This is a genomic window from Micromonospora sp. RTGN7, from assembly GCF_033804645.1.
Lineage (GTDB): Bacteria > Actinomycetota > Actinomycetes > Mycobacteriales > Micromonosporaceae > Micromonospora.
This window is the reverse complement of record NZ_JAPZLF010000001.1, coordinates 690,200-747,870: the sequence shown is the minus strand read 5'-3', so window position 1 is coordinate 747,870 and position 57,671 is coordinate 690,200. Positions and strand designations below refer to the sequence as shown.

Genomic DNA, 57,671 nt, shown 5'->3' with positions numbered 1-57,671 from the left:
CTCCCGCCCCTCAGCCGGGCGGCCACGACGTGACCGAAGGGCCCGGCGTCGGCATGCCCCGGTCGGGGTGGTGGGCGAGCCACCGCTTGTGCGCCGTCGCCCACAGCTTGGAGGCCCGCATGGACTCCAGGACGTGGTTGACGAACCGGGCCAGCGCCAGGCTGTCCGGGTTGTCCCGGGCGAACGCGAAGGCGTGCGGCTCGTCGGTGAACCAGGTGCACGGCCACCTGCCGTCGTGGTAGCGGCAGAACGGGTCGTTGTTCGGAGGCGGCTCGGTCACCAGCGCGGTGTCGGTGGCCATCTGGGTAAAGCCGAGCAGGATGTTCTCGTCCGTGCTCACCCCGTCGACCTGGCCCTGACGCAGCATGACCAGGCAATCGATGGCGTGGGCGGCCTGCACCGGCACCGGCCGTCGACCGCTCGCCGTCCGGTAACCGACGATCATCGCGAGGGAGGTGGTCTGCGCCGCCGCGCAGATCCGACGGCCGCCGAGCTGCTCCAAGCCCGCGTACTCCGGGAGACCATCGGGGCGACCGTCCTTGCGCCGAACCAGCACCGTCTGGCCCGAGTCGAGGTAGTCGTTGGAGAAGATCACCTGCTTGGCGCGCTCACAGGACGCCGTCAGGGAGGTGGCGATGAAGTCGACCCGGTCCGGGTGGTTCGCCTCCAGCATCGCGAAGGCGCCCTGGCCAGGCGGCACCACCTTGAAGACGATCCGCTTCCGCGGGTCCGCCTCCCCCGGCCAAATGGCCCGGGCCACCGCCAGCACCAGGTCGATGTTGAAGCCCTCGAACTGCTGGCTCTCGGCGTTCCAGTGGCTCATCGTGGCGTCGGACAGGTCGACGCCCACGACCAGCCCCTCCCCCGGCCCCCGGCCCAGGACGGCCTGCGGCGGGGCGCTGCTCGGCGCGAAGCTGCTGCGCACCGTGCAGATGGCGTTGGCCGGCCCGTCGCTCGTGGGGAGCTGCTTCGTGTCCGGGGGTACGGCGGGCGGGACGGCCGCCGGGGACGGCGGGGCCGCCGTGCACGCCGCCGGGGCCAGCAGCAGCACCCCGGCCAGCGCCACCCGGACCGCCACCCGGACCGCCACCCGGACCGGCGCCCGGACCGGCGCCGGCCGCCGTCGGCCGAAGGGGTGGGCCACCGCTCGCGTTGTCGCCTGTGTCGTCATCGGCCCACCGCCCGTCTCACCGGTACTCGACCAGCCGTTGCCGTAACCCGAGGACGACCGCGGCACCGGCGAGCAGTGCCACCCAGCCGGCGGTCCCGCCCCATTGGCGCGGTGCCGCCTCCAGGCGCTCCACGCCCGCCGTGACCAGCTTGTCGCCCTCGTCCAGCCGGTTCGTCAGGGTGGTGGTCGCCGTGTCGAAGGACGCCCCGGCACGCCCCCCGTCCAGCACCGCGTCCACGGCCTCACGGAACGCGTTCGGCTCCGAACTCTGCCGGGCGGTCCAGACGGCGGCGAGGGTGCTGCAGTCCACCCCGTCCGGGCCGTCGCAGAGGCGCCGGCCGTCGAAGTCCCGGTGGTGGCCGGCCGGGTCGACGCTCGCGCCGAGCCCCAGGTAGATATCCGCCCGTCCCGCCAGCAACGCGCCGAGCCGCTGCTGGGTGGCGCGCTGCTCGTCCACCGCCTGCTCCAGCGCGGGGAGCCGGTCGGCGGCGGTCGGCCAGTGTGACCACGAGGCGACGGCCATGGCCAGCACGGCCACGACGCCGACGGAGGCGGCCAGCAGGCCGATGTTGAGCCGGCGGCGGGTGCGCCGCCACAGCCACCACTGCACGGCGACGAGCGCCGCCAGCGTCAGCAACGGCATCAGCAGGGAGGCCGCCACCCACCACCGGGCCTCGTCGCGGGCATTGCGCAGCAGTCTGGTGTCGTAGCCCCACAACGCCTGGGCGGCGGTGAGCAGCTGGGTGGCCAGGTAGTGCGAGGCCTCCCGGGCGTACGCGGACGCGAGCACCCCCTGGGTGGTGGCCGTTCCCCGCGCCTCGGCCACCGTCAGCGCGTCGGCGAGGATCCGCTGGTAGACCTGGAGTCGGGCGGCGATGGCCGCCAGTTTGGCCAGTCGGTCCGGGTCGTCGACCGCCGCGCCCATCGACGCGTTCAGCGCGTGCTCGACCTCGTGGATCTTCCGTTGGTAGTTCGCCCTGAGCCCGGCCAGCCGGTCCGCGCCGGGCGGCAGCAGGAACGCGGCGCTGGCGGCGACGTCGGCGTCGGCCAGGCCGACGTAGATCTGACGGGCGCTCGTTCCGGTCCGCGCGGCGGCCGAAGCGGACCGTTCGCCCAGCGTGCTGGCCGGCCCGCCCGCGCCCAGGGCCACCACGGCCGTGGCCACCAGCAGGGCCGCGAGGACGATCCCATGGACGATGATCCGGGCGGGGGTCGTACGGAACGGGTCCCGCCAGCCCGCCGGGGCGCCCCGGTCCGGGTGCGCCGCGCCACGGGTCAGCGTCGCGGTCGACGACTCGGCCCTACGGCCAGCTTCCACACGTACGGTCATCCGCGCCCCCGTCCACCCCCGCCCCGCGCCGCCTTCGGCTCGCCCGCCGGGTCGTGGCCGGCGCGGATGGGCACCGGCGGGGAAGACCCAGGATGGCAGAGCAGCCGGGCGGCCCGCCGCACGTGTCCAGTATCCGACCGGTCACGATCGGTGCAGGCGGGGAACGCGCCCCGCCCGCACGGGGTCACCGCCGCGGCTCACCTCCTCCGGCGGTCGAGCCCGTTCCGGCCTATCCGCCGTCGGCCGGGCCCGAGCGGTCCGGCCCGGCTGCGGCCGAACGCTTGGCGACCACCACCGCAACGCCGTCGAGCACCCGCTGGAGGCCGAACTCGAACGCGTACTCCGGCCCGTACGCCGCGCCGTGCTCCTCACCGGCCGCCGAGCCCACCCGGGAGGCCGTCGGGTAGCTGCCCGAGTTCACGAACCTCTCCAGCCAGGGGGCGTGCGACTGCCACCACTGGCCGTCCGTCATGCCGGTCTCACGCTCCAGGTCGGCCACGTCCAGCGCGGCTTGCGCCGCGCTCTTGACGTGCCCGAGGACCAAGGTGAGCACGGCGTCCATCTCCACGTCGTTGAGGCCGATGTCGGCCACGGCGCCCAGCTCGTAGTCGTACTTGGCGAGCAGGTTCGGGCCGAGCACGGGCCGGCTGGTCTCGGCGCGCAGCAGCCACGGGTGGGCGCGGTAGAGCTTGAGGTTCTCCCGGGCGACCTGCTCGGTCCGGGCCCGCCAGCCGCCGGGGACCTCCGCCGGGCGCGTCATCTCGCCGTAGAGCGTGTCGACCATGACGTTGAGCAGCTCGGCCTTGCCCGGCACGTACGTGTAGACCGACATCGTCCCGACGCCCAGCGCCTCGCTGACCCGACGCATGGTGAGCGCGTCGATCCCCACCACGTCGGCGATCTCGATCGCCGCCCGGACGATCCGGTCGACGCTGAGCCCCGGCCCGGCGCTGCGGCTGGTCGGCTCCCGGGTGCGCCAGAGGATGGCCAGGCTGCGGGCGGGGTCGATCTTGCCCTTGCGCTCGTTCGGCATAGTGCCGCCAGCTTACCGGGAACATACCGTACCGCGTACGGGCTGATTGGCGTCCGCACCGATCAGCCCGTTGCGGGTCAGACGGACTGGAACTCGACGGCATGGCCGGCCGCCCAGCGGGCGAGCGGCTCCCCAGCCGCGATCAGGACGGGCCGGGACCCCAACCGGCCGGCCGCGGCGAGGACGGGTCAGTCCCGGGGCAGGTCGAGCAGGGCGTCCGCCGGGTCGAGGCTGGGCGGACCCGCCGGCCACCACTCCCCGGACCGCTTCCGGAACGGGTACCAGCGGCCGTCCTGGCCGTACCGCACCTGGACGTCGCGGCCGATGGTCCACCGGTTGCGCCAGCTCTTCACCTCGGGCGGAACGCCGTCACCCTCGCCCGCCTCGCGCAGCGCATCGGTGGCCCGGGTGATGAGCTCCTTCGGCGGGCTGAACACCGCGTCGACGACGTACACGCCGGCCGCGCCCGCGTACTCCCAGGCCTTGATCGCCCGGGGCAGTTCGGCCGCCCGGCCGCTGGCCTCGCCGAGCCGCTTCGCCGCCCGGGAACGGGGCATCCGGGCGGCCAGCCGCACCGCGTCCTGCCAGGCGTCGGGCTCCGGGGCGAGCACCTCGTCGGAGGTCGCGGCGAGCAGGTGCCGGGCCCGGGCCGCCGCGTCGGCGGCGAGCACCCCCAGCGCCTCGGTGTCGATCCCGGCCGCCTCGTGCTCGGCGAGCAGCGGGGCCAGCGCCATCGGCTCACCGGACACCGGCCGGGGCGGCTCGGGCAGCGGGACCGGCGGCGCGGCGTACGCCTCGACGGCGGGCGTACCGGCCAGGGCGTCGTCGTCCGCGACGGCGATGGACCGGCGGGAGTTGCGCTGACGCAGCTCCTCGATGAGCTCCGCCTCGCCCCTGCCCCGCAGCAGCAGCAGCACGAACGGGTCGCGGTCGAGCAGCCAGGACGCCTGGTACGACAGCGCGGCGGCGTGCCGGCAGGGATGGTCCCAGGACGGGCAGTCGCACTCCGGTTCGAGGTCGCCGAAGCTGGGCAGCAGGCGCACCCCGGCATCGTCGGCGGTGTTCACCAGGTCGTGCGGCATGTCCCGGTCGAGCAGGGCGGCGATGTGCCCGGCCTTCGCGGCGACCGTGTCGAGCAGCCGGTCCCACTCCGCCTCGGCGAGGGTGCCGACGCGCACCACCGTCTCGTGCGGGGTGTACTGGTCGCCGTCGTGCACCGGCGCGGAGATCCGGCCCGGGCTGACGGTGATCGCCCCGACCTGCCCGGCGAAGGCGTACCGGCGGCCCTTCTTGAGCTGTTCGGGGTCGAGCGCGGTGCGCTCCATCGCCTCGATCCAGGCGTTGCCCCACCAGGTGTCGGCGAACTTCTTCCCGATCCGTCTGCCTGGCCCGAACGCCGGGAAGCTGCGCGCCCGCTTGTCGTCCTCGCAGCGCCCGGTGTCGCCATCGGGCTCCAGCTCGTCGTCGGACTCGTCGGACTCGTAGTCGAAGTCCACGTCCCGCCCCCTCATCCCTCGTCGCGGAGCTGCACGAGCCGGAACAGTTCGGCGTCGGACAGTTCGGTCAGGGCGGTCTCGCCGCCGGTGAGCACCGCGTCGGCCAACTCCCGCTTGGACTCCAGCAGGGCGGCGATCCGGTCCTCCAGGGTGCCCTGGGCGATCAGCCGGTGCACCTGCACGGGCTTGGTCTGCCCGATCCGGTACGCCCGGTCGGTGGCCTGTTCCTCCACCGCCGGGTTCCACCACCGGTCGTAGTGGATGACGTGGTCGGCCCGGGTCAGGTTGAGGCCGGTGCCGGCCGCCCTGAGGGAGAGCAGGAACACCGGCACGTCGCCGGCCTGGAACCGGCGCACCATCTCCTCGCGCTTGGGCACCGGCGTACCGCCGTGCAGCAGTTGCGCCGGCACGCCCCGCTCGGCCAGGTGCCGTTCCAGCAGCCGGGCCATCTGGACGTACTGGGTGAAGACCAGCGCGCCGCCGTCCGCGGCGAGGATGGTCTCCAGCAGGTCGTCGAGGAGTTGCAGCTTCTCCGACCGGCCGGTGAGCCTGCCGTGCGGCTCCTTGAGGTAGTGCGCCGGGTGGTTGCAGACCTGCTTGAGGCCGACCAGCAGCTTGAGCACCAGGCCGCGTCGGGCGATGTTGGTGCTGCTGGCCCGGATCTCGGCCATCACCTCGCCGACCACCCGTTGGTAGAGCATCGCCTGCTCGCCGGTGAGCGAGACGAGGTGGTCGGTGACGGTCTTCGGCGGCAGCTCCGGGGCGATGCCGGGGTCGGACTTACGCCGGCGCATCAGGAACGGCCGGGCCAGCCGGGACAGCCGCTCCACGGTGGCGCCGTCCCGGTCCACCTCGATGGGCCGGGCCCAGGTCGCCCGGAACGCGCCGATCTTGTCGAGCAGGCCGGGGGTGGTCCAGTCGAGGATCGCCCACAGCTCGGAGAGGTTGTTCTCCACCGGGGTGCCGGTGAGGGCGATCCGGGCTCGGCCCGGAATCTCGCGCAGCGCCTTCGCGGTGCCGCTGAGGCGGTTCTTGACGTACTGCGCCTCGTCGGCGACCACCATGCCCCAGGGGTGGGCGGCGAGGTTCCCGGCGTCGACCCGCATGGTGCCGTAGCTGGTCAGCGCGAACCCGTCGGTCAGGCCGTCGAGGGAGCGGGTGGTGCCGTGGAACCGGCGGACCGGGGTGCCCGGGGCGAACCGCCCGATCTCCCGCTCCCAGTTGCCGAGCACCGACGCCGGGCAGATGACCAGGGTCGCTCCGGCGTTCGCGGGGTCGGCCTGACGGCGCAGGTGCAGCGAGATGACGGTGACGGTCTTGCCCAGACCCATGTCGTCGGCGAGGCAGCCACCGAAGCCGAGCGAGGTCATCCGTTCCAGCCAGCGAAGGCCGCGGAGCTGGTACTCGCGCAGGGTGCCGTTCAGCGCGCTGGGCGGCTCCAGCGGCTCGGGCCCGCCGTCGGGCTCGGCGATTCGCTCGCGCAGCGCGCCCACCCAGCCGTCGGCCACCACCTCGACCCGCTCGCCCTCGACCTCGGTGCTGCCGATCAGCGTCGCGGCCAGGGCGTCGTACGCCTTCAGCGGCTTGAGCTGCCGCTCGCGGGCCTTGCGGGCCAGCTCCGGCTCGACGGCCACCCACTGGTCGCGCAGCCGGACGATGGGCCGTGACTTGGCGACCAGGTCCATCTCGGCGACGGTCAGCGGGGCACCGGCCAGGATGAGCTGCCAGCTCAGCGGCAGCAGCACGGCGGAGCGGAAGAACCCGGCCACCTCGGCGGGCTCCTCGGGCGGGGAGCTGACCAGCACCCGGGCGTTGAGCTCGCGGGAGATCTGCGGCGGCCACTCGATGTCGATGCCCACGACGGCGAGCCGCGCCTCGGCACCGCCGAGGAGGTCCACCAGGTCCTCGTCGAGCAGCTCCAGCTCGACCGGCGCGGCCTCGTCGAGGAGCCGCTCCAGCGGCGGCCACACGGTGGCGGCACGCCGGACGGCGAGCATCGCCTCGAAGGTGGCCCCCTCGCCGAGCCCGTGCTCGTCGCCCTCCCAGAGCGCCGCCGCGTCGCTGACCAGGGTGGGGTCGGCGAGGCTGCGCATCCGTACCACGGCGTTGATCGGCCTGGTGTCGAAGTCGCCCTGCCCCTCCAGCCGCAGCGCCACCCGCAGGCCGGTGTCGACCCCGGCGGAGACCTCCCCCGCCCAGTCACGCAGGTCGTCCACCGGCTCGGGCTCCAGGCTGGTGAACCGGGCGTCGCCGGTCAGCCAGGTCGCGGCGGGAATGCGCGGCAGGGTGTCGGCCACCGCGTCGAGGAAGGCGCGGACCAGCCCCTCCGGGTCGGGCAGCACGAGCTGCTCGGCTCCGGCGTCGACCGGCACGGCGCGGGCCTCGGGCGGCATCGCCGCGGCGAGGGCCCGAATGCGTTCCACGTCGGCGACGTCGAACGGCCCCACCCGCCAGGCGTCCCAGCCCTCCGGGGAGACCCCCGGCAACAGCCGCCCCCGGGCGGCCAGGTGCAGGCCGGTGACCGCCGCCGCCGACCAGAACGCGGCGGCGGGGGTGACGTCATCGGCGTCGCGCAGCGCGACGAGCTGCCGGATCGCGTCGCCCACCGGGACGGCGCAGACCGGGACCGTCCACGCCGCCACGGGGCCGTCGAGGGGCAGCGCGAGATCCAGCTCGCCGCACTCCCCCAGCTCGTCGAACTCCTCCGGCAGGGCATGTCCGGCCGGATCGTAGAGGCTGACCGTGCCGGTCCGGGGTGGGTCGCCCGGCTCGAAGACGACCGCGAACCGCCCGAATCGCACCGTGCCTCCAGGGTGGTCGGGCGGGCGGCGACCGCCTGCCGACGGAGCAACGTTAGCGTACAACGTACCGTAGGCTGACCTACTGCTGTCCCGGCTGGACCGTCGTCGGGGTGGTGGATGGCGATGCGACGCGGCGCTCCGAGAAAACTCATCAGCGACTCAAGGAGCGGTACTTGCTCAACGACAACGGCAGGAAGATCACCGCCAGCGCGATCGGCCAGATCACCGCCATCGCCGGATAGTGCTGGACCACCCAGGATTCGCCGCCCCAGCCGGGGTTGCCGAACAGCTCCCGGATCGCGCCGACGGTCGCCGACAGCGGATTCCACTCGGCGACCGCGCCCAGCCAGCCGGGCATGGTGGCCGGGGAGACGAACGCGTTCGACAGGAAGCCGAGCGGAAACTCGAGGGTCTGCACGCCGGCCACGGCTTCCTGCCCCTTCATCACCAGGCCGAGGAAGATGCCCACCCAGACCAGGGCGAAGCGCAGCAGCAGGATCAGCCCGAACCCGGCGAGGGTGTCGCCGACGCTGCCGTGGGCCCGCCAGCCGACCGCGAGGCCGGCCAGCACCATCACCGCGAGGGTGACCACCGCGAAGAGCATGTCGGCCACCGCCCGGCCGATCAGCGGAGCCAGCGGGGAGACCGGCATCGACCGGAGCCGGTCGGTGACCCCGCGGTCCATGTCGGCGGAGACGGCGACCGTGGTGAGACTGATGCCGAACACCATGGTCATGGCGAACATGCCGGGCATCAGGAACTCGCGGTAGCTGCCCCCGCCGGGCACCTGCAACGCACCACCGAACAGGTACGCGAACATCAGCACCATGGCGATGTTGAACCCGAGGGAGGCGATCAGCGGCCCCGGGTTACGGCGCCAGTGCGCCAGGCTGCGCTGGGTCAGGGTGATGCTGTCGCCCAGCAGGGAGGGGCGGCCGGGCACCACGTCCGGCGACGTGGTGCCGGGTAGGGTCGCACTGGTCACGCGGAAACCTCCTCGACGTTCTCCGAACGGGGTGCGGCGGACGTCGGCTCGTCGCCCTTGCCCTTCTTCGCCTTGCCCTTCTTCGCCTTCCCGGCCGCCTCGGCGGTCTGCGGGCGGCGGCCGGTCAGGTGCAGGAACACCTCATCCAGGGTCGGGCGGCGCAGCGCCACGTCCTCGACGACGACGCCCGCAGCGTCGAGCCTCCGCAGCACCTCGGTGAGCGCGGCGGCCCGGTGCCCGACCTGGGCGCTGACGAACCGCCGGTCCGCGTCGACCTCCGGCTCGGCGGTGGCCACCTGGCGGAGTTGCGCGGTGGCCGCAGCCAGGTCGGCGGCGTCGTGCACGACGAGGTCGATCCGGTCGCCGCCGAGCCGGGCCTTCAGGTCGTCGGGGGCGCCCTCGGCGATGACCTTCCCGTTGTCGATCACCGAGATCTGGTCGGCGAGTTGGTCGGCCTCGTCGAGATACTGGGTGGTGAGCAGGACGGTGGTGCCGGAACGGACCAACTCCCGGACCGACTCCCACACCTCGTTGCGGCTGCGCGGGTCGAGCCCGGTGGTCGGCTCATCGAGGAAGAGCACCGACGGCGTGAGGATCATCCCGGCGGCCAGGTCGAGCCGCCGCCGCATGCCGCCCGAGTACGCCTTGACCGGCTTGTCGCCGGCGTCGACGAGCCCGAACCGCTCCAGCAGTTCGTCGGCGCGCTGCTGGGCGCGCTTCGTGCCGAGGTGGAACAGCCGGCCGAAGATGACGAGATTCTGGTGCCCGCTGAGCACCTCGTCCACCGCGGCGCCCTGCCCGACCAGGCCGATGCGGTAACGCACCTGGTCGGCCTGACGCGCCACGTCGAAGCCGGCGACCTCGGCGCGGCCGGAGTCGAAGCGCAGCAGAGTGGACAGGATCCGCACGGAGGTGGTCTTGCCGGCCCCGTTGGGTCCGAGCAGGCCGCACACCGTGCCCGGCCGGACCTGCAGGTCGAAGCCGTCCAGGGCGTAGGTGTCCCCGTACCGCTTGCGCAGCCCTTCCGCGACAATCGCGTAATTGCCCGCTGTCACGTCGCTCCTTCCTGAAAACTCCACGGGAACCTGTCGATGACGGTTAACGTACGACATACGGTAGCGCATACGGTGGCCCGTGCGGCAGCAACTCGTAGTAGGCGAAGGAGAGTCCGCCGTCGTGGGAGACGGTGAACGCCTGCCGGCGTTCCAGCTCCTCCAAGGGCGGGCCGGCCGTCGCCGTCGCCGAGCAGCCCGGTCGCACCGCTGGGCGGCCGGGGTCTCGAAGAAACAGTGCGTCCAACGAGGCGATCAGCCTCGACCGGATGAGACTCGGCGACGAATGGCGCGCGGCCCCACCCCCACCCCCACCCCCGCTCCACCCGCAAATACAGAGAAAGAGTGGCTGTCCGACGCGCGATAGCCACTCTTTCTCTGTATTTGCGCACCGAAGGGGTGGGGGTGGGGCGTCGCGAGCGCTCCTCGGGATTTCGGGCACGGAATTGCCGCCGGCGGCGACAACCGTTTCGCCGGCATTCGACGGGCCGATCGGTTGCCAACTGCCACCGGGAGGACGATGTTCGAATGCTGCGGTGCGGCAAATACGCGCACGACGGCGGCGGCGGCACGCACCGAGGGTGCCCGAACTGATCACCTTTAATGCCCCGACGCACCCCTCGACCTCCGCAAAGGCCCACCCAGCGGGCCATCCGCGCGATTGGTGCCAGGCCGCCCGGGACCGCCCCATGTCCACCACAGTCCCATCTGGACGACCTGTCCGGATGCGGAGCTTTAAGACTGACAGAGACCCTCGCGTGGCCTTTATCTGACTATTCCCCTAAGGCGTCCACAGACAGTGGATTCGGCCTTATGTAGACCAATTCATTCGACGCATTTAAACATTGTCAAAGATCTTTACGGGTGCTCTAATGATGGCGACGTGAGCGAGATCGCCACGTCAGTCCCGCTCAATTCGTTGGAGGCCGCCATGGACAAGAAGATCGAGACGAGGCGCAAGCCGGCCAAGGTCGTCGTGCGCAAGCTCGAGAAGCTGGAGACCACCGTCGCCATCATCGACCCGGGCTGCCGCAACGACATCTGCGGCTGATCGGACCCAGGGCCGGGGCGCGGATCGCCGCGCCCCGGCCGCACCTTCGGACGAAGGAGTTCTGCGGGCATGCGGCGACCACGGATCAAGGGCATCCACAAACCGGTGCGACTGACCCCGACGCTGATCAACATCGGTGGTCGGCAGGTGGGCATCGGGGCGGAGATCGACGACGAGGACGGCTGCCTCTGGTCGCTGCTGCGGCTGATGGACGGTACCCGTACCCGGGCCGAGATCGTCGGGGCGCTGACCGCCGAGCGACCCGAGATGACCGCCGACGAGGCGTCCGACGCGATGGACACCATCATCAACGCCGGGTACGTCGAGGACGCCGCCGCGCCGCCCCCGCCCAGCCTGAGCCCGGCCGAGGTCGACCGGTACGAGCGGGCGTTCACCTACCACGCGTGGGTCGACCTCACCCCGCGCCCGTCCCGCTTCGACGTGCAGGCCCGGCTGAAGGCCAGCCGCGTCGTCGTGGTGGGCCTGGGCGGCACCGGTTCGGCCGTGGCCTCCTCCCTCGTCGCCGCCGGGGTCGGCACGGTGCACTGCGTCGACTTCGACGTGGTCGAGTCGGGCAACCTCACCCGTCAACTCCTCTACACCGAGGAGGACATCGGTGCCCCGAAGCTCGGCGTCGCCGTGGACCGGCTGCGCCGGATGAACTCCTACGTGACGGTCACCGGCGAGGAGACCCGGGTCGACTCCACCGAGTCGATGGTGGCCCTGATGCGCGACCGGGACCTGCTCGTGCTCTGCGCCGACCAGCCGCTGCACACCATCCGGGAGTGGACGAACACCGCCGCCCTGCACACCGGCACCCCGTGGATGATCGCCCAGTACGCGGGCCCGATGGCCGTCGTCGGCCTGTTCGTCCCGGGCCGGACCTGCTGCCAGGACTGCCTGCCCAGCGTCAACGACCGGCTCCGCGACCAGCACGGCGCCGAGCCGGAGGAACTGTTCGAGTTCACCGGCCACGCGGTGATCGCGCCGTCGGCCAACCTCACCGGCCACCTGGCCGCCCTCGACGCCGTGCACCACCTCGGCGGCATCCCCGCCAGCACGCTCGGCCGGATGTACCACCTGAGCCTCACCGACCTGACCTACCACTACGTGGTGAACCCGACCCCCGGGCACAAGTGCGAGACCTGCGGCTGGCTCGGGGAGGAGCGGTGATCGCCCTGGACGCCGACAGCCGCCCCCGGGTCGGCCACCTGGTCGTCCGCGAGGAGGATGCCGACGAGTACGTCGTCGGCGACCCGGCCACCGGGAACTTCGTCGTCGTACCCGAGGTCGGGGCCCGACTGGTGCGGCTGCTCGCCGCCGGCCGGACCGTCGCCGAGGCCGCCGAAGAGGTGGAGCGGGAGACCGGGGAGGCGGTTGACGCCCTCGACTTCGTCGAGGTGCTCGTCGACGCGGGCATCATCGACGGGCGTACCGCCGAGGACGCGGCGCCGCCCGTGGCCCGGCACTGGTCGGTCTCGCGGATCCCCGCCCGGGTTGTCCGGCCGTTGTTCGGCCGCGTCGCCTGGGCGGGGTACGCCGGCTGCCTCGTCGCGACGGTCGTGATGTTCGCCGCCGAGCCGTCGCTGCTGCCCACCTACGAGGACACCTTCATCTTCCCCGACATCGTGCTCAGTCTGCTGATCACCAACGTCGTGGTCATCGCCCTGACGATCGTGCACGAGGTCTGGCACGCCCTCGCCGGGGCCGCCGTCGGCGTGCCGTCGCGACTGCGCATCGAGCGGCGCGGCATCTTCCCGGTTCTGGAGACCGATCTGTCGGGGCTATGGGCGCTGCCGCCCGAGCGCCGCTACGGCCCGTTCCTGGCCGGCATGGCGATCGACTGCGTGCTGCTGTTCGGTGCCGTCGCGCCCCGGTTCGCCTGGTCCCGCGGCTGGATCGACCTGCCCCCGGGCCTGGTCCGGTTCCTCGCCATGGTGGTGTTCAGCCAGGCGGTGAAGCTGGCCTTCCAGACGCTGGCGTACCTGCGGACTGACATGTACCTGGTGATGGCCACCGCCACCGGCTGCCGGAACCTGCACCAGGTGACCCGGCTGTCGCTCAAGCGGCTGGTCCGTCGGCTCGACCCGCAGGAGGCGGCGATCCTGCGCGACGCGCACGCCCGGGACCTGCGGGTGTCCCGCTGGTATCGGCTGCTCTACGTCGCCGGGCTGATCTGGATGGCCTGGTTCGTCGTGCACTTCCTGTGGCCGAGCGCGAAGGTCACCTTCGGCTGGGCGGCGGGCGTCCTGGTCGGCGCGCCGTTCGCCAGCTCCTACTGGTGGGAGGGGATCGCCCTGTTGCTGTTCACCTCGCTCAACGTGCTGTTGCCGCTCGGGGTGGTCGTCCGCAACCGGATCCGGGGCGGGAGGGCCGCCACGTGAACCGCCCCTGGTTGGGCACGCTGGTCAGCGTCGTGGTCACCACCCTGAGCGTGTTGACCATGTCCAGTCTCGGCCTCGGGGTGGCCCTCGGGTTGGCCGACGACACCGCCGCGCTGCCCTGCGACCGGATGCCGGGTACCCCCTCGCCGTTCGAGGGCGACCGACATGTGGCGTACGAAGGAGCGGCGCACGCCCCGTACCGCACGGTACCGCCCACCTCCGGCCCGCACTCCCCCCGCGTGGTCACCCCGGGGATCTACCGGGAGCCGGTGCTGGAGGAGTTGCAGGTGCACGCCCTGGAGCACGGGCACGTCCTGGTTCAGTACGCTTCGGACGTCTCCGCCGCCGACGTCAGCGCCCTGGAGCGCCTCGGCCGTCGGTACCCCCGCGACGTGGTGGTGGCGCCCTACCCGGCGCTGGACCATGGCATCGGGCTCAGCGGCTGGCAGCGGCTCCAGCGGCTCGACGGCCTCGACGAGAAGGCGGTCAGCGAGTTCGTCACGAAGGTCGCCGGTCGCTACGACCACTCCTGGCAGCACGGAGCGACGGACTGCGTACCGGCGTGACGGGTCCTGTCCGTGCCGCCCCACGCCCGGCCGAGCACGACGGCAGCGGTTCAGCCGGTGGGCATCGGGGCCGGCACCGCGCTGCTCATCCGGCCCGGGTCCCAGTACGAGTCGTCTGGGATGGGCAGCACCGTACTGGTCGCCCCGACGTCACCCAGGGTGCCCGACGGCCCCGCCGGTGACTCCCCCGGGCCAGCTCGGCGGGCCACCACCCCGGCCACCACCACGGCGACCACCACCACGGCGATCGCGGCCCCCACCACCGCACCCCAGCCCCGCTTCATCGCCCGCTCCCCTCCGTCGCGGCCCGGCCCGCACCGGGCCGGATCGTCGGCCACCCGGTCGAGGACCGGACGACCCGTTGCTTGGACGCACCCCGCCCCCGACCGGATCCAGCGGATCACGGTCGGGGGCGGGAACCACCCGATCGGGTGACTCAGGTCCGGTTCGCCACCGAGACGTAGACGTCCCACACGGCGGTGTCGAAGTAGGAGCTTCGGTTCACTCCGGCGCCATCCAGTGTGCTCATGATGCCGTCGACGTTGCCCAAGGTTGTCGAGTCGCTGTACCCCTGCAACCAGAGCGACCCGCTCGAGCCTCCGGTGAAGCCGCAGTTCATGGCCATCTTGTTGCCGGACTGGTACGAGTTGCCCTGGCAGTACTGCTGCCACCCGCCGTCGTAAGGCGGCGCCGCCGGATAGGCCAGAATGGTGATGAACTGCTGGTAGGGGTAATTGGCCATGATCCCGTTACCACCGACCACGTTGACCAGGGCCTGGTTGGAGGAGTTCGGCCACACGGTGATCCAGGAGACGTCACGGCTGAGGTCGCTGCTGTTGATCCACGCATTGAACGTGGTCAGATACTTCGCCGACCACTGGCCGTACGGCGCGCTGCCGTAGTTGTAGTAGGGGACGAAAACCCAGTTCTGCATCCACTGGCCGCCCGCGCCGCCGTGCACGCAGTGCCCGGCGCTCATCACGAGCAACTTGGAGCCGCTGTTCACGGTGCCCGCCGAGCAGACGTAGTTCCCGCCGTTCGCCGGGTTGTAGAAGAAGACCTTGCCGACCGTCGCGGAGGCGTTGACATTGGTGCCCATGCCGCCTCCGGCGGCCGTCTTGCCGAGAGCGTTGCTCGACACGGTGGGCGCGGCGGCCGGCACGGAGCGGGCCGGACCGGTCGGGCCCAGGGCCGTTCCGGACTTGGTGTCGGCCTTCTTGACCAGCGTGTCCGCCGAGATCGCGGTCCGCATCCGCTCGGGGGTCCAGTAGTTGCTGGCCTGGTCGGCGACGCTCTGGCCGCTGCGGGCGGCGGCGGCGGAGACGCTCGCCTTCGCCGTGCTGGCGGTCGCCGCGCCGGAGGCGTCCTGCTCGGGGGCGGCCTGTGCCGCGCCGGCACCACCCAGGGTCATCACCGCAGCGAGCGCGGCGGACGCGGTTACCGCCGCCACCCGCCGAATGTCCGGAAAGTGCATTCGTTCTCCCTCCACGAAGTACATTGGCGCTTGTCGAAGCGCCTGCACAGCATGGGGGACATCTGAACAGGAACGTAACCTTCCCGGAGCGTCAAGTCTGTCGCTGACAGTGTGTCAGTGACATGACTTACCGTGGTTGACCAACATCGAAGAGTGATAGAAGGTCGGTAGCAGTTCCGGACCAGCGTCGATTATGTGGGGAGAACGCCGATGGGCCGGCTCACCCGTCCACTCGTGCCAACGGGTCCCCTGGCCGATTTCTACGAGCAGCTGCACGAACTCCATCTCGCCGCCGGCCAGCCGAGCCTGCGCCGGCTGCAACAGTTGACCCGGGCCGAGCGGCGGCCCCGGGGGATCAACCCGACGTCGATCCACGCGGCCTTCGTCCGCCCCCGCCTCGCCCGTTGGGAGGTGGTGGGCGAGGTCGTGCGGGCGCTCGGCGGCGATGTCAACGCCTTCGCGGCGCTGTGGCGCCAGGCCCGCCGCTGCCAGTCGCAGGACGACGGTGAACCAGGCACTCCGGGGCCGTGGACACCCGCCGGGATCGGTCCCGTGCCCCGCGAGCTTCCCTCGGAGGTGCTGCCGTTTACCGGGCGTGGCCCCGCCCGTGGCGCCCTCGACAGCCTGCTCGCCGAGGGCGCGGCCCGCGGGGCGATGACGACCGTGCTGCTCACCGGCGCACCCGGGATCGGCAAGTCCGCGCTGGCCGTGGAGTGGGCGCACCGGGTGGCCGGGCGCTTCCCGGACGGTCAGCTCTACGCCGACCTGCGCGGCGACGGGTCGGGGCGACCGCCGTCACCGACGGAGGCACTGACCGCCTTCCTCAACGCCCTCGGCGTCGCCACCGCCGACCTGCCCGGTACGCCCGCCGCGCTGGCCGCCCGCTACCGCACCCGGATGGCCGGCCGCCGCGTCCTGGTGCTGCTGGACAACGCGGGCACGACCGCACAGATCCGCCCGTTGCTCCCCGCCTCGCCCGGCTGCCTGGTCCTGGTGACCAGCGGGGACAGCCTCGCCGAGCTGGTCGTGCGGCACGGTGCACGCCGACTCGTCCTGGGCCCACTGAGCGTCGAAGCCGGGGTAGAGTTGCTGCGCGGGCTGCTCGGCGACCGGGTCGACGCGGAGCCCGAGGCCGCGTACGAGCTGGTTCGACGCTGCGGCGGTCGGCCGCTGGCCCTGCGGATCGCCGCGGAGCGGGCGACGGCCCACGACGCACCCACGCTGGCCGCCCTGGCCGGGGCGCTCGCCGATCCGGCGCTGGCGGCCGAGCGGGACCGCGGCTGGCCGGCGCTCCTGCGCTGCCCCGTCGACTCGCCCCGGTTGGCGGTCGGCTGACCAGCCTCGACCGGGCCCGCCGGGGCGGACGTCCTCGTCGCCGACCGGCCGGGTCCTGCGGCACCGCCCGGGACCGCCCTCAGTCCTCGGCACGCCAGCGGTAGAACTCCTTGGCCACAGCGTCCTCGGGGCCGCGCCAGGTGTCCGGGTTGTATGGGGTGATGAACGCGCTGAGGTCCTCCATGATCTGGGCGAAGGCCGGCTTGGCGTGACTCTCCCGCATCGCCTGGGCGAACGCCGCGTCGGTGCGTTCCAGCAGGTGCAGGTAGACGTCGTCGATCGAGTACAGCCAGCGCCCGGCAACGCCCAGCTCGATCGGCAGCAGCCCCGCGTCGGAGTCACCGAAGACGCGCGCGACGTGGGGCTCGGCCCCGGGCTTGATGCGGGCGACGATGACCGTCAGGTTCCCATCGGCCGACTCCGACGTTTGCGCCGAGCTCTGGTCCGGAACCCAGCTGTAGAACTCCTTGGCGACGGAGTCGGACGGGTTCTGCCAGTTCTTCGGGTACGGCGTCACGTACGGGGCGATGGCCTCCGCGATCTGCTGGAACGCGGGCAGTCCCCGGGCCTTGCCCAACGACGCCCTCGGGTCGATGTTGCGCTCGATCACGTGGATGTACAGGTCGTCCAGCGACAGCAGGGTCCGGCCGATCACGCCGAGGTCCTGCGGTCGGGTCGTCTTGTCGTAGTAGCCGAAGACGTCGCCGACGATGCCCTCGCTGCCGGGCACGATGTGACAGACGATCACGGATCGGAAGACCATGGCTGCTCCTCAGGTGAATGAACATTGACCGGGTGGACGGTGACCGGGTGGACGTGGGTCTCCGGTGGTCGATCGGCCGGGCCATCGGGCGGGTGTCAGGCGTCGAACCGAACCGGAAGCTCCAGCAGGCCACGGAACGGCGACGCCGCCGGCAGCCGGTGCAGCTCGGCCACCGGCACCGCGAGCCGCAGCTTGGGCAGCCGGCGCAGCAGGGCCCCGAGGGCGAGCTGCGCCTCCATCCTGGCCAGCGACACCCCGAGGCAGTAGTGGACGCCGTAGCCGAAGCCGAGGTGCGGGCCGCGCTCGCGGCGGAGGTCCAGTCGGTCCGGGTCGGCGAAGTGCGCCGGGTCGTGGTTCGCCGAGTTGATCACCACGCCGACGACCGACCCGCGCGGAATGCAGACGCCCTGGTAATCGACGTCCTCGGCGGCGATCCTGGGGCTGGCCACCGGCAGCGGGCCGTCGAACCGGAGCAGTTCCTCGATCGCCGACGGCAGCAGCTCCGGCTCCGCGCGCAGCAGTTCGAGCTGGTCGGGGTGGGTCAGCAGGGCGACCACGGCGTTGCCGAGGAAATCCGCGGTGGTCTGGTGCCCGGCGAAGAGCAGCAGGAAGGTGGTAGTGACGAGCTCGGCCTCGGAGAGCTCCCCGTCGTGGTCGCAGGCAGCGATCAGCGCACTGATCATGTCGTCGACCGGGTCGGCGCGTCTGGCCCGCACCAGGTCGGCGAGATAGCGGTGCAGCCGCAGTTGGGCCTCCTGCACGGCCGCCCTCTCCTCCTGCGGGGTCCGGTGGGACGACCCGGACGTCCTGATCACCTGCGTCCAGTCGAGGACCCGCTCGTGGTCGGTCTCCGGTATCCCGAGCAGGTCGCTGATCACCATCATCGGCAGCGGAATGGCGAACTCGCGCATCAACTCGGACTCGCCCCGCGGGATGATCTTGTCGATCAGGTGCTCCACCAGCTCGGCCACCCGGGGCCGCAGCGCCTCGATCCGGCGCGGCGCGAACGCCTGCGACACGATCCGCCGCAGCCTGGTGTGCTCCGGCGGATCCGAGTTGAGCATGTTCTTGTTCAGGCCCTCAGAGTTCGGCCCGAAGAGCCGCAGGTAGTGCTGACCGGGGCCGTAGAGGTCCTTGGACAGCCGGGGGTCGGTCAGCGCCGCCCGGGCGTCGTCGAACCTGGTGACGAGGTACGAGTCGAACCGCGGCGAGCTGACCGGGCAGACGGGGGTGTCCGCCCTCAGTCGCGCGAAGGTGGGATAGGGGTCGGCAGCGAACTCGTCGGTGTAGAGCTCCGACCCGAGGACGGGCTTCTCGGTCATCACGACTCCTCGGACTCACCGCGCACGACGTACAGGACCTGGTAGGTGTACCGCTGCGCGGACTCGCGGAGCTCCCGGACCACGCGCATGAGGTGGTCGCGGTCTTCGCTTCGGCCGAAGGCGTCCAACCGCTCACGGTCCGCCCAGTCGCTGACGATCAGATAGCTGCGGGGATCGTCGGCGTCACGGATGAGGTCCTGGTGCAGGCAGCCGTCGAGAGTACGGATCTTCTCGGCGGCCGAGAGCCACGCCGCCTCGAACCGCTCCTCGCAGCCTTGCCTGGTACGCATCGCGAGCACCGTACGCACTGTCGTCATCCCACGACTCCCCGTGCCCGCCGCATTTCACTCATGAGGTCTCCTTCGCCGGCCTGTGCGAGGGAAAGTCTGCGAGGTCCGCCGTCACCCCAGCGTCACGAGGCGCCAAAAACCACGGGCATCCTGTGACACTTCGTTGACACCTCTGGCCTGCCACCCGACGGCGGCTCCACCGGTTGGCGGCCGGTGACGACGGCTACGGCTGCCCGGGAGCGCAGTTGTTGCTCGTCCGCCTGACCGTGTATTCGGTGTCGTCGTGGGTGATGCCGGACGGGGCGCCGTCGAAGTGCGTCTCGACCTTCTCCCAGCCCCGGCGCTGCTCGTAGTGCAGGTGCGGTGCGCCCGAGTTGCCGGTGCTGCCGACCCGCCCGATCTGCTCGCCCCGGGCGACCCGCTGACCGACCCGGACCGGCGGCGCTTCGAGCAGGTGGAGGTACTGCGTCTCCCACCTGCCACCGTGGTCGATCTTCACCCAGTAACCGCCGCCCCGGCCGCGTGGGCCGTCCGGGTCGTCCGGGGTGCGGCCACCCACGGAACCGTTGATCCCCGCCTCGGTGACCCTGCCGGCGTAGGAGGCGAGCACCGGCCGCCCCCACGCCTCACCCTTGGTGGGGAAGAGGTCGACGTCGTAGTCGTCGTGGCCGGGGTAGGTGCCGAGCTGCCAGGTCTCGCCGCAGGCAACGGGAAGCTGGAACAGCGGGCGCGGGCCCGGTTGCCGCAGCAGCGGAACCACGACCACGGCGAGGGCGAGGCCGACGGCGACCACGCCGAGCAGACCGACGACGCGGACGACCCTGCTCCGGACGGAACGGCGGACGCGGTGCCTGCTCGGGTGGCCGGTGCTCACCGTCCGAAGCATGACAGACGCCGGCAATCGGGCCCGTCGAGCCCGCCGGCGCCGTGCCGACCTGCGGTCATGGCGTGGCGGCAGCGGGACAGGTCGGTGCCGTGCCGACCTGGATTCGTCGGGCCGTGGCGTGGCGGCAGCGGGACAGTTCGGTGCCGTGCCGGCCGACGATCATCGGGCCATGGCGTGGCGGCAGCGCGCCAGTTCCGCGCGCAGGTCGCGGCGCAGTGCCCGGTCCAGGCCGGGCTGATCGAGCGCGTTGGCGAAGTCTCCGGCGGCCTCGTCCCACCGCCCGAGCCGCATCAGCGCCGTGCCCCGGTTGTAGCGGGGCACCGGCGCCGCCGACAACATTACCGCCCGGTCCAGGTCGGCCACGGCGGCGGCCACGTCGCCGCATTCGAACCGGACGGCGGCGCGGTTCGTCCACGCCTCGACCAGCTCCGGGTCCCCGGCCAGAGCCCGGGTGAACAGCTCGTCGGCGTCGGCGGGGCTGCCGCGCTCCGAGCGGACCAGTCCGAGGGTGCAGAGCAGCGCGGGCTCCTGCGGAGCCAGGGCCAGCCCGGCCCGCGCACCCGCCTCGGCCGCGTCGAACGCGCCGCGCCGCAGGTGCAGGTTGACCAGGGCGATCCGGGCGTCGAGGTGCCCGGGGTCGATGGCGAGCACCCGGTCCAGGTCGTCGCGCGCCCGCTCGGGGCGGCCCCGCTCCTGCTGGAGCACCGCCCGGTTGTAGTACGCCTCGGGCAGGTGCGGGCCCAGGCGGATTGCGGTGCCGTAATCCTTGATCGCGGCCCGCGACCGCCCCGCCGCCCGGTGCAGGGCGGCCCGGTCGACGTAGTACTCGCAGTTGCCGGGGTCGTGCGCGATCACGGTGTCAAGGTCCGCCAGGGCCCGCGCCGGTTCACCCAGGGCCAGGTGCACCTGCGCCCGGTTGTGGCGTAGCCGGGCCAGGTCCTGCGGGCGCTCGCCGGGGCCGAGCACCGCCGCCAGCCGGGCCAGCCCGTCGTCGATCAGCCGCAGGGCGCGGTCGGACACACCCGCCTGGTTGTCGAGCAGCGCCAGGCCCTGCTCGTAGAAGACGGTGGAGACCACCCGCTGCTGCCGGTCGTCCAGCCCGGCCGCGAGATGGAGCGCCCGTTCCAACCAGTCCCGCGCCTGCGCCGGGTCGCGGTCGGCCACCGGCAGATGCCGGGCGTAGAGCATGGCGGTGGCGTACGCGGCCGACATGGTGATCTTCGGATCGTCGGTGGCGGCGCGCGCCTCGTGGTAGAGCTCGAGTGCCTCGGTCGCCTCGTCCAGCGCCGCGAGGGCGGTGGCCAGGCCGGTGGTGAACGCCCACCAGTGCCGCAGGTCGCCCGCCGGGGTCACCATGGCGCGCCCGCGCCGGGCGGTCCGGGCGGCGTGGTGGTAGAAGCCGCCGGCCAGACTCTCGCCCAGCGCCGTACGCAGCGATTGCGGCGTCGGATCGGCCGCTGCCGTGGGGTCGGGGCCGCCGTCGCGCAGGTCCAGGCTCAGCAGGCCCGGACGCCGCGGGGACGTCCCGAGGCTGCGGGTCAGCGCGTCCAGCAGCTCGCCGGTGGTCTCGTCGGCGCTGCCGACGTGGTCGAACCGCACCGTGACCGGGTGCCGGAGCGTGCGGGCCCAGGCCGCCACGAACTCCGTCGCGCCGTACGCCAGGCAGGCGGTGCGCCGGGCGGGATGAAACCGGATCGGCTCCTCCTCGGCGGCGGGCCGCGCCGCGTGATCCAGCCGGGGCGCGATGGCGTTCAGCTCCACCGTGTGGCGGGAGGCCAGACGGGGACGGTCGGCGGCGATCCGGGCGAGGAAGTCCGCGACGCCCGCGTACGGCCCGTGGTCACGGTGGCAGTCGTGGCCGCCCGGCTCGCCGGTCACGGGCGGACGGTCCGCCACAGGGGCGGGCGCCCGAGAGCGCCCGCCGCGCCGGGAACTACCAGCACCACTCGAACCAGAGTCGGCGGGCGCCGGAGAGCAGGCGGAGCGAACTCTTGCGGTGGATGGCCATCTTCCTCATAGTGCACCTCCATTGTGGTTCACTTTTAGACTGGCCCAGAGCGTAAACCCGATCATCATGAATGTGAAGGCTTCTCGTGATCGCGGTAGACATGGGGATTCTCGCGATCTTTGGCCGGATTCCGCACGTCGGCCAGAGCCACCTCCGTTGTCTGCCGTCCGTCAGGTCCAGTCGTCTGGGCGGAGCGTGGCGAGGAGGAACGCGTGGACGAGGCGACCGGCATCACCGAACGGTGTGTCGCCATCAGCCGGGCGGCCTTCGGACGAGGCGACCTGGACGCGGCACTCGCCGATCTGCACCGGCTCCCCACCGGGCTGGCCGTCCGGGGCGTCCTGGCGGCCGACCTGATCTCCGCGCTCCTGCGCTCCGGCTCGCCGACAAAAATCTGGGACCGGACACGGCAGATCGCCGAACTGCTGGAGATCGCCGAACGACACCCGCCCGACACGGCGGAGTGGCCACAGATGCGCGCGAGGGCCCGCACCGTGGCGCTGCTGCGGGCCGGCGCGGCCGGGGAGGTGGCGGACGACCGGGCAATGCTCGCGGAACTGGACTCCCTCCTCGACCAGGCCGGCGGTGGCGACGACCCAGCGAGCGCGCCGCTGGCCGGCGCGGTCCGGACCGTCCTCACCTACCTGCGGGCTCTCGACAGCGGCGACGAGGCCGCGCTGCGACGCTTCCCGGACGAGGTGGCCCGGCTCCGGGACCGGCTGGCCGGCGACCCCGCCATGGCGCACTTCGCGGACATCTTCGCCGGTCTCGTGGACGTCATCGGGGCGATCCAACGGGACGAGGACCCCCGGCCGTCCCTCGGCCGGATCCGGCAGGCCGCCGAGCGCCTGACGCCGGGCGACCCGCTACGGGCCGCCGTCGAGGAGGCGGCGATGCTCGCCAATCCGATAATCGCGATGTACGACGGCAGCTCGGATGCCCCGGCGCCCCCGATCACCGACGAGCAAATCGCCGCCATGACAAGCCTGACGCTGCGGCCGGATCTCGGCGCGGAGGGCCGGGCGGCCTACCACGGGGGCGTCGGCGGCGCCGCCGTCTACTCCGGCTGGGGGGACAACCCGGCCCGCGTCGAGCAGGGCATCGAGCATCTCCGCACGGCGGTGGCCCTCGCCGGCCCCGACAGCCCCAAGCGCCCGGTCCACCTGCTGGGGCTCGCGGTCGCCCTGTACCACCGCAGCGACCTCACCAGCTCCACCAGCGACGTCGAGGAGGCGGACGAGCTGCTCGAACAGGCGCGAACCCTGGCCGGCGGGCCGGCGCACCCGATGTGGGGGGCCATCAACGAGATGCTGTCGTACACCCGGCGGCGGCGCGGAGCCGTGCCGGACCCGCACAAGGTGGCCCTGGAAGGGCTCCAGGAACATGCCTGGAAGGTGTTGCTCCAGTCCGACCTGCCGGCCGCGAACCTCGCCGCGCGCCGGGCGGCACGGGAGGCGACCGACGTCGCTCGGCAGTGCCTCATGTTCAACGACCCGACCGACGCCATCCGGGCTCTCGACGCCGGCCGGGGACTCGCCCTCCACGCGGCCACCGAGGTCCGTAACATCCCCCGCCGCCTCGACGACGCCGGCCGGCCCGACCTCTCGCGCCGCTGGCGGGAAGCCGCAGCGGCCGGCTCGGCGGAGAGTCTCCCGACCGGCCTGCGCCACGAGGTACTGACCGTGCTCGCCGCCCCGGGTGGCGGCGGGGTGCTGCTCGACGCGCCGGGTCTCGACGAGATCCGCACCGCCCTGGCCGCCCTCGACGCCGACGCGCTCGTCTACCTGGTGCCGGGGGACGGGCCGGTGCCGGGCTTCGCGGTGATCGCGCCGGAGCGGGGACCGACCGGTTACATCCCCCTGCCCAACCTGCACGTCCGCAACGACCTCGACGTCGAGCGGTACCTCACGGCCCTGGCCCGGCGGGACGCGGTCATCGCGGACCCGGGCCGGGACCTGACCGCCCTCGACGACGTGACCGACTTCGCAGCCAGCCTCGACTCGGTGTGCGACTGGGCCTGGCGGGCAGCGATCGGCCCGCTGGTGGAGCGGTACCTGCCCACGCTCGCCCGTCCCGACGCCGGCCGGCCGCCACGGGTGGTCCTGGTGCCGATGGGGGAACTCGCCCGGTTCCCGTGGCAGGCGGCCCGCCGGTCCGACGGCACCTACGCGGTGCAACTGGTCGCGTTCTCGCAGGCCGCCTCCGCGCGCATGCTGTGCCACTCGGCCGCCCTCGCCCCCGTGCCGTCCGCGCCGGTCGGCCTGGTAGTGGGGGACCCGGACACCGGCAACATGGCGCCGGACCTGGCTGCGGCCCGAGCCGAGGCGTACGCCATCCACCGGTCCTTCTACCCCGGCGGGAGGTACGTCGGCCGGCGGGTGGACGGCTCGACGAGCAGATCCGGGCCCGGCAGCGTCGACGAGGTCCGGGACTGGCTCACCAGCACCAGCCCGGGCTCCGGCGCCATGCTGCACCTCGCCTGCCACGGCGTCATCAACACCGACCCGGAGTCCGCCACCTCCTACCTTCTGCTGGAGGGCGGCGGGCGGTTGACCGCCGAGGAGCTGGTGGAGCTGACGGCACGGTCACCGGAACGCGCCATCGGCCTGATCGTGCTCGCCGCCTGCCGCACCGGCCAGGCGATCAACGGGTACGACGAGGCGTACAGCCTGGGCACCGCGTTCCTCGCCGGCGGGGTCCGGTCGGTGCTCTCGACCCAGTGGGCGATCCCCGACCGGGCAACCTCGGTGCTGATGTACATGTTCCACCACCACGTGAGGGCCGAGGGGCTGCCCGCGTGGGAGGCGCTGCGGCGGGCGCAGATCTGGATGCTCGACCCCGAGCGGTCGCTCCCGGACCGCATGCCGGAGCGGCTCCGCCAGCAGTTGCACCACGAGGAACTCGCCCAGGTCGCCGCCTGGGCCGGATTTGTCCACTGGGGATGGTGAGCCGCCGGATGGTGGCCCCGAGCAGGAGAGGAAGACCGTGGCAGAGGACACCGAGAAGGAGCTGAGGGCCCGGCTGGCCCGGCTGACCGGAACCGCCCGCACGCGCCCGCTGCTCGAACTCTTCCAGATCCTCGCCAACCGGTACTGGCGTGCCGGGCCCGGGCGGCCAACCGCCCTGCCCATGCTCGACGAGGCGATCGACTGCCTGGCCGAGGCGTACGGCCTTCTCCGGCCCGGCGACCCGATGCGGGCACAGGTCGCCAGCCAGCTGGGGTGGTTCCTCGGCACGCGGCAGATCGCGCACGGCGGCCCGGAGAGCGACCGGCCGCGGGCGATCGGGCTGCTGGAGGAAGCGCTCGCGGCGTCCAATCTGCCGCCCATGTTCACGTGCATCGCGCGGTTAACCCTTGGCCAGCTCCACCTGGTCACGGTGGTCCGCGGGTTGCAGTCGCTCGACATGTCGAGCCTGCTGGCGGGAGCGGGCCACGGGCCCGCCCGCACGGAGGCGGACCAGGCCATCGACTGTTTTCAGCTGGTGCTCGCCGGTGACCTGCTCAGCACGGAGATGGCCGAGGGAACGCGGACCATGCTGGCGTGTGCCGAGACGGTGCGGGACCTGTTCGTCGGAATCGACGCCGGCACCGGAACCGACATCGACTTCGGGCCGATGATGCGGGCGATGGCCACGCTGCAGGAGGTGCAGCAACGGATGGCGGACGGGGTGGAAGCCGGCACGATGCCGCGGCTGCCGAACCTCCTCGGCGGGCGGGCGACGGCCGCCGTGGACCCGCTGGACTACCCCGTCACGGTCCTGCGCGGGCCGGAGCCCGCGCCCGGCGACGGCGACCGTGTCAGGCGGTCGGCGGCACCCGTCGACCTGGCGACGCTGCGGCGCGCCCTGCGGGAGCGGGTGGCGGGCGGCGGCGACCCGCACGCCGCCTTTGCGGCCCTGCTGCGCCCGGACGCGCCGCCGCCACCGGCCGGGCTGGTCGACGACCTGGTGGGACTGGCCACCTCCGTCACCCACGCGGCGGGTGCCACCGCCACCGCCACCGACCGAGTCGTGCTGGCCGTGGCGCTGTACCTGCGCGGTCGCGACGACGCCGACGACGGGTGGGGGGACGCCGACGACGACGTCCGGGCCTCCGCCATGGCATTGTCGACCGCTGCGGATGCCCTGCCCGCCGACCCGTCCGGTGCCGTTCCGCTCGCCGTCGACCTGGCGAGACTCCTCGACGGGCGCAACCCGGAGGGGCGGATCGGCGACGCCCTCCACGAACGGTTCGTCCCGGTGGCGCAGGCGCTGCGCGGCGTCCGGGTTCAGGCCCTGGCCTGGTCCCGGCCGAACGGGACGCGCCTGCTGCTGCACACGGACGACGGCAGGTTCCGCGATGGCCGCCCCGACGGTGCCCTGCCGCCCCGGGTCGTGGTCGTCGGCGCCGAGCCCCTGCCCGACGACGACGCCGTGGTCTCCCACGTCGCCTCCGCCCGACAGGCGGGCGAGTTGGCCGGGCGGGTCCCGCTCCGGGTCACCGAGGCCCCGATGCTCGTGGTAGACCCCCGGGGCGGCCACGACAACGCGAGCCTGGTGCGCCTGTGCCGCCGCCTCTACCCCCGGGCGGTCGTCCTGGGGCGCGCCGATGGGGGCAGCGACGGCCCCGGCACACCGGAGGAGGTGCGCCGCCGCCTCGACGCGTCGATGCTGCACCTGACCTGTGGCGTCAGCGCCACCGGGGCGCTGGAGCTGGCCGGGCCGGCCGACCTGGACCCCGCCTCGATCACCGGGTGGACGACGCGCACCGCAACCGAGGGCGGCCTGGTCGTCCTGCCGCCCACCGGCGACGGGTCCGTTCCGCTCGCCGAGGCGTTCCTGGCGGCCGGCTTCACCGGGGTGGTGGGCTGGGCCCGGCCGGTGCCCCGCCCGGTCGCCACGCTGATGCTGGCCGTCCTGCACACCGGCCTGGTCCGCGGCGGCCTGCGGCCGGCCGCCGCCGTTCGCGCGGTGCGCCGCTGGCTGGCGTCCCCGAACCGTAGGACGCCGGCAGGGCTGGCACCGGCCCCCATGGACGTCGCCGGCCCGACCCTCGCGGACCCGGCGTACCGCAGCGCCATGGTGTACCACGGGATCTGAGCCGGCCCGCGCCGCCGGCTCAGATCCCGGGCTCGGGAACCTCGATCACGAGGGGAACGGTGACGGTCACCCAGTCGTACGCGCCGTCCTCGGCGGACGCCACCAGGTCGCGGTGCTGGACGGTGCGACCGACCCGGTCGAGGAAGCCCTGGACGGCGAGCGGCCCCCGGGCCGCGTCGCGCGGGTCGTCCAGCGCCGGCATCTCGAACGGCTCCGCGCTGAACTGCTCCTCCGCCACCACCAGCTTCAGCCAGTCCCGCGCCCGCCTACCCGGTTCGACCACGGAGCCGGCCGGCAGGGACGCCACCACCCGGCGTCCCCGCAGGGCCGCCGCGCGCCCGCCCGGGGCGACGTAATCGCCCGGAAACAGGTCGGCGTGGACCCGGAACCGCTCGGTCAGGTCCAGCAGGACGCAGAACAGCCGCCGGTCGCTGCGGTTGTGCAGCCGGACGAAGACGGTGGGCGGCACCCACCCGGCCGGGCCGGGCTCGTAGCGGAGCCTGACCACGCCGTCCCCGTCCGCCTCGACCGGCGCACGGGTGAGCGGCGCGATCGTCTCCCCCGGTCGCGCCGCGACCACCTCGACGGCCACCGCGCCCGCCAACCCGGTCACCGGGTTCGTGAGGTCGCGCAGCTGCCGCCACCGGGCGATGTGCTCCAGCGCCCGGACGGCCCGCCGCGCCCCGCCGCCGACGACGTCGGTCAGCTCCCCGGTCAACCGGACGCCGTGCCGGTCCTCCACCCGGGCTATGCCCGAGCGCGGCGTCCGTACCCGCAGTTCCGGGACCGTGTCGGTGCCCACCGGGTCGACCGGACGCAGGTGCGCCGACGGCCCGCCGTCCGGCCCGGCCGTGCCGAGCGCGGCGAGGACGGCGGCAGCGGTGGCACCGTCCTGGTCCGCGCCGCCCACCGCCACGGTGGTGGCCGGCAGCGGCACCCGGCTGAGCACCACCCGGTACTGCCTGTCCGGCTCGGGCCGCCACCCCACCGGCTCCACCAGGCTCCGCTCGGCGAGCAGCTGGACGGCCTCGGCCTCCCGCGCCGGCGGCCCGCCGACGACGGCGACGCGGACCGCGCCGGCCGTGGCGTCGGGGGGCGGGAACAGACCGTGACAGCTTCCCGCGTTGACCTCCCACCCGTCGCGGGCGTACCGCAGCACCAGGCCGGACGGCGGCGGCGCGAGGCGTCCACCGAGGAAGGGCCGGTCGGCGATGCCGCGACCGGGCGGAACGAGCTGCGGCACCTGCCGGTACGCGTTCTGTTCCACCTCGGCCTGGGCGGCGATCAGCAGATCCCGGTACGTCGCCGTCGGGCCGAGCCGGCCGAGGGCGCGCAGCAGCGCCCAGCTGAACAGCCCTCGCCGCCGGCCGCCCAGGTCCATCTCCTGCGCCGCCTCGTGTGACCGGCTGGCGGCCAGGACGACGTGGTCCGGCGCGGGCGTCGACGGGGGCTCGTCGCCCGCCAGCTCCGGCAGCAACAACTCCCGCCCCGGCGACGCCGGCATCGGCTCCACCGCGCGGGCCCGCGCGCCCGGTTCCCGATCCTCAAGTTCCCGGGTGGCGCCCGCGGAGTGGCAGCTGTCGAGCACCACGGCCACGTGTCCCGCCCGGCGGGCGACGGCGTCGAGCAGGATCGACAGCTCCTTGTCCAGCAGGTCGGGCACCCCGCCGTGGCGGCTGTCCGCGCAGACCAGGGTCTGCACCATGTGGGACGGTTCGGCGTACCACCACTGTGGGGCAGGAGCCTGCGATCCGTGACCGCTGAACCAGAACAGGGCGGTGTCCCCGGAGCGGGCCCGACCGAGATGGGACCGCAGCGCCCCGATCACCGCCGCCCGGGTGGCCTGCCCGTCGGACAGCACGAGCGCGTCGAGCTCGACGCCGGGGGCCGTGCGGGTCTGCAGGTAGGCCAGGGCGTCACCGATGTCGACTCGGCACCCGCGCAGGTCGGACACCGCCGGTGAGCGGTACCTGTCGATGCCGACCAACAGGGCGTACAGGGTGCTCATCCGGCCTCACCCAGGCCGACGTACAGCCAGCCGTGTTCGACGAAATCCTTGGCTGGCAGGTCCACCGTGACCGGGGCGAACTCGGCCGGCAGGGGTGGTTGGGTCGCGTGCGCGATGACGTCCTGGAACAGCACGTCGGGCAGCCCGAGGACGAAGTCGACCGCCGGTCGGGCGGCCAACGCCTCCCGTAGGGGCGGGCTGTCGAGGATGCGGTGCACCGCGACGGCCGCCACGCCGACCCAGCCGTTGGCCGCCGCCTTGACCAGTCCCCGGTGCAGCGCGACCCGCAGCCGCAGCCGGTCCGCCGGTGCCCGGCCGGTGTTCAGCTCCCGTAGGTGCCGCTCCAGGCCGCGCACCAGACGGGAGATCACCACGGTCTCGTCGATGCCGACCGGCAGCACGGTGAACTGGCCGTCGCCCTGCGGTTGGGGGGTGACGTCGGAGTCCGACACACCGGCCGCCCGCCGCGCCAGGGACAGCAGCGCGACCAGGTCCCGCTGGACCTGCTCGGCGGCGGTGGTGCTGCGTCTGCTGTAGCCGGACACGTCGGCGGCCATGCAGAGCCGGACCGCCGCGCCGTCCACGGTGCAGCCCGGGGAGAGCGTCTCGTCGAATCTCACCGACTCGCGCAGGCCGGCGCTGTACCGCTCCCGGCCACCGGCGACCCGCACCCGGACGTCGAGGGTTCCGGCGACCCGCGTCGTCCCGGCCGGCAGCTCCAGCAACGCGTGCATGCCGTGGACGCGGGGCACCAGCAGCTCGCCGCGCGGGTCCTCGTACGTCCAGCCGAACTCGTGGCGGTGAATTCCGAAGACGTGGGCGCGGGGCGTTGCCGCCCGGCTCGCCAGCCGGCGCAGCCAGCCCGGACGGCCCTGGGCCGCCGCCACGACGTGCGCCGCGGTCGGCGAGGTCGGCTCGGCGTCATCGGCCGGGTAGGTCAGGCCGAGCGCGCCACCGTCGCCGTCCAGCCGCGCGGCCAGCGCCCGCACGTCGGCCAGCGTCACCTCGAAGCACGCGGCCGTGTACCGCTGCCCCCTCGGCAGGGCGGCGAGGTCGAAGGCGAACAGCACCCCGACGTACGACCCGCCTGTCGCCTCGGCCCGGCGGCGCAGGTACACCGGCAGGTCCCGGACGGGCACGGGGTACAGCAGGGGCCGCCCGCAGCGCACCGGGATCGGGGCGGTGGCCGACCTCCCGTCCGGGGCCCGGCCCCCGGTCGGGACCAGTTCGCCGTCGGCGAGCAGGTCGGCTTCCCGTAACTCGTCGACCGCGCCCTCGCGCGGGTCGTCCGCGCCGGTCACCGGGCCGCCCCCGAGACGCTCGCGACCCCGCCTCGTCGCACGGGCGCGACGTACCGCCAGGTGAACGCCGCACCGCCCAGCTCCACGGTCTCGCCCGGGCCGCAGGTGCCGGCCTGCCGGCCGACGGCCGAGCCGTCCGGGGAGTAGCGGATCACCAGGTGGATCTCGGAGGACGCGGCGGAGGCACGGGACGCGGTCACCTCGCCGTATCCGGGCAGCCCCGCCGATCCGGCGGTGAGCGCGGCCCGACGGCCCGCCAGCGGCAACTCGCGCTCCTCCCCGCCGGGTGCGCGTACCCACAGCGTCCCGGCGAGGGGCGGGGCCAGCCGCCGCCGGCGCACCCACCACCCGACCCCGGCCAGGGCCAGGACCAGCAGCAGTGCACCGCCGGTGACCCACCACCTGAGGCTGCCGCGCTCGGCGGAGAGGGACACCCGGGTCGCCCCGCCGTCCAGTCGCGGCGCGAAGGCCAACCCGAGATCACCGGTCAGTACGTCCGCCCACGGTGAACCCACGTCGCCACTGAGGGTCAGCGTCGTACTCGCCGTGACCTGGGACAGTGGCGCCACCCGGCGGGGTCCGGCGTCCCACTCGACGGTCACCGGCACGGTCGCGGTGCCGCCGACGGGCAGCTCGACCGGGCCGGCCGGCACCGTGACCCGGAGGTCCGGCCGGTCACTGCGCACGGCGAGGTGATCGACCACCAGCGGGATTCTCGTGGCGGTCGACCGGAGCCGGACCTCCAGCCGGGTCCGGCCTGCGGCGATCCGGCCGGTGGCGGCGGGCCAGGTCACCTGGATGCCGTGGGACACGTCGTCGCCGAGCACATTGCGGGCCTTCGCCGCGCGGGCTGCGGACTTGGGCTGCTCCAACTGCTCGCCCAGCCGGTCGATCGACGCGGGGGCGAGAATCCGGGCACCCGGGTAGACCCTGGCCAGCAGCGGCGCGCCGGTCGACCCCGCCAGGGGCACGGCGTACGCGTTCAGGGAGGCCTTCCGCAACGACCGGCCGGCCCCGGCCAGTTGGTTCCACGCGTACCCCTGCTCGAACGGGTACGCGCTGCCGGTCGGTGGGTCGTGCCGCCCGTCGGTGAGCAGGACGACCGTGGCGATCTGCGGCGCGCCCTGGCGGTTCAGCAGCCGCAGGCTCGTCTCGATCGCCGCGCCGATGTCGGTGTGTTGCCCGTCGGCGGTGCGCGGCAGCTTGCCGACGACCTGGTCGGGGAAACGGCCGGCCGGGCCGTCGTGGACCACTCTCGCCGAGTCCGCGAAGGCCACCAGGGCGATCCGGTCGTCCGGCGCGAGCGCGGCGAGGAACGACCGCAGGGACGCCTTCACCCGCTCGTACCGCCCGCCCTCGCGCATCGAACGGGACACGTCCACCAGCACCACGTAGTCGCCCGCCACCCGGTTGACGCCGAGCGCCGCGTACACCTCGTCGCCGGCCGCCGGGGCCGCCGTCACCGGGCCGCCGGGCAGGCCCACGGCGGTCAGCGCCGCGAGCACCGCCAGGAGACCCGCGGCCGTACGTCGAACACTGCCCACCTGATCGCCCTCCGCCCGTGCCGTCCGTCGACTGTGCCTGACGGACGGGACCGCCCGACGTCGGCGACGCGGTCCGTCAGACATGACCGAGACGCCCGCCGCGGCAGCGGAGGGGACCAGGGAGGGAGCACGGGGTGCACGAGGAACCGCAGGGTCCCGCCGAGGAGGAACCCGCCGTAGGGGCGGGCCCGCAGGTGGGCGTCCCGGAACCCGTCACGGGCCCGGATCGGCTGGACGATCTGGCGCAGCGGCTGGGCGGCGAACTGGCCGGGCTCCGGGCCGAGGTCGCCCGCGAACACCACCGTGCGGCGGCCCGCGAGCAGGTCATCGACCGGCTGCACGAGGAGAACCAGCGCCTGCGTGCCGGCGAGCGGCTGCTGCTGCTCCGCCCGTTGCTGACCGACCTCCAGCGGCTGCGCCACGACCTGCTGCGCACCGCCGCGGGACTGCCCGCCGGGTTCGACACCGCCGCGGCGGCGGACCTGCTGCGCAGCTACGCCGCCAGCGTGGAACTGACCCTCGAACGGGGTGGTGTCACCGTGCTGGTCCCGGTGCCCGGTGCCGCGTTCGATCCGTCGACGCAGCGGGCCACCGGGACGGTACCGGCCGTCGACCCCGGCCAGGAGGGAACCGTCGCCGAGGTCGTCCTGGACGGCTACCACGACGTCGAGGCCGGGCGCACGGTCGTGCCCGCCGCGGTCCGGGTTCACCGCTGGCTCCCCGACCCGGATCTCGCCCCGGCCGGAACCGGGCCGGAGCCCGCGAGCACCACCCAGCCCACGCCCAACCCGTGACAACCCGAGCGGACCAGCGGACAGGAGCACCATGTCGGACGAGAACCTGACCTTCTTCGGCATCGACCTGGGTACGACGTACTCGGTCGTTTCCTACATCGACGAAACCGGTCGGCCCGCCGTCGTCCGCAACGTCATCACGAACGACGAGACCACCCCGTCGGTCGTCTATTTCGAGGAGGGCACCGGCGAGGTGGTGGTGGGCGAGGCCGCCAAGCGGGTGTCCCGGCTCTACCCGTCCCGGGTGGTCGAACGGGTCAAGCGGAGCATGGGCAGGGAGGCGCAGTGGGAGTTCGACGACACCACGTACACCCCCGAGTCGATCTCCGCGCTGATCCTCAAGCAGTTGGCCCAGGACGCCGAGTACTACACGAAGCGCCCGGTACGCCAGGTGGTGATCACGGTGCCGGCGTACTTCGGCCTGCTGGAGCGGGACGCCACCCGCAACGCCGGCACGATCGCCGGCCTCGACGTCGTCGAGGTCGTGCCCGAGCCGGTCGCCGCGGCGCTGCAGTACGACCTCGGCGGCGAGAGCAGCCGGACGGTGCTGGTGTACGACCTGGGCGGCGGCACCTTCGACACCACGGTCATCCGGATCGACGCGGACACCGTCGAGGTGCTCTGCACCGACGGCGACCAGCAGCTCGGTGGCGCCGACTGGGACGCGCGACTGGTCCAGTACCTGGTCGACGAGTTCGTGGGCCACTCCGGGCCGGCCGACGATCCGACCCTGGACGAGGAGTTCATGCAGGATCTCGCACTGACCGCGGAGGAGGTCAAGCAGCAGTTGTCGACCGTCACGTCGCGCCGGGTACCGATGCGCTACGCGGGCGCGTCCACGTCGGTGGAGGTCACCCGGGATGCGTTCGAGGAGATCACCCGGGACCTGCTCGACCGGACCGTCGAGTACACCGAGCGCACCTTGAACACCCTGGGCGACAAGCTGGGGATCGCCGATCCGGCGGCGGCCATCGACGAGGTGCTGCTGGTCGGGGGCTCCAGCAAGATGCCGGCCGTGGCCCGGCGGCTGGCCGAGAAGTGGGGCTGGACGCCACGCCTGCACGACCCCGACCTGGCGGTGGCCAAGGGCGCGGCCCGCTTCGCGCTCAGCCGGGCGCTGTGGGCGTGGGACGGGCAGGGCGAGGCGCCGACCGCCGAGGAGAAGCAGCAGCGGGCGTCGGCGCTCGCGCTCACGCTCGGGGTGGACGAGGAGTCGCTCTCCAACGCCAGCAGGCGGATCGTCACCGTCCTTCCGAAGTCCTTCGGTGTGCGGCTGCAGGACACCTCGGCACCCGACTGGCGGTCACAGCCGGAGAAGATGTTCGTCGGGCACCTGGTCCACGCAAACGAGGCGCTGCCCATCGAGGGCCGCAAGCTGGACGCCAGCACCGTCGAGGACGGCCAGACCGCCATCCAGATCGCGATCTACGAGCAGGCCGGCGCCGCCGAGAGCCCCGACCTGACGGCGAACAAGCCGGTGGACCGGGGCGCGGGGGTCATCGACGGCCTACCGCCGCTGCCGAGGCACTCGCCCATCGCCATCACCATGGGCGTGAGCCCGGGGGGAGAGCTGAGGCTGCACGCGGTCGAGCCGACCTCTGGGCAGGAACTCACCATCAACGTCCAGGTCAGCGTGCTCAGCGAGGACGAGGTGCACCAGGCCCGGGAGGTCGTCGCGGCGCTCACGGTACGGGGCTGAGCTGATGGCGTTCGACCAGCGCGCGTACCTGCGGGACGTGATCATGCCGTTGCGGGACCAGCCCGGCGGACTGTCGCCCACGGACCTGGCCCGGCACTACGCGGTCACCCCGGACATGTCCCCGGCCCAGCTCAAGAAGCACCTGACGGCGATCCGGCGGCTGTGGAACCAGCGTTCGGGCGGCGTCGACGCGGGGGCCCGGGTCTGCGCGCAACTGTTCAGCCGGGACGAGCAACTGCGCAACGCGCATGACGAGGACATGTTCGAGCCACGGTGGTGGCAGGAGCGGGCCGAGGAGCACAACCGCGGGTCCCGCGCCGAGTCCGAGCGGTTCGCCCGGGACCTCGCCCGGGCGTACGGCGCGCTGGGCCGGATCACCCGGGGCCAGCTCAAGGAGATCGCCGGGCACTGGCCGGGCCTGGACGCGGGCCAGATCGACGAGGCGGTCCGACGCGCCGACCTGGCGGTGGTGGATCCGGTCGAGCTGCCCACCAGCTCCGGCATGGAACGCACGGCGTACCGCGCCCTGGCCCGGCTCCAGGACCTGCTCGGCGCGCCCACCGTCGTCCAGGTGGTGCACCCCGACGGCGCGCCGTTCCGGCTGCTCGGCCCGGAGGCGGTGGCGCTTGACGCGGCCACGGTACGCGCCCGCACGCAGGAGGCGAACCGGTTGGCCGACGCCGCCGCGGTCCGGACCCGGAAGGAGGCCCTGGGCCTGCTGGAGCGGGCCGTGAGCAACGGCGTGGACCTGCGGGCGCTCGCGGTGTTCCAGGTCGTCGAGCGGCTCCGGGCCGGGCGGGCCAGGGGAATCGCGGACGGCATGCTGGTGCCGATCGCCACCGACGCCGGACTGGCGCAGGGCGACGCCCAGTCGGTGGTCGCCAGCCTGCCGGTCGACGCGGACCCCGAGGCCAGCCCGGCGGACAGGATCCGTGACCTGGTCGCCGACGGGCAGCTCCTCGCGGCCCGGCAGGCCCTGGCGGTGCTGCCGACCGACGACCCCCGCCACGACGAACTGCGTAGTCAGGTGGACGCCCTGTTGGGCGAGGTCGAGTCGCTGCGGCGGGAGGCCGACGAGGCGGCCCGGACGGAGCGCGAGGAGGAGGCGGCCCGGCTGCTGCGCTCGGCGCTGCGCATCGCCGGTGACGACGACGGTCTCGCCGATCGGCTGGGCGCGCTCGCGCCGCCGCCCCCGCGCGACCTGTCGGCGCGGGCGGTGGACATCGGTGTCCGCCTGACCTGGACGGCACCGCCCACCCCGGCGGCGGAGGTCCGCTACCGGGTGGTCCGCGCCGACCGCCCGCCCCGCTCGTCAGCCGCCGGCGAGGTGGTCGTGGAGGGCTCCCTGACGGAGGCGACGGACGGGGCCCCGCCGCCCGCCCGGCCCCTGCACTACGGCGTCTTCGCCAGCGTCGGCGGGGACTGGTCACGGCCGGCGACGGTGCGGATCCTGGTGGTGCCGCCCGTGGTGGCCGTGCGGGTGTGGGTGCGCCCCGACGCGATTTCCTGCGCCTGGCGGGCGCACCCGGCCGCGGAGGGCGTGCGGGTGCGGCGCACCCTCGGCCGGCCGCCGGCCTCCCCGCAGGACGGTGAACCGGTGACCGCGAGCCACACCGGGCTCTCGGACGACACCGGCGACGGCAGTACCGACCGGTACTACGGCATCGTCACGGTCTACCGCGACGAGCACGGCGAGGAGGTCGCCTCGCCGCTCGTGGTGGCCCGCGCGGTGCTGCGCGACACGGCCCCGCCACACGTGGAGCGGCTGCGGGCCCACGTCACCGCGGTCGACGCGCAGACCGCGACAGCCCAACTCGCCTGGCTCACCCCCGCCGACGGCACGGTGTCGGTCCGCCGGTCCGAGCTGACCCCGTCGTGGGCGGCGGGAACGCGGATCCGCCGCGACGAGATGGAGGGGTACGGCGAGGCACTGGTCAGCGACCGACTTGAGCAGGGGGCGGAGACCCTGCTGGAGGTGACCGTCCCGAGCGGGCGGTTCGTGTACGTGCCGTTCACCGTCGACGCGGCGACCGGCACCGCCGTGGTGGGCGAGCCGGTCCTGCTCGGGGTGACCGAACCGGTCCGGCAGCTCGTCGTCCGACGCACCGGGGACGAGATCACCGTCGCCTGGGTGTGGCCGCCCTCGGTGCACCTGGTGGAGGTCACGTTCACGTCGCCGCACGGCCCGCCGGTGGTCCGGCGGCTGACCCGTGGCCAGTTCACCGAGTCGGGCTGTCGCATCCCGGTCTCCTCCGGCGGCGGCCGGGTCTCCGTCCGGACGGTCGAGCGCGGCGCGGCCGGGGAGACGTTCTCCGTCCCCGAGTCCGTGCCGGTCGACCGCGTCCCCGTGGCGATCGGGTACCACCTCCAGCGCGTCGGCGGGCCCTTCAGCCGCAAGCGGCTGCTGAGCGTCGACGTCGACCGGCCGTGTGAGGGGGTGGAGCTGTTCCTCGTGGCCGCGTCGGGCCTGGCCATGCCGGTACGACCGGAGCAGGGCACCGTGCTGGCCCGGGTGACCGGTCTCCGCCTCCAACCGGACGCGCCGTGGCAGCTGCCCTTCACGATGCCCTCCGGCCTGGCCAGGCCGTACTGGCTGCGTTGTTTCGTGATCCAGCCGACCGGGGCCCGGGTCACCGACCCGATCCATGAGATGAAGGTGTCCTGACATGCCCACCCCCTCCTGCCCGTACTGTTACACCAAGATCGACCTGCGAGCGCCGTGGTTCCGGTGCACGGGGCGTCGGTCACCGGGCAAGGACCCCTGCAAGCCTCAGTGGGACGAGGCCAGGGAGCGGGAGATCGGCATCAAGGAGATGGTGCTGCCGTCGTTCGCGGGGGCCCGTCGCGCCCTGCGGGCGGTGACCGCCTCGACGTGCCCGCACTGCGGCGCCGAGTCCGCGGTGAAGGTCTGCCCGACCTGCCACAGCCGGCTGCCGGCGACGTTCGGCGAGGGGCGTAGCCCGCTCATCGCCATGGCGGGCGCGCGGCACACCGGCAAGAGCGTGTACCTCAAGGTGCTGTCGCACCAGTTGCGACACGGCATGGGGCAGCGCTTCGGCGCCGACGTCCGGTTGGTCGGCGACAGCCAGTTCCGGGCCGAGACCGGCGGCGGCAGGGACTTCCTCGATCCGGCCGGTGCGCTCTTCCCCGACGGCGGGCTCTACCAGCGCACCAGCCAGGCGGAGTTCGGCCGGCGCGAGCCGATCGTGTTCGCCTGGCGGCAGAACCGGGGGATCACCGGCTACGAGACCACCTTTCTGTCCTTCTTCGACACCGCCGGAGAGGACCTGATCGACCAGGAGACGGTCGACAACCTGCGCTACCTCGGCGCAGCCGACGCCCTCATCCTGCTGCTCGACCCGTTCATGATCCCGCAGGCGCGGGACCGGATCCGGCTGCCGGCGTCGGCGGTCGACACGCACGCCAGCACCATTGACGTGGTCAGCCGGGTGACCGAGAACCTGCGGATCAGCCACCGGCTCGGTGGCCGCCGGAACATCACGATCCCGGTGGCGGTGGCGTTCGCGAAGATCGATGCGTTCTTCGACGTGCTGGGTCCGGACCATCCGCTGGTCCGCCGTCCGGCGCCCGGTCCCTTCTACGACGAGCAGGCCGGGCGGGTCACCCACGAGCACGTCCGCGCGTTGCTGCACGAATGGGGGGCGGACGACATCGACGCCCACCTCACCCTCAACTACCGCCACTTCCGCTACTTCACCGTCTCGGCGCTCGGGGCGGAGCCGGACTACGACGAGAACAAGGTCGACGCGCGTGGGGTCCAGCCGTTCCGGGTGGACGAGCCGCTGCTGTGGCTGCTCAGCGAGTTCAACGTGGTGCCGCGCACCAGGGCCGCCCGATGACCGGTCGGTTCGAGACGTTGGTCTACACCGACTGCCGCCCCGGTCAGGGGCTCAAGGGCGGCGCGGGGTTGCAGTTCCAGGCCCGATCCTCCGACGAGGCCGCCGCGGGGGAGGATCTGGTCAGGAACAACCTGCTCTACGAGCCACCGTCGTCGTGGATGGCCGACCGGCGGCCCGTCGCGCAGTACCCGCCCTCGTTCGCGCACATCCGGTCCGGCGGCCTCCTGGCCACGGCATCGGGGGTCTACCTGGGTCGCGAGGCCAACGGCACCCGGGAGGGCAACCAGCTCACCCACGCCATCCTCACCACCGATCCCACCAGCTACGACGACCTGCGGCCGGCGCAGCTCTTCCGCGCGGCGTTCTGGTCGACCGAGCCGGCGCGGACGACCCGCAGCGCGCCGGTGGAGCTCACCGCCGGGGCGGGTGCCGCCCTCTCCCCCGCCCACGCGCGGGACTTCGTGCTCGCCCAGCCCGACGGGCCGGAGACGCTGCGCGCCCTGGTCTCCGCCCTCGCCGAGGCCGGGCAGCCCGGCCGGCGGCGGGTGCTCTTCGTCGGCGACGACACGGCGTCGGTCGTGTCGTGGATCGTCGCGGGCACCCTCCTTGTGCCCCGTGAGCGGGCGCTGGAGTTGGGGTTCAAGGTGTTCTCGACCGACCCGGCGCGTTCCGCCCTGCCGATCGTCGCGGTGCTGCCCGAGTTCGCCGGCTCGGCCGGCCGGGTCGACAACGAACTCGGCTACGCGGTGTTCGACCTGTGCCGGCACGAGCACACCCCGGTGGCGCCGACCGCCGCCGCCCGCCGCTGGGTGGACCTGTTCCTCGCGGAGGACCCCCGGGACGTGGTGGACGCCCTGCACGTGGCGACCGAGTCCGGGATCACCCTCGCGGGCGAGCAGTCGGACGAGGTCGCCGCCGCGCTCGGGCTGGCCGCCATCCTGCACCGGAGACCGAACCCCCGGTACGCCAAGGCCATCGTGGGCTGGTTGCGCACCGGGCCGGCGAGGATGCGCCACGCGTACGGCGTCGACGTCGCCGACCTGTTCGCCGAGACCCCCAAGCGGTGGCCGCAGGAGGTGCTGGTGCTGCTCGACGAGGTCGGCTGTGACGGCCTCGTGCCCGGCCGGGCCGCCGAGGTCCGGCTCGCCCTCATGATCAGCGAGGTCGAGGCCGCCCGGCTCCGGGGTGCGGTGACGGATCGACCGCTGCCCGCGTTGCCGGCCGGCGAGTGGAACGCGGACCACGACGAGCAGGCCCGGCAGGTTCTCACCGACGCCCTCACCTCGGGGGTGCCGCCGCTGCTGCTCGCGGCCCTGTTGCAGGTGGCCGGCCGGTTCCGCGTCGACGTGCGGTGGGACGACATCAGGGAAACCGCCGAGCCGTTCCTCGGGTACTGGGCGGACCATCCCCAGGAGATTCGTTCCCACGGCTGGCCGTGCGCCACTGCGCTGGACGAACGGCTCATCGCCGTGCTGGGCGAACGCGCCCTGGGCGGCGAGGCGGCCCAGGCCGAGATCGGCGACGCCTGGTGGAAGGCGCTGCTCCGCCGCGTCGGGACGTTGCAGCAGCCACTGGCGGAGGCGGTGCTGGGCGCGGCCGTACGGCACAGCGACAACCGGGCCGCCCTCGTCGAGCAGCACCTGCACGAGGCCCGGCACGAGGCCGGGCGGTTCTCCTGGACGGCGGGCGCGCTCTGGAGCCGAACGCCGCCGACGACCGCCGAGCTGGAGCTGGTGCGGGACCTCGCTCCGGAGGGCACCCGGCCGCCCGCGTGGGTGTTCCGTGAACTCGTCGCGCAGGTCACCGGCAGCGCGGTGCCGACCCCACGGCTGCTCGACCTCTGCCGGGCGCTGCTCGCCGGCGGGTTGATGACGGACACCTCGCAGGTGAACGGGGAGCTGGAGGACGACCACACCCTGACCGCAGTCGTCGCCGAGCTGCGCCGGGGTCCGGACGGTGAACGCACCGCGACGCTGCTGCGGCACCTGCGCGGGTGCTCGCCGCGCCTCGTGGAGATGCGGCAGGCCGACGTCGCGTCGGCGCTGGCGCGGGTGGTCGCCTTCCAATCCCTGGACGCGGTGCTCGACCGGCACCCGGCCCTGCTGGAGCCTCTCGTCGCCCGGCTGGCCGAGGCGCTGCACCACGAGGACGCGGTGGCGTCCGCCGTCCTGTCCTACTACCTGCTCGCGGGGGCGGGCGGGTCCGCGACCCCGCAGGCGACGCGGCTCGAACAAGCCCTCGGGCACTGGCTGACCCGGGCCCAGGACGAGCAGATCGAACGCGCCGGCCGGCACTTCGGCCAACTCGACAGCGCCTGGCGTGACGGCTGGCAGCGGCACGTCGAGGCGTACCGCCACCGGCGCCTGCGCTATCGGCTGACCCACCCGTTCGGGCGCCGGTGACCGATGCCGTACATCTGGCTCTTCATCTACGTGGCGGCCTGCGTGACGTGCCTGGTCTTCGTCTCCGCGCCGCTGGCCATCGTCGGAATGGGCGCCGGACTGGTCGGCGGCCTGGCCCTGGCGCTCGGGCTCGCCGGCGTCGTCCTGCTCGGCCGGGCGTCCTGGGCCCGGGTGTGCACCCCCGAGCAGGTTCGCCGGGGCGCTCTGCCGGGGCGGGTGGCACCGGCCTTCGTCCGCCGCGACCGGGCCTGGCCGCAGTACTTCGCCGCCCAGGTGCTGCTCGACGTCCGCGCCGTGGCGGAGCGAACCCTCACGATCACCGGTCGGGTCTGGACCCGGCCGCTGCCGTGGGCGCGGGCCCACCAGGCCTGGTGGCCGCTGTACGTACCGGTCGTCGCCGTCCAGCTCGGCGTGTCGCTGGGCGCCGCCGCCGGGGTCCTGGGTGTCGCGCTGGTCGCGGCGGGTGTCACGGCGGCGGCCTGGCTGGTCGGCGGGGCCGCGGTCCGGCTGCTGCGCGGGGCGGACGCGGGCTGGCAGGCGGTGCGGCGCTCCCGGGCCAGTTGCCGGCACTGTTACCAACTGTCGGCCGTGCCCGCGTACCGGTGTCTCGGGCCGCACCCGACGGATGACCGGCTGGCGGGCGACGACCTGCACCGGGACCTGCGGCCTGGCCGGCTCGGCGTGCTGTGGCGGCGCTGCGGCTGCGGCTGGCGGCTGCCGACCACCGTCCTGCGGGCCGCCTCCAGCCGCCGGCTGGAGGCGTACTGCCCGAGCTGTGGGGAGGCCATGCTGCCCGGTGCCGGGGTGGTCACCGACGTCCGGATGCCCGTGTTCGGTCCCGCGTCGGCCGGCAAGACCCAGCTGATCATGTCGGCGCTGGTGGGGCTGCACCACGGCGGGGAGGAGGCCGGCGCCGACGTGTCCCTCCCCGACGAGCGAGACCGGCAGCGGCACGAGATGTACGCCCGCCTCATCCGGGACGGCGAGTCACCGGCGAAGACGGACGCCGGCGGCCCACCCGTCGCCGTCACACTCCGGCTGGCCCTGCGGTCGCGGGTCGCGCTGGTGCACCTCTTCGACGCGGCGGGCGAGAACCTCGTCGACCGGGAGCAGAACGCCCGGCTGGCCTACCTCGACCACGCCCGCTCGCTGATCTACGTCCTCGACCCGTTCTCGGTGCGGCGGGTACGTGACGAGTACGCCGAGGGCGCGCCGGACGTCTTCGCCGCGGCGAACCCGGCGACGCATGACCCGGAGGACGCCTACAACGCCACCGTGCAGCGGTTGCAGGACTACGGGGTCCGCACCCGCAGCCGGCGGCTGGCGTTCGTCGTGTCCAAGGCGGACCTGCTCGGGAAGCTGTCGGCCGGCCCCGGGGACCCGGACGGGGTGCGGGCGTGGCTGGTGGACAACGGGCTGGGCAACCTCGTCCTGACGGCCGAGCGCGACTTCGGCGAGGTGCGATTCTTCCTGGTCTCCGGTCGACGCGCGGGCCGGGAGGGCGGTTTCGGACCGGCGAGTTGGATCCTGGCACGGGAATGGGGCGGCCTTGACTGACGACGGACGACAGCAGCTCCCGCCGGCCCACCGTGCCGCACGGCTGACGGTCCTCGTCGCCCTGGCCGGCGTGCTGGTCGCCGGCCTGCTCGCGGACGGCCTGACCGGCGTCGTCGGCGCGGCCTGCCAGCGCGGCGCGAGCGTCATCGCCCAGCTCTGGGCACCACTGCGCGACGACGGCGACACGGCGTGGTCGTAGCCCCTCGGGCACACCGCCGCCGGCCGTGCCCACCGGCAGGGATCCGGTCCCCCACCGGCAGCCGGACCCGGTGAGGTCAGGCGTCCCGGATCACCGTGCCGTGCGGCCCGACCGACAGGTGCAGGGAGACCTGCCCGGGATGGTCGAAGACGTGCCCCACCAGAGGGTCCCGCACCAGGCGGTCCAGGACGTCGCGGATGCTGCGTACCCCGAGCCGCAGCGCCTCCGGCCGGCGCATCACCTCCTGCACCCGCAGCACGACGGCCTCCTCGTCGACGGTCAGTCGCACGCCCTGGCGGCCGGCGCTGGCGGTGAGCTGCGCCAGCAGCTTGCGGACGATGCGATCGACGAACTCCGGTCGCAGGAGGTCGAACACGGTGATGCCACCGCCCAGCCGGCCGAGCAGCTCAGGCCGCCCGAGCCCGGTGGTGAAGTGCTCGCGTACGGCCCGTTCGAAGTGCGTGGTGACCGTGTCGTAGTCGGGCAGTTCACCGCCGTCGAGCCAGCCGTACGTCTCGGCGGCCCCCAGGTTCGACGTGAAGATGATGATCGTCTCGGAGAAGTAGGCGGTGTTGCCCAACGCGTCCGTGAGCCGACCGTCGTCGAGCACCTGGAGGAACTTGTCGAACACCGAGGCATGCGCCTTCTCGATCTCGTCGAAGAGCAGCACGCTGAACGGGCGCTGGCTCACCCGGTTCGTGAGCTCCCCGCCGCGTTCGTGGCCGACGTACCCGGGTGGCGCTCCGGTCAGCCGCTCCGCGGAGTGCGACTCGGCGAACGTCGACATGTCGAACCGGGCCAGCGCGGTCTCGTCGTCGAAGACGAACTCGCTCAGCGCCCGGGCGAGCTCCGTCTTGCCGACGCCGGTAGGCCCGACGAAGAAGAAGATCCCCTTGGGGCGCGACTCGGAGCTGTGCGGGTCGGCCACGAAGTCGATGCCGACGGTGGCGGCCGTCAAGGCCCGGCGGACCCGGTCGACCGCGACGGGCTGGCCGACAACCCGGTCCTCGACCGCGGGGACGAACTGGGTGAGCCGGTCCCGGACCTGCCGCCAGGGGTCCCGACGGGGGCCGAAGAGGGTGCGTTTCATCAGCGTCCGGGGCTCGTCCAGCGGGATGCGCTGGAGTTTGCTCATCCGCCACAGGCCGTCCAGCTCGGTGACCGCCATGCCCTCGCTGAGGTTGGCCAGCACCCTCAGGTCGTCAGGTGCCCGCCGGGCGTCGGCCGCCTGGTGGAAGTTGCGGGCCTGCTGGTGCAGGTACACGTGCCGCTCGTCGAAGGTCGGCAGCGCCGCCTCGACCACCTGGACGTACGGCCGGTCCCGGTAGAGCCAGGCCGGCAGGGTGCCCAGGTCGTCGGCGACCAGCACGAGCAGGTTGCGCACCGCGCCGGTCTGGGCCGCCTCGGTCATCGCCTTGGCCATGGTGCCCAACAGGCGACGCTCGGCGTCCCCGCCGCGGTCGGGCGGGGCGAGCATCAGATCGACCAGGTCGACGATGAAGGCCGACGAGGTGGTGCCCTGCCGCAGCACCATACGGATCGTGGCCAGCGCGTCGTACGGGTTGCTCAACGTCGGCGCCGGGGCGTCGCGCAGCGCGGCGGCGAACCGGTTCCGGACCGCGCCGGCCCGGCCGGTCGACACCGGCGGCTCGGGCCCGGTGGACCGGTCGCCGTCCACGGCGGTCAGCCGCTGGAACTCCCGCTCGTCGTCCGGGCCGGCGAAGCTCAGCCCGTCGATCAGGTCGTAGTAGCCGGTCAGCTGGTAACCGAAGACCGACAGCAGCCCGGTGACCGCGTTGCGCAACGGCTGGAACGACCGGTCCCACCGGACCAGGTCACGGACGTTGCCGTGGATGATCACGTGCCGGCCCCGGGCGATCTCCGCGGTGACCCGCTCCAGCCAGGCCGCGGCCGGGCGGGCCGTGGGCCGACCCGGCGAGCTGTCACTCACGGTCGGCTCCGGTCGTCGTGGCCGGCGCGCTCCTGCGCCTGTCGGGCGGGTGGCCTGGGCCTGCCGGGTTTGCCCTCCCAGTACAGCCCGTCGGCGGCCACGCCCTGCCGGCCGAGCTGGACGTGGAAGCGTTCGAGCAGTTCCTCGGTCAGGTCGCAGCGGGAACTCTCGCCGTCCGGCGAGGTCTCCACAACCGTGTCGGCCCCGTCGCTGCGGTACTCCAGCCGGTTGCCCCGGCCGTCACCGGCGTGCACGGTGAGCTCGATGGCCGACCCGTCGGCGCGCTGGGCGAGGAAGACCACCGTCGCGTCCCGCTCCGCCAGGCTGCCCGGCACCACCCGCAGGCCGGCGGCGGGCAGCGCGGCGCTGGCCGCCTCCACGATGACCGCCATCCGCTCCAGCTGGTCGAGGCGGGCGTCGACCTCGGCCGTCACCACCTCGACGCGTCGACGCAGCCCGGCCATCCGGTGCTCCCAGCGGCTCAGGTTTCCGGCGTCCCGTTCCGCACGCAGGTCGGCCACCTCGGCGCGCAGCTCGGCCGCCTCGGTCACCGCGACCCCCGCCGCCTCGGCGTCAGTCAGCACGACGGTCAGCCGGCTGGCGATCTCGTCGGCCTCCGTGGCCAGCCGCAACAGCTGACCCTGCCGGTCACGGACCGTCTCCAGGTGCGCCCCGACGGCCTCGCCGAGCCGCCGGTGGGTCTCGGTGAATCTCCGGGCGTCCCCGGTACGGTCCTGCGCCTCGGTCCGCAGCGCCGCGACGGACCGGTGCCCGGCCGGGTCGAGGCGTTCGCCGTCGACCAGTTCGCGCAGCGGTTCGAGGATGAGGTCAAGGGCGTGGCCGTGCTCCCGGCGGGTCAGCTCCCCGGCCACGGCGGCGGTCAACGCGTCCGCGCGGCGCTCGGCGCGACGCAGCTCCCCGCCGGTCCGGGCGAGGCCGGCCTCGTCGGCGGGCTGGGGCAGGCCGGCGACCCGGGTGACCTCCACGGCCACCTCGGCGCCCTGGGGCAGCGCCCGGGACGCGTCGGCGAGGTGGCGCAGCCGCGTCGTCAGGGCGTCCCTGCGCGCGGTCGCGGCCACGATGCCGGCGTCGAGCCGCCGCCGGCGGGCCTCCTCCCGGCGTCGCCGACGTTCCTCCTCGCGCCGCAGCCTGGCGGCCTCCACCTGGGCCCGGCGGGCGGCGTCGAGCGCGACGGTCGTGTACTTCGGACTTCCGGACATCATCGGCCTCTCTCGTCGGTCTGTGCGGGATCGGCGGACGGCGGCGCGGTGTCATCGGACGGCGCGAGCACGATTCCCCGGGCCGCCATGGCGTCCTCGAACCCGGCGCGGAAGTCGGCCACCGGCGGAACACCGATCCACTCGACGCCGTCGCCGGTCAGGTGCAGCTCGATCCCCGCCGAGACGTCCCGGTCCGGCGGCGCGTGCCGGTCGGTGAGGAAGTGCAGCCGCTGGTTCGCGGAGCCGCGCCACCTCAGGTCGGCGTGGCGGGCCGCCACGTAGGGACCGTCCACGAGAATGTCGAGCTGCCCCAGCAACCGCCGCTGGGCCGAGTCGCCGCGCTGGCGCAGGTGCTCGATCGGGTATCCGCTGAACGACATCACCGACCAGTCGCGGCCGGCCCGGATCCGGTCCACCAGCGCGCTGAGCCCCGCCGCCTGTGCCATCGGCTCGCCGCCGGAGAACGTCACGCCGGTGATCTCCGGCGGCAGGCCGCCGAGCCAGCCGGCCAGGTCGTCGACGGAGCGGGTGGTCCCGCCGGTGAAAGGCAGGTCCTCGGGCGCGACGCAACCCGCGCACCGCAGCGGGCAGCCCCGGACCCAGACGACCGCGCGCAGACCGGGGCCGAGCACGGCGGTGCGGTCGGCGACCCGGCTGATCCCGATCGTCGTCGTCATCGTCCGCCTCCGGGGAACGGGTCGGGTGCGCCGGCCTCGACCATCCGGCACCAGGGGCAGTGCCGGGCCTCGCGCGGGTACACGTGGGTCGCCACGGCTGGGCAGGGCGACAGGCTGTCCCTGGCGTACGCGAGGGCCGCCGCCCAGGACTGCGGGCCGGGGCGGGCGGCGGGCGCGGCGTACCCGGCGTCGAGGGCATCGCCGAGCCGGCGGCGCAGCACCCCCGGCAGGGCCTCCGGCGGGACGGCGGCGGCGGGCACCCGGACGTCGGCGCCGAGCAGCCGGCACCGGCGGAGCCGGACGTTGTCGACCTCCTCGACCGGCCCGGCGGCCTCCCGGGGCACGCCCCCGAAGGGGTGGAAGCCGAGGCAGGTGAGCTGCGCCACCAGCACGGCCAGGGCCCAGTGGTCACTGGCCGGTTCCCGCCTGCGCGACGGCTCGTCCAGGTGCTCGGGCGCCGTGTACTCGGGCCGGGAGAACGGGCACGTCAGGTCCTCCCCGGTCACCGGGTCGCGCAACTGCCAGCCGTCCGCGTCGATGAGGCAGACACCCCCGGACGCGGAGACGAAGACATTCGCCGGTGCGAGGTCACCGATCACGTGCCCACGCTGGTGCACGACGTGGACGACACGGGCCAACTCCTCCGCCACGGTCAGCCACCAGGACCACGTCGCGCCGGGCAGCATCCGGGCCCGGACGGACGGATTGAACAGGGTCGGCAGCGGGGCGAAGTGCGGGTGGGCGAGCCGGGGCGCGGCGTAGCCGAGCAGCCGGCCGTCGTCGCGCCGGTACACCGCGGCACTCGGCCAGGCCACCAGCGGCTGCCCGGGCCCCCCGACCCAGCCGGCCGGGTCGGCGAGCATGACCCGCAGCCGGTCGGCCAGCTGCACCCGGTCCGCGCGGTGCAGCACCTTCACCACCGTGTCCGGCCGGTCCCGCAGCCCGAAGACCCGCCCCTGGGAGCCGGCCGATCCGACCGGGGTGCCCAGGCTGGCGGCAGAGCGGCGTCCGTCCGGGGCGATCAGCCACACGTCGAGGCTCATCGGGGCACCGCCAGCACGAGGGTGCGGTCGTCGTCGGTGAGCGCGCCGACCCGACGGCCGCAGAGCAGCCGGGTCAGCGCCGTCGGGTCCGGGTCGGCCGCCTCGACCAACGCGAAGAGCTGCCCGAAGGCTGCGGCGCCCGGCCTGCTGGGCCGAGTCCCGTCGTACTCGACGAGGAGGCTGTCCAGGCCGTCGGTGCACACGGCGAGCCCGGTCAGGTCGGGCAGCCGCGCGACCAGCCGGCGGGTGTCCGTCCCGGCCCGCGCCGTCGGCAGCAGCGCCGTCGCGCCGGGTGGCCGGCCGGCGGCGTCCGGCGGGGCGGCCAGCAGGGCGAGGTCGCCACCGTCGGTGCGGACCACCACAACACCGTCACCGACGGCGAGCACGCCGACCCACGGGGGGTGGGCGACCACCACGGTCACCGTCGTGGCGAAGTCCTCGGGACGGAACCCGCCGGCGGCCCGCGCCAGGGCCCGCGCCGCCCGCCGGAACCGCCGGAAGAGCTGGTCCCGCGCGGCATCCAGCAGGGCGGACCAGGCGACTGCGGTCCCCGGTGGATGGTCCCGGACGAGGGCGACGAGCACCTGCGTCGCCAGCACGACGACCATCGACGCGCCGGCTGCGGCGCAGCGTCGCCCGCCGGCACCGTCGGCGACGACGAGCAGCAGGACACCGTCGACCTCCCGCACCGCGTACGCGTCCTGGCTGCTCACCCCGGCGCGGGCGTGCGCCCCGCCCACGACACTCCCGGCCAGGACCGACCACCGCGCCGTCACCAGAACTCGTCCCCGTACACCTGGCTGCGCACCTGCTCGAAGTCGACGTGTTCGGACGTGGCCACGAGGATCAGGTCGAGCAGCTTCCTCAGGTCGAGGTCTGCCAGCGGGAAGTAGCCGTTGGCGGTGGCGAGCGCCCGCATCACCTCGTCGTCGACGCCCGGCACGCCGAACGCGAACAGCCGCATCCGCCCGGTCGAGCGCCACTGTTCGAGCCGTCGGGCGAGCGGTTTCCAGTCGTCCGTCGGATTGCCCTCGGCGTCGGTCGGCGCGCCGTCGCTGACCAGGATCAGCCGCGGGCCGCCGGTCTGCTGGGCGTGGACCGTCTGTACCTGCCGCCGCCGTTGCTCCACGAGTGACAGCGCCAACTCCACCGCCTCCACCATGGGCGTCGCGCCGCCCGCCACCAACGGCGCCAACTCCAGCCGCGACGCGGGTACGAAGGCCCCGCCGTCGTCGGCCGACGGGGTGCCGTCGCCGGACACCACGCTCACTCCGCCCGCGCCGAAGGTGACGACCACGAACTCGACGTCCCGGAGCGGACCGCGGCCCTCGGCGCGCAAGGTCGGCAGCCAGCGGGCCAACTCCCGGTTGAGCGCGTCGATGGCCACCACCCCGTTGCTCTGGGTGGCGGCCATCGAGCGTGAGGTGTCGATCAGCAGGGCCACGAACCGACGCCGGTGCGTGTCGGTGACGAACTCGACCTCGTCCGGCTCGTCCGTGTCGTCCTCGAACAGCGCAAAGGGGTTCACCGGGGGGTCGCGCCCTCGGCCGGGTCCGCCGGCGTCGCCGGGGGTCGCCGGACCACGTTTCGGGTGCGGGACCCGACTGCCCGCGACCGGGTGGGGAAACTCTCCACGTCCCTACCTGACGGACCGCGCAGCCGTCCCGCCCGCACCTCGTCGCCGCCCGGACACCACGTCAGCTGTCCGCGCCGGCGGCGGCCCAGGCCACGCCGTACGCGTAGCCCTGTTGCAGGCCGACGAAGGCCGACGACACCTCGCCGATGCTGTCCGGGCTGAGCCGGTCCCCGCCCGGCGCGCGGTCGTCCACGGAACGCGGCGGCACGCCGTCCAGGCGCCAGACCAGCGCGGGGCCGCCCCCCGGCGGGAACCGCAGCCGTACGGTGCAGCGGGCGCACGGCGCCAGCGGCTGGAAGACGTAGTGCTCCCGGATCGGCTGACCCGCCGGAATGCGGTAGTGCAGGCACAGCTCGTGCCGCTCCCCGGGTGCCAGGATCCGGGGCAGGGTGAGGACGAGCCGGAAGAACTGCCCCTCGTTGTGCCGGGTCACCTCCCGGATCCGGGCTCCGTAGAGGACGTCGACGGCGACGTCGTGCTCCGGCCGGTCGTCGCCCGGTCGCCGGGGCAGGCTGAACTGCACGGTGATCTCCCCGACCGGCCGGATCGCCACGACGTCCCGTGTCTCGTAGAGCTCGGGTGACGGCGTGTCGAGCCGTAGCAGCGCGTGCATGCCGTGCAGGTGCCAGGACGGGCCCGTGTCGGACGGGGTGTCCGCGACGGCGGCGCGTACCAGCCGGGACACCGCCTCGTCGATCCGGCGGCGCGCTGTGCGCTGCTGGCACGACAGCTCGCGCGCAAGTTGGTCCGTCCGCCGGTCCAGCCGCAGGTAGGAGTGCTCGGGATCGAGCGCGTACGCCAGCACGAGGGCACGACGCAGGTCGGTGGGCATGTCCGCGGAGAGGGCCAGCAGGGTGGCCCGCACCTTCGCGCGTACCACCGGGTCCGGCTCCGCCGGCGAGATGCCGCACAGGTCGGCCAGTCGCGGCCCCAGGCGACGGAGCAGGGGGCTGCTCTGCAGACCGGGACCCCGACGCAACTCCAGCAGTTCCTGCCGGAGCCCGTCCTCGTACGAGGGGCGGGGTTCGCTCCCTGGGCGCAGGGTCGTCTCCTTTCTGCGGGTGGTCCGTCAGACGGTGGGGAGGCTACCGGTCCGCAGCCGGCGGCGCGGCCCGTCCCGCGCCGGCTGTCCACTTCACGACCATCATCTGACCAGCAGATTGGCAATCGTCTGGCCAGTGCCGATCGGCAAGTGGCACGAGTATTGACGCGTCACGTCGTATTCCAGGGCGGAGACCGTGGTGCCGCCCGGGTGCCGCAGGCATTCCGCCGCACCGGCACCCGCCCGGACCGGAAGCGTCCTCAATGGTCCACGAATCGCCCTTGCACTGCCCTGGGGGCAACGCACGGCGCGCACGTCCGACATATTTGTATCGATCACCGACAACCATTTTCGATCTGCAAATTGCAGATGACAACCCCCTTAGCTCGGCACCTGTTCCGGGAGAAGCGTCATGACGAACGTGAATGACACGACCTCGCTGCCATCCCCACGCGCCGCCACCGACACCCCGGCGGTGGGCCGGACGGCCCGCGCGCTGCTGCCGTCCCGCCCCCGGTCCGAGGTGAGGGAGCTACGCGACCTGGCCCGCCGGGGGGAGCTGGCGGCCCGCGCGGCATCCGCGCCGCCCGCGGCCCGCGCCCGGCTCGTCAGCGCCGCGTACGACATCGTCTGGCCGATCGTCTTCCAGCGGGTGACCCGGCCGGTCGAACGCCGGCGGGGCCACTGGGCCTGCGCGACCGCGGTCCAGATGCTCGCCGACGACTGCCTCGACCGCCACCACGACGACGTGGAGGCCGTCGTCACCGACCTGATGGCCAACGCCAGGGTGCCGATCATCGACGTGGAGCGCTGGGTGTCCGCCCGGCTCACCGCCGCCACCGTCGACGGTCACCGCCGCCGGCGCGGCCGACGGGGCGCGCTGCAACGCCCCCGGGTGCCGGGCTGGCTCGCCGCCGAGCTCGGCGAAGACCCCTGGCTGACCGACCTCGCCGTGCAGATCCTCACCTGGGTCGGCGTGGCCACCACCGCCGGCACCCAGCTCTGGCCGTTGGACAGTTGGGCGCAGCGGCGGGAGTCGGTGACCGGCGACCTGACGGGCAGCGACGGCCCTGCGGTGTCCCGGGAGGTAGACCGGGTGCTGGCCGCCATGCGGCGGCGACCGCGCTGGTACGCCGACTACGTGGAGCGTCCGCTCGGCGGCAAGCGCCCCCCGGTCCTCGCCGCACCCGGCGACGGGGTGGCGGACCCCCGCCCGCTACTGCCCTTCGGCCCGCAGGAGCGCGCCGAGGCCCAACTGGCTGACCTCGCGTCCGCTGCCGTGGCGGCGATCGGCCGAGGGCTGCGGTCCGGAGCGGACCCGGTGGCCACGGTGGTGGGGGTCCTCGGCACAGTTTTCGGCACGGGCACCGCTAGCGAGGAGATCGACCGGACGCCCGACGGCGCACCGCGCCCCGACGAGTGGGTCTCAGCCCTGCTCGACGACGCCGATGCCGTCCGGCGCGTCGTCGACGAGGTGCTGCGTGTCATCGGTGCGGCCCCCCAGTAGCCGAAGCGTCCGGGCCCGGTCGGTCACCAGGGCCGCGAGGGTGGCCGGGGGCACCCCCGCCGCCCTCGCGGCGCGCCACGCCTCGACGAGTTCCCGCTCAAGGAGCCGCCGAAGGCTCTCCCGGTGCCGGGGCGAGAGTTCTTCCGGCATCGGGGCGGGTGCGGGGCCGGCCGGATCGTCGGGGCTCACCGCCGCACCGCCGCACCGCCCGCCGGCCGGTGACCCCGGCTCACCGCCGCCCGCCGCCCGCCGCACCCCGGTCCGCCCGCTCGACCGGGCGGTCGGACGGTCTTCGCCATCTCTCCTCCGATCCGTGCCACACCAGCCTGCGTCACACGCCCTCACCTGACGGACGGCCGGGCCCCACGGGCGCAGACCGCCGGCCCGCCGGTCATCGGGCGCGTCCCGTGACCGGCGGGCTGATCTGCGACATCATGCTGTCAGCGGCAGGACCGCCCTCGATGTGACTCCACGTCCCCTCCCCTCGACGTGCCGGACCGTCCAATGCGGGTATTGCATCCCCTCCCGGCGAGCGGTATTCCGGGAAAGGACGGGATCTGCCGGCACGCATCAGGAGGACACCGCATGTCTGCCGCACCGCCGGACGACGACGCAGCCTGGTCCACTGGGTCCTTTATGGACCGGGTTGCCTCCACCACGCGCCGGGAGCTGCTGGCCCTCGGCGTCACCCGCACGGTGTCCGCCGGCCGGCGGCTGCTCGCCGAGGGGGCTCGGGACACCCACGTCGAGGTGATCCGGCGCGGCTTCGTCAAGGTCACCGCAGCCGCGGACGGGACGGAGCGGCTGCTCGCGATCCGCCTGCCCGGCGATCTCGTCGGCGAGTTCGCGGCCATGACCGGTCAGGGTCGCACCGCGACCGTGACGGCGTGCGGCGACGTGGTGTCCACCGTCATCAGGCAGGCAGACTTCCTCGCCTACCTCGGCCGCCACCCCACGGTGGGTGCCCAGGTCACGGCCACCGTGGGCGAGCGACTACGGTGGGCGAACACCCGCCGGGCGGACTTCGCCGCCTACCCGGTGCACGTCAGGCTCGCCCGGGTGCTCGCCGACATCGCGGCGCACTGCGGCCGGGCCGACGACGACGAACTCGTCATCGGGGTCGACCTGAACCACGCCGAGCTCGCGACCCTGGTCGGAGCGGCGACGGACACGACCCAACGGGCGTTGCGGACCCTCCGGGAAAAGAGACTGATTCGCACCGGCTACCGCCGGATCGCGGTTGTCGACCTGACCGGCCTCCGCGCGCTCGCCGCCCCCGATGAGCCGCCCCCCGATGAGCCGCCCTTCGATGAGCCGCCGACCTGAAGGGGCCCTTCCCCACCCGGTCACTCCCGCCAGCCGGCCAGTTCGATTCCCTTGGCGAGTTCGACCCGGAAGCCCATGGTGATCTCGGTGCTCTCCCCGGGCGCGAGTCGTAGCCGCCAGGTCAGCTCGCCCAGCTCGGTGCGTTCGGCTGGCGGTGGGGTGAGGGTGGGTTCCCGGACGACCACTGCCTCGTCGCGGGATACCGGGAGTTGGTCGCGTACCTCCACGGTCGCCGGTCGGGGTGTGTGGTTGGCCACGCCGATTCGGTACTCCACGTCCCGCCGTCGGGTGGAGCCGAGGGTGGCCCGGGTGTCGGCGCGTCGGCGCAGTTTCCGTTCTACCCGTAGCCGGTCGTCCACCCCGAGTGCCAGTTCGGTCTCCTCGCCGGGTGCCCACGTCGGCAGTCGGGTGGCCGTGACGAAGTCGGCGCCGTGGAAGACTGCCGCTGGGCCGGGGAGCAGCGTGTGTGCCGAGGTGTTGCGGACCGTCGCGCGTAGGTGCGCCTCGGCCGCGTGGACCGGCACGGTCACATGGTCCAGTAGGGCCGGCAGGTCCAGGACGGCGATGGTGGCCCGGTGCGCGCTGCCGTCGGCGGGTACCGCGACCGGGCGGGCCGGCCGGTAGGTGGCCGCGCTGACCCCCTGCTCGACCGCGGCGACGCTCTCCCGCACCTTAGGGGCGCGGCGGGCCGGACCGGGCCGTACCGCCCGTGAGGGCCGGCGGCGCGCCGGGCGGCGGGGATCCCGGCCACATGTCGAAGCTGGCCGCCGGCATGGGCGTCTGCGGCGGCGCCGGCCGGACCCGGTCGAGATACCAGGGCGACAGTTCGGGTACGCCGGCCGCCGCCGCCGGGCGGGCGGTCGAGAGCTGGAGTACGCACTCCGGCCAGTCCTCGCCGGTGTCCTGACTGACCAGACCGAACCAGGTCACGGTCATGGTGCCGTCGACGAGGTTCCTTACCCCGGCTCTCCTCGGGCAGCAGCCGGTTCAGCGCCGGCAGTCGGTCGCGTATGGCGGTTGCGGTCAGTTCGCGTCCCAATCGGTGGCGAGCAACCCGAGAATGACCTCATCAGCGAAGTCCCCATTCACCCAAGCCGCGCGGCGCAGGGTGCCTTCGGGCACGAACCCCGCCTGGGTGGCTGCTCGTATCATCGCGGCGTTGTCTGCCAGCGTCTCGATCTGCAACCGATGCAGGCCGCGCACCGCGAGGCCGTAGTGGCACAGCACCCGGATGACGTCGGTGCCCAGCCCACGGCCGCGGAAGGCCGGCCTCAGCGAGATTCCGATGTGAGCCATTCTGTTATGCAGGTCGATGCCCCACAACAGCGCCTCGCCCGCCAGTTCGTCATCGGCGAGTTGCACCACCGAGAAGCACGCGGCATCGTCGGTGGGGTCGGAAACCGTGTATGGCGACGCGGCTGAGCCGGGTGCGATCGGACGCCATGGACGGGAGTCGGCCTTTGACCGGGTCGCGACGTCGTCGTAGAGCTCAGACTGCAGGACGGGAACGTCGGTTTCGTGTCGGGCCCGCAGCCCGATCTTGTCGCCACGTAGCATGCCGTGTTCCTACCCGACCGACCTGTCGTGATCAACCTGGTTGTTCGCTGGACACCTCGCGAACTCCGGCCTGGGCGGCGGTGGGTGTCTGCTCGGGCCGGACGCCGGGCAGCGTCCATGGTTGCCGCGGTGGGTGCGGCGTCGCGAACGACATTCGGCACCACACCACGGCCACCTACGCGATCTCGTTGACCTGCCCGCAGTCAGGGTTCGATCGGGCGGACCCGGCCGTGGTACCGCTCCAGAAGGTCGGCATTGCGCGCGTCGCCCGAGGCGAGATTCGCGGATGTGTACACCGGCGGGTTGATGCCGCGCTCCAGCAGGCGGCGGCAGACCAGTTCGGTGAGGAGCTGCGCGATGAGCACCCCGGTGAACGACGAGATCGCCCCGATCCGAACCTCTGGGGTGATCTCCAGTGCCGCGTCCCCGGCCGGGGCGTGGTTGTCGATCACCACATCAGCCAGGTCGGCGAGATGCGCTCCCTGGGTCGTACGCGCCCCGGCGGAGCGGGTGTGTGCGAGTGAGGTGACGGCGATGATCGGATGCGCCCGATCACGGGCGAGCGCCGCCATCTCGGTCACGGCGGCGTTGATGCCGGAGTTGGAAACGATCAGAAAGGCATCCTCCGGGGAGGGCTTGGCGAGCTCGTAGATCCGCTCGGCCAGGCCGGACTCGCGCTCGTACGTCGGGTCGAGGATCGGTCCCGGGTCGGCGCCGCCGTACATCACGAGATCCTTGACCGCCAGCATGCTGACGGGGACGAGACCACCGGCGCGCGCCGCGAGTTCGAGGGTGACGATCCGCGAATGGCCGGTCCCGAACGTCTGCAGGACACCACCGGCGGCGATCGTGTCGGCAACGAGCGTGGCCGCCGACTCGATCGCACCGAGTTGGGTGGCGAGGATCTGTTCGAGTGCGCTCCGGGCGATGTTGGCGTAGGCGGGTTCAGACACTGTTCCTCCTGGAACGGTCATGGTCGCGGGCGGCCTCGACGGCAGCCTCGACGGCGGCCTCGACGAGGATCTCGCCGCTACCGGCGCTGACCGGGCTGGCATAGGTTTCGTAGCAAGGTGGTGTGTCGCGGGTGGGCAGGTAGCCGAGGTAGCCGTTCGCGTAGCCGAGGACGACGACGTCGGAAACCTGGTCCCCCGCCCCAAGGCGGATCGCTTCGCCCAGTTCCAGGAACATCTCGCCGGGCACGCCAACGATCGTGACCCCGTCGAGGTGCACCGCCGCGACCTCGACCACATATGGTTCGGTGCGCCGGCGGGCGGCCTGCTCCTCCGCGATCCGCAGCCCCTGCTGCAGGACCAGACGGATCCGACCGTCTCCGACCTGCGGGGTCGGGCGGGCGGACGCATCGAGCTCCGCCGGCTGTTTGGGCCGTAGCCGGACGTTCCGCGACACCGGTGGCCGTACCGGTGCCGCGGAGTTGTGGCCGACAGGTGGCGACGGCTTCAGGCGGCCGGCTACCCGGGCGCCGAGCCGGTCCACTTCGGGTCGCCCGGTTCCCTGGCGGGTGTGCCGGGTACTGATGTCGCCGGCGGCGCCGGTGGCGACGAGCACCCATCTGTCGGGTGCGGACAATGCTCGGCGAATGCCGCCACTCAGGTCCGCGCTCACCTGGTTGTTGTCGGCGGGCAGGACGGTCGGGTGGACCGGGGAGATCACTATCAGGCCGACCACGTCGGTACCCGCGGTGACCACGATGGTGTCGACGGGAATGTCCATCGCTGGCGGGTTCGCGAGGTTACGGCGACCCGCGAGCCCGGAAACCAGGGTGCGGGTGGCGCCGAGCCGGGCTGCCCGCTCGGATGCCATGGCGTGGCGCGCGGCCGCGAGTGATGCGGCCACGAGCCGGTCGCCGACGGGCCGTGGCGTGACCCCACCGCCGGGGAAACAGCCCGCCTCGGGGCTCGCGTGCGTGTGCGTGGCGGCAACCCAGCAGGAGGACACCCCGATGCCCCGCATGGCGGTCCGGATCCGATCGACAACGTCGACATTCACGCAGATCAGGTCCGCGACGACCAGCGCGAACCGGTGGCCGTCGTCGGCGAAGGTCACCACGTGGACCTCTATCGGGTCGAGCACGCCCTGTACGCCCTGGGATCGGTCGACGTATCCACCCATGGGTTCTCCGGGCACGACCGCGAAGCGGGCCGTCCCGTGTCCGACCCTCACGCGTCCCCGCCCGGGTTCTGGTCCGCCAGCAGGCGGGCGTAGGGACCGGTGCCGAGCAGTAGCGTGGGGCCGCCCTCAAGCGGCTCGGCCTTGGGGCTGACCAGCGGCAGCCCTCTGGCGTCGAGTTCTGCGGACAGTGCCCGGTGGAAGACGCTCCCCTGGGCCAGTAGCCGTCCGCTGTACGACACCTGACGTTCCGCTTCGCTGAGGCGAAGTCGGTTGATCGCCGTCTCCGCCGTGTCAGCGAGATCGGTTGCGGCCGCGGCGCAGATGCGGCTCGCCACCGGGTCGGCCTGGGCGGCCGCGTCGAGAACATCGAGAGCGAAGGCCGCCGTGCGGGGGATCATGGCGGGGTCCCGGTAGTACCGCTGGAGCGCCGCCAGGTCGACGCCCCCGAGCGCCGCGACGAGGCGGTCGGCCAGCGTGGTTTCCGGCCCGACCCGGTCGTACGAAGCCGTCGCGGCGCGCATCCCGGCCAGCCCGATGGCGAACGCGCTGCCGCGGTCGCCGAGATGTGGACCCCACCCGTCGAGGCGGGCATAGTTGCCGTCTGCGGCCACCGCGAGAACTGTTGTCCCGGTTCCGACGCACAGGACCACGCCGGCGCCGTCGAGGGCGCCGGCATGGGCGAGGACGCTGTCCTCCACGACCGCGGCGGGACCGCCGAGGAGCCTCGTGATGGCGCGGGCGAGGCGTCGACGCTCGGCGTGGTCACCCGGTGCGCCGGTCAGACCGGCGAGCACACCTGCCACCTGTGTGGGCAGCGAGATGGTGTCCGCAGCGCCGCGGATGGCGTCCAGGATCCGGGCGACGCCGTCCTCGCCTGGCTGGTAGACGAAGCCGGGCCCGATCCCGAGCTGGCGACCGCCTGGAGTGCTCAGCAGCATCCTGAGCTGTGATTTCCCGCCGTCGATGGTGATGGTAGCTGTCATCGTGACATCCCAGCGGTCAGGCCGGCGACGATCTGCTTGGTCGCCAGTGCGAACACCACCGCCAGCGGGACCAGGGCGATCACGAGCCCGGCGAACAGGGTGCCTCGGTCGGCGGCGAACTCACCGAAGAACCGGGTCAGCCCGACGGGGATGGTGTATTTGTCGCCGCTGCGCATCAGGACCAGCGGATAGAAGAAGTCGTTCCAGGT

At 73.4% G+C, this 57,671-nt stretch carries 48 protein-coding genes (1 of these 48 cut by a window edge); 16 read left to right on the top strand and 32 right to left on the bottom strand.

What is annotated here, in order from left to right:
• Nucleotides 1-10: 10 nt before the first annotated feature.
• The 7 genes from SNR22_RS03225 to SNR22_RS03195 form a co-directional block, all read right to left on the bottom strand.
• Nucleotides 11-1,171, bottom strand: coding sequence for a transporter substrate-binding domain-containing protein (locus tag SNR22_RS03225; RefSeq protein WP_320064898.1), 1,161 nt, complete (start codon nucleotides 1,169-1,171; stop codon nucleotides 11-13).
• A gap of 16 nt (nucleotides 1,172-1,187) precedes the next feature.
• On the bottom strand, nucleotides 1,188-2,501 hold the full coding sequence (locus SNR22_RS03220; RefSeq protein WP_320064897.1) for a hypothetical protein: 1,314 nt from the start codon (nucleotides 2,499-2,501) through the stop codon (nucleotides 1,188-1,190).
• A 229-nt stretch (nucleotides 2,502-2,730) separates the two neighbouring features.
• Nucleotides 2,731-3,534 (bottom strand): TetR/AcrR family transcriptional regulator, encoded by an 804-nt coding sequence (locus SNR22_RS03215; protein ID WP_320064896.1) that lies wholly within the window; start codon nucleotides 3,532-3,534, stop codon nucleotides 2,731-2,733.
• A 188-nt stretch (nucleotides 3,535-3,722) separates the two neighbouring features.
• Complete coding sequence (locus tag SNR22_RS03210; protein WP_320064895.1) at nucleotides 3,723-5,030, bottom strand: SWIM zinc finger family protein; 1,308 nt, start codon at nucleotides 5,028-5,030, stop codon at nucleotides 3,723-3,725.
• A gap of 11 nt (nucleotides 5,031-5,041) precedes the next feature.
• On the bottom strand, nucleotides 5,042-7,831 hold the full coding sequence (locus SNR22_RS03205; RefSeq protein WP_320064894.1) for a DEAD/DEAH box helicase: 2,790 nt from the start codon (nucleotides 7,829-7,831) through the stop codon (nucleotides 5,042-5,044).
• A gap of 151 nt (nucleotides 7,832-7,982) precedes the next feature.
• A complete protein-coding gene (locus tag SNR22_RS03200; protein WP_320064893.1) occupies nucleotides 7,983-8,816 on the bottom strand; it encodes an ABC transporter permease in 834 nt (277 codons plus the stop codon).
• Nucleotides 8,813-9,871 (bottom strand): ATP-binding cassette domain-containing protein, encoded by a 1,059-nt coding sequence (locus tag SNR22_RS03195; protein WP_320064892.1) that lies wholly within the window; start codon nucleotides 9,869-9,871, stop codon nucleotides 8,813-8,815. The genes SNR22_RS03200 and SNR22_RS03195 overlap by 4 nt, the downstream gene beginning before the upstream one ends.
• Nucleotides 9,872-10,751: 880 nt before the next feature.
• Between SNR22_RS03195 and SNR22_RS03190 the strand changes: the two genes are divergently transcribed.
• The 4 genes from SNR22_RS03190 (at nucleotide 10,752) to SNR22_RS03175 (ending at nucleotide 13,869) form a co-directional block, all read left to right on the top strand.
• Nucleotides 10,752-10,919 carry a hypothetical protein gene (locus SNR22_RS03190; protein WP_320064891.1) on the top strand — a complete coding sequence of 56 codons (168 nt, stop codon included), beginning with the start codon at nucleotides 10,752-10,754 and terminating at the stop codon, nucleotides 10,917-10,919.
• 69 nt (nucleotides 10,920-10,988) lie between these two features.
• Nucleotides 10,989-12,092 carry a ThiF family adenylyltransferase gene (locus SNR22_RS03185; RefSeq protein WP_320064890.1) on the top strand — a complete coding sequence of 368 codons (1,104 nt, stop codon included), beginning with the start codon at nucleotides 10,989-10,991 and terminating at the stop codon, nucleotides 12,090-12,092.
• On the top strand, nucleotides 12,089-13,303 hold the full coding sequence (locus SNR22_RS03180) for a PqqD family peptide modification chaperone (protein WP_320064889.1): 1,215 nt from the start codon (nucleotides 12,089-12,091) through the stop codon (nucleotides 13,301-13,303). The genes SNR22_RS03185 and SNR22_RS03180 overlap by 4 nt, the downstream gene beginning before the upstream one ends.
• Nucleotides 13,300-13,869, top strand: coding sequence for a DUF3105 domain-containing protein (locus SNR22_RS03175; RefSeq protein WP_320064888.1), 570 nt, complete (start codon nucleotides 13,300-13,302; stop codon nucleotides 13,867-13,869). Before SNR22_RS03180 ends, SNR22_RS03175 begins: the two co-directional genes overlap by 4 nt.
• Nucleotides 13,870-13,919: 50 nt before the next feature.
• On the opposite strand, the gene SNR22_RS03170 is transcribed toward SNR22_RS03175, so the two are convergent.
• Nucleotides 13,920-14,153 (bottom strand): hypothetical protein, encoded by a 234-nt coding sequence (locus SNR22_RS03170; protein ID WP_320064887.1) that lies wholly within the window; start codon nucleotides 14,151-14,153, stop codon nucleotides 13,920-13,922.
• A 152-nt stretch (nucleotides 14,154-14,305) separates the two neighbouring features.
• The gene (locus SNR22_RS03165; RefSeq protein ID WP_320064886.1) at nucleotides 14,306-15,343 is read right to left on the bottom strand and encodes a hypothetical protein; all 1,038 of its coding nucleotides are present in this window, start codon (nucleotides 15,341-15,343) and stop codon (nucleotides 14,306-14,308) included.
• Between the two features lie 234 nt (nucleotides 15,344-15,577).
• Between SNR22_RS03165 and SNR22_RS03160 the strand changes: the two genes are divergently transcribed.
• Complete coding sequence (locus tag SNR22_RS03160; protein ID WP_320064885.1) at nucleotides 15,578-16,678, top strand: hypothetical protein; 1,101 nt, start codon at nucleotides 15,578-15,580, stop codon at nucleotides 16,676-16,678.
• A gap of 79 nt (nucleotides 16,679-16,757) precedes the next feature.
• Here SNR22_RS03160 and SNR22_RS03155 read toward each other — a convergent pair whose 3' ends face one another.
• The 5 genes from SNR22_RS03155 to SNR22_RS03135 form a co-directional block, all read right to left on the bottom strand.
• Nucleotides 16,758-17,441: a TcmI family type II polyketide cyclase gene (locus SNR22_RS03155; protein WP_320064884.1), complete on the bottom strand. Its 684-nt coding sequence runs from the start codon at nucleotides 17,439-17,441 to the stop codon at nucleotides 16,758-16,760.
• Nucleotides 17,442-17,536: 95 nt separating this feature from the next.
• Nucleotides 17,537-18,763 carry a cytochrome P450 gene (locus SNR22_RS03150; RefSeq protein WP_320064883.1) on the bottom strand — a complete coding sequence of 409 codons (1,227 nt, stop codon included), beginning with the start codon at nucleotides 18,761-18,763 and terminating at the stop codon, nucleotides 17,537-17,539.
• Nucleotides 18,763-19,080, bottom strand: a complete 318-nt coding sequence (locus tag SNR22_RS03145; RefSeq protein ID WP_413775577.1) for a putative quinol monooxygenase — start codon at nucleotides 19,078-19,080, stop codon at nucleotides 18,763-18,765. The genes SNR22_RS03150 and SNR22_RS03145 overlap by 1 nt, the downstream gene beginning before the upstream one ends.
• A 196-nt stretch (nucleotides 19,081-19,276) precedes the next feature.
• Nucleotides 19,277-19,939: a M23 family metallopeptidase gene (locus SNR22_RS03140; RefSeq protein WP_320064881.1), complete on the bottom strand. Its 663-nt coding sequence runs from the start codon at nucleotides 19,937-19,939 to the stop codon at nucleotides 19,277-19,279.
• Between the two features lie 159 nt (nucleotides 19,940-20,098).
• On the bottom strand, nucleotides 20,099-21,817 hold the full coding sequence (locus SNR22_RS03135; RefSeq protein WP_320064880.1) for a tetratricopeptide repeat protein: 1,719 nt from the start codon (nucleotides 21,815-21,817) through the stop codon (nucleotides 20,099-20,101).
• 342 nt (nucleotides 21,818-22,159) lie between these two features.
• Between SNR22_RS03135 and SNR22_RS03130 the strand changes: the two genes are divergently transcribed.
• Both SNR22_RS03130 and SNR22_RS03125 read left to right on the top strand, forming a co-directional pair.
• Entirely contained in the window at nucleotides 22,160-24,895 is a 2,736-nt protein-coding gene (locus SNR22_RS03130; protein WP_320064879.1) for a CHAT domain-containing protein, read from the top strand.
• A gap of 37 nt (nucleotides 24,896-24,932) precedes the next feature.
• Nucleotides 24,933-27,026, top strand: a complete 2,094-nt coding sequence (locus SNR22_RS03125) for a CHAT domain-containing protein (protein ID WP_320064878.1) — start codon at nucleotides 24,933-24,935, stop codon at nucleotides 27,024-27,026.
• Nucleotides 27,027-27,045: 19 nt separating this feature from the next.
• On the opposite strand, the gene SNR22_RS03120 is transcribed toward SNR22_RS03125, so the two are convergent.
• The 3 genes from SNR22_RS03120 to SNR22_RS03110 are packed head-to-tail and all read right to left on the bottom strand — an operon-like array spanning nucleotide 27,046 to nucleotide 31,879.
• Entirely contained in the window at nucleotides 27,046-29,034 is a 1,989-nt protein-coding gene (locus SNR22_RS03120) for a caspase family protein (RefSeq protein ID WP_320064877.1), read from the bottom strand.
• The gene (locus tag SNR22_RS03115; protein ID WP_320064876.1) at nucleotides 29,031-30,335 is read right to left on the bottom strand and encodes a hypothetical protein; all 1,305 of its coding nucleotides are present in this window, start codon (nucleotides 30,333-30,335) and stop codon (nucleotides 29,031-29,033) included. Before SNR22_RS03115 ends, SNR22_RS03120 begins: the two co-directional genes overlap by 4 nt.
• Nucleotides 30,332-31,879, bottom strand: coding sequence for a vWA domain-containing protein (locus SNR22_RS03110; protein WP_320064875.1), 1,548 nt, complete (start codon nucleotides 31,877-31,879; stop codon nucleotides 30,332-30,334). The genes SNR22_RS03115 and SNR22_RS03110 overlap by 4 nt, the downstream gene beginning before the upstream one ends.
• A 134-nt stretch (nucleotides 31,880-32,013) precedes the next feature.
• Between SNR22_RS03110 and grpE the strand changes: the two genes are divergently transcribed.
• The 7 genes from grpE to SNR22_RS03075 are packed head-to-tail and all read left to right on the top strand — an operon-like array spanning nucleotide 32,014 to nucleotide 42,390.
• Nucleotides 32,014-32,673 (top strand): nucleotide exchange factor GrpE, encoded by a 660-nt coding sequence (gene grpE / locus SNR22_RS03105; protein WP_320064874.1) that lies wholly within the window; start codon nucleotides 32,014-32,016, stop codon nucleotides 32,671-32,673.
• A 31-nt stretch (nucleotides 32,674-32,704) separates the two neighbouring features.
• Nucleotides 32,705-34,372, top strand: coding sequence for an Hsp70 family protein (locus SNR22_RS03100; protein WP_320064873.1), 1,668 nt, complete (start codon nucleotides 32,705-32,707; stop codon nucleotides 34,370-34,372).
• A 4-nt stretch (nucleotides 34,373-34,376) separates the two neighbouring features.
• The gene (locus SNR22_RS03095) at nucleotides 34,377-37,037 is read left to right on the top strand and encodes a hypothetical protein (protein ID WP_320064872.1); all 2,661 of its coding nucleotides are present in this window, start codon (nucleotides 34,377-34,379) and stop codon (nucleotides 37,035-37,037) included.
• A 1-nt stretch (nucleotide 37,038) separates the two neighbouring features.
• The gene (locus SNR22_RS03090) at nucleotides 37,039-38,232 is read left to right on the top strand and encodes a hypothetical protein (protein WP_320064871.1); all 1,194 of its coding nucleotides are present in this window, start codon (nucleotides 37,039-37,041) and stop codon (nucleotides 38,230-38,232) included.
• The gene (locus SNR22_RS03085) at nucleotides 38,229-40,634 is read left to right on the top strand and encodes a GTPase-associated protein 1-related protein (RefSeq protein WP_320064870.1); all 2,406 of its coding nucleotides are present in this window, start codon (nucleotides 38,229-38,231) and stop codon (nucleotides 40,632-40,634) included. Before SNR22_RS03090 ends, SNR22_RS03085 begins: the two co-directional genes overlap by 4 nt.
• A gap of 3 nt (nucleotides 40,635-40,637) precedes the next feature.
• Nucleotides 40,638-42,191: a TRAFAC clade GTPase domain-containing protein gene (locus SNR22_RS03080; RefSeq protein ID WP_320064869.1), complete on the top strand. Its 1,554-nt coding sequence runs from the start codon at nucleotides 40,638-40,640 to the stop codon at nucleotides 42,189-42,191.
• A complete protein-coding gene (locus SNR22_RS03075; RefSeq protein WP_320064868.1) occupies nucleotides 42,184-42,390 on the top strand; it encodes a hypothetical protein in 207 nt (68 codons plus the stop codon). Before SNR22_RS03080 ends, SNR22_RS03075 begins: the two co-directional genes overlap by 8 nt.
• Nucleotides 42,391-42,466: 76 nt before the next feature.
• Here the strand turns inward: SNR22_RS03075 and SNR22_RS29335 are convergent, their stop codons facing one another.
• From SNR22_RS29335 to SNR22_RS03040, 7 genes are all read right to left on the bottom strand, one after another.
• Entirely contained in the window at nucleotides 42,467-44,341 is a 1,875-nt protein-coding gene (locus tag SNR22_RS29335; protein WP_413775576.1) for an AAA family ATPase, read from the bottom strand.
• Nucleotides 44,338-45,561 (bottom strand): hypothetical protein, encoded by a 1,224-nt coding sequence (locus SNR22_RS03065; RefSeq protein ID WP_320064867.1) that lies wholly within the window; start codon nucleotides 45,559-45,561, stop codon nucleotides 44,338-44,340. Before SNR22_RS03065 ends, SNR22_RS29335 begins: the two co-directional genes overlap by 4 nt.
• Entirely contained in the window at nucleotides 45,561-46,238 is a 678-nt protein-coding gene (locus tag SNR22_RS03060; protein WP_320064866.1) for a 4Fe-4S single cluster domain-containing protein, read from the bottom strand. Before SNR22_RS03060 ends, SNR22_RS03065 begins: the two co-directional genes overlap by 1 nt.
• Nucleotides 46,235-47,281, bottom strand: coding sequence for a hypothetical protein (locus SNR22_RS03055; RefSeq protein ID WP_320064865.1), 1,047 nt, complete (start codon nucleotides 47,279-47,281; stop codon nucleotides 46,235-46,237). The genes SNR22_RS03060 and SNR22_RS03055 overlap by 4 nt, the downstream gene beginning before the upstream one ends.
• The gene (locus SNR22_RS03050) at nucleotides 47,278-48,057 is read right to left on the bottom strand and encodes a protein phosphatase 2C domain-containing protein (RefSeq protein ID WP_320064864.1); all 780 of its coding nucleotides are present in this window, start codon (nucleotides 48,055-48,057) and stop codon (nucleotides 47,278-47,280) included. The genes SNR22_RS03055 and SNR22_RS03050 overlap by 4 nt, the downstream gene beginning before the upstream one ends.
• On the bottom strand, nucleotides 48,054-48,809 hold the full coding sequence (locus SNR22_RS03045) for a hypothetical protein (RefSeq protein WP_320064863.1): 756 nt from the start codon (nucleotides 48,807-48,809) through the stop codon (nucleotides 48,054-48,056). Before SNR22_RS03045 ends, SNR22_RS03050 begins: the two co-directional genes overlap by 4 nt.
• A gap of 169 nt (nucleotides 48,810-48,978) precedes the next feature.
• On the bottom strand, nucleotides 48,979-49,896 hold the full coding sequence (locus tag SNR22_RS03040) for a hypothetical protein (RefSeq protein ID WP_320064862.1): 918 nt from the start codon (nucleotides 49,894-49,896) through the stop codon (nucleotides 48,979-48,981).
• A gap of 475 nt (nucleotides 49,897-50,371) precedes the next feature.
• On the opposite strand from SNR22_RS03040, the gene SNR22_RS03035 reads away from it, so the two are divergent.
• On the top strand, nucleotides 50,372-51,466 hold the full coding sequence (locus tag SNR22_RS03035) for a hypothetical protein (protein WP_320064861.1): 1,095 nt from the start codon (nucleotides 50,372-50,374) through the stop codon (nucleotides 51,464-51,466).
• On the opposite strand, the gene SNR22_RS03030 is transcribed toward SNR22_RS03035, so the two are convergent.
• Nucleotides 51,386-51,655 (bottom strand): hypothetical protein, encoded by a 270-nt coding sequence (locus SNR22_RS03030; RefSeq protein WP_320064860.1) that lies wholly within the window; start codon nucleotides 51,653-51,655, stop codon nucleotides 51,386-51,388. The two genes, SNR22_RS03035 and SNR22_RS03030, sit on opposite strands and share 81 nt — an antisense overlap.
• Nucleotides 51,656-52,051: 396 nt before the next feature.
• Between SNR22_RS03030 and SNR22_RS03025 the strand changes: the two genes are divergently transcribed.
• Nucleotides 52,052-52,792: a Crp/Fnr family transcriptional regulator gene (locus SNR22_RS03025; protein ID WP_320064859.1), complete on the top strand. Its 741-nt coding sequence runs from the start codon at nucleotides 52,052-52,054 to the stop codon at nucleotides 52,790-52,792.
• A gap of 20 nt (nucleotides 52,793-52,812) precedes the next feature.
• Here the strand turns inward: SNR22_RS03025 and SNR22_RS03020 are convergent, their stop codons facing one another.
• From SNR22_RS03020 to SNR22_RS02990, 7 genes are all read right to left on the bottom strand, one after another.
• Entirely contained in the window at nucleotides 52,813-53,463 is a 651-nt protein-coding gene (locus SNR22_RS03020; protein ID WP_320064858.1) for a DUF4139 domain-containing protein, read from the bottom strand.
• A gap of 1 nt (nucleotide 53,464) precedes the next feature.
• The gene (locus SNR22_RS03015) at nucleotides 53,465-53,722 is read right to left on the bottom strand and encodes a DUF4139 domain-containing protein (RefSeq protein ID WP_320064857.1); all 258 of its coding nucleotides are present in this window, start codon (nucleotides 53,720-53,722) and stop codon (nucleotides 53,465-53,467) included.
• 93 nt (nucleotides 53,723-53,815) lie between these two features.
• The gene (locus tag SNR22_RS03010) at nucleotides 53,816-54,349 is read right to left on the bottom strand and encodes a GNAT family protein (RefSeq protein ID WP_320064856.1); all 534 of its coding nucleotides are present in this window, start codon (nucleotides 54,347-54,349) and stop codon (nucleotides 53,816-53,818) included.
• 203 nt (nucleotides 54,350-54,552) lie between these two features.
• Nucleotides 54,553-55,302 carry an SIS domain-containing protein gene (locus SNR22_RS03005; RefSeq protein WP_320064855.1) on the bottom strand — a complete coding sequence of 250 codons (750 nt, stop codon included), beginning with the start codon at nucleotides 55,300-55,302 and terminating at the stop codon, nucleotides 54,553-54,555.
• A complete protein-coding gene (locus SNR22_RS03000; protein ID WP_320064854.1) occupies nucleotides 55,295-56,479 on the bottom strand; it encodes a hypothetical protein in 1,185 nt (394 codons plus the stop codon). The genes SNR22_RS03005 and SNR22_RS03000 overlap by 8 nt, the downstream gene beginning before the upstream one ends.
• A gap of 47 nt (nucleotides 56,480-56,526) precedes the next feature.
• Nucleotides 56,527-57,462 carry an N-acetylglucosamine kinase gene (locus SNR22_RS02995; RefSeq protein WP_320064853.1) on the bottom strand — a complete coding sequence of 312 codons (936 nt, stop codon included), beginning with the start codon at nucleotides 57,460-57,462 and terminating at the stop codon, nucleotides 56,527-56,529.
• Nucleotides 57,459-57,671 carry the final stretch of a carbohydrate ABC transporter permease gene (locus SNR22_RS02990; protein ID WP_320064852.1) on the bottom strand. Its footprint extends 684 nt past the window's final position, so 213 of the gene's 897 nt are visible here — the last part of the coding sequence; its start codon lies beyond the right edge, outside the window; its stop codon occupies nucleotides 57,459-57,461. The genes SNR22_RS02995 and SNR22_RS02990 overlap by 4 nt, the downstream gene beginning before the upstream one ends.

Excerpts from the sequence above, each read along its gene's own strand:
- SNR22_RS03225 (WP_320064898.1), bottom strand. The coding sequence starts at position 1,171 with ATGACGACACAGGCGACAACGCGAGCGGTGGCCCACCCCTTCGGCCGA.
- SNR22_RS03220 (WP_320064897.1), bottom strand. The coding sequence starts at position 2,501 with ATGACCGTACGTGTGGAAGCTGGCCGTAGGGCCGAGTCGTCGACCGCG.
- SNR22_RS03215 (WP_320064896.1), bottom strand. The coding sequence starts at position 3,534 with ATGCCGAACGAGCGCAAGGGCAAGATCGACCCCGCCCGCAGCCTGGCC.
- SNR22_RS03185 (WP_320064890.1), top strand. The coding sequence starts at position 10,989 with ATGCGGCGACCACGGATCAAGGGCATCCACAAACCGGTGCGACTGACC.
- SNR22_RS03170 (WP_320064887.1), bottom strand. The coding sequence starts at position 14,153 with ATGAAGCGGGGCTGGGGTGCGGTGGTGGGGGCCGCGATCGCCGTGGTG.
- SNR22_RS03165 (WP_320064886.1), bottom strand. The coding sequence starts at position 15,343 with ATGCACTTTCCGGACATTCGGCGGGTGGCGGCGGTAACCGCGTCCGCC.
- SNR22_RS03155 (WP_320064884.1), bottom strand. The coding sequence starts at position 17,441 with ATGGTCTTCCGATCCGTGATCGTCTGTCACATCGTGCCCGGCAGCGAG.
- SNR22_RS03150 (WP_320064883.1), bottom strand. The coding sequence starts at position 18,763 with ATGACCGAGAAGCCCGTCCTCGGGTCGGAGCTCTACACCGACGAGTTC.
- SNR22_RS03145 (WP_413775577.1), bottom strand. The coding sequence starts at position 19,080 with ATGACGACAGTGCGTACGGTGCTCGCGATGCGTACCAGGCAAGGCTGC.
- SNR22_RS03140 (WP_320064881.1), bottom strand. The coding sequence starts at position 19,939 with ATGCTTCGGACGGTGAGCACCGGCCACCCGAGCAGGCACCGCGTCCGC.
- SNR22_RS03120 (WP_320064877.1), bottom strand. The coding sequence starts at position 29,034 with ATGAGCACCCTGTACGCCCTGTTGGTCGGCATCGACAGGTACCGCTCA.
- SNR22_RS03100 (WP_320064873.1), top strand. The coding sequence starts at position 32,705 with ATGTCGGACGAGAACCTGACCTTCTTCGGCATCGACCTGGGTACGACG.
- SNR22_RS03095 (WP_320064872.1), top strand. The coding sequence starts at position 34,377 with ATGGCGTTCGACCAGCGCGCGTACCTGCGGGACGTGATCATGCCGTTG.
- SNR22_RS03090 (WP_320064871.1), top strand. The coding sequence starts at position 37,039 with ATGCCCACCCCCTCCTGCCCGTACTGTTACACCAAGATCGACCTGCGA.
- SNR22_RS03085 (WP_320064870.1), top strand. The coding sequence starts at position 38,229 with ATGACCGGTCGGTTCGAGACGTTGGTCTACACCGACTGCCGCCCCGGT.
- SNR22_RS03080 (WP_320064869.1), top strand. The coding sequence starts at position 40,638 with ATGCCGTACATCTGGCTCTTCATCTACGTGGCGGCCTGCGTGACGTGC.
- SNR22_RS03065 (WP_320064867.1), bottom strand. The coding sequence starts at position 45,561 with ATGTCCGGAAGTCCGAAGTACACGACCGTCGCGCTCGACGCCGCCCGC.
- SNR22_RS03060 (WP_320064866.1), bottom strand. The coding sequence starts at position 46,238 with ATGACGACGACGATCGGGATCAGCCGGGTCGCCGACCGCACCGCCGTG.
- SNR22_RS03055 (WP_320064865.1), bottom strand. The coding sequence starts at position 47,281 with ATGAGCCTCGACGTGTGGCTGATCGCCCCGGACGGACGCCGCTCTGCC.
- SNR22_RS03035 (WP_320064861.1), top strand. The coding sequence starts at position 50,372 with ATGACGAACGTGAATGACACGACCTCGCTGCCATCCCCACGCGCCGCC.
- SNR22_RS03025 (WP_320064859.1), top strand. The coding sequence starts at position 52,052 with ATGTCTGCCGCACCGCCGGACGACGACGCAGCCTGGTCCACTGGGTCC.
- SNR22_RS03010 (WP_320064856.1), bottom strand. The coding sequence starts at position 54,349 with ATGCTACGTGGCGACAAGATCGGGCTGCGGGCCCGACACGAAACCGAC.
- SNR22_RS03000 (WP_320064854.1), bottom strand. The coding sequence starts at position 56,479 with ATGGGTGGATACGTCGACCGATCCCAGGGCGTACAGGGCGTGCTCGAC.
- SNR22_RS02995 (WP_320064853.1), bottom strand. The coding sequence starts at position 57,462 with ATGACAGCTACCATCACCATCGACGGCGGGAAATCACAGCTCAGGATG.